At 63.5% G+C, this 54,708-nt stretch carries 61 protein-coding genes (1 of these 61 running past the window's edge); 26 read left to right on the forward strand and 35 right to left on the reverse strand.

The window, feature by feature from the left end:
• The first annotated feature begins 128 nt into the window (after window positions 1-128).
• Entirely contained in the window at window positions 129-986 is an 858-nt protein-coding gene (locus CQ12_RS20120) for an SDR family oxidoreductase (RefSeq protein ID WP_057837028.1), read from the forward strand.
• Window positions 987-999: 13 nt separating this feature from the next.
• Here the strand turns inward: CQ12_RS20120 and CQ12_RS20125 are convergent, their stop codons facing one another.
• The 4 genes from CQ12_RS20125 to CQ12_RS45140 form a co-directional block, all read right to left on the reverse strand.
• Window positions 1,000-1,590 (reverse strand): NUDIX domain-containing protein, encoded by a 591-nt coding sequence (locus CQ12_RS20125; RefSeq protein ID WP_057837029.1) that lies wholly within the window; start codon window positions 1,588-1,590, stop codon window positions 1,000-1,002.
• Window positions 1,591-1,646: 56 nt separating this feature from the next.
• Window positions 1,647-1,925, reverse strand: a complete 279-nt coding sequence (locus CQ12_RS20130; protein ID WP_057837030.1) for a hypothetical protein — start codon at window positions 1,923-1,925, stop codon at window positions 1,647-1,649.
• Window positions 1,926-2,001: 76 nt separating this feature from the next.
• A complete protein-coding gene (locus tag CQ12_RS20135; protein WP_057837031.1) occupies window positions 2,002-2,238 on the reverse strand; it encodes a hypothetical protein in 237 nt (78 codons plus the stop codon).
• Window positions 2,239-2,317: 79 nt separating this feature from the next.
• Window positions 2,318-2,488 (reverse strand): hypothetical protein, encoded by a 171-nt coding sequence (locus tag CQ12_RS45140; RefSeq protein ID WP_198164203.1) that lies wholly within the window; start codon window positions 2,486-2,488, stop codon window positions 2,318-2,320.
• Window positions 2,489-2,999: 511 nt separating this feature from the next.
• Here CQ12_RS45140 and CQ12_RS20145 point away from each other — a divergent pair.
• Window positions 3,000-3,227 (forward strand): hypothetical protein, encoded by a 228-nt coding sequence (locus tag CQ12_RS20145; RefSeq protein WP_057837033.1) that lies wholly within the window; start codon window positions 3,000-3,002, stop codon window positions 3,225-3,227.
• A gap of 55 nt (window positions 3,228-3,282) precedes the next feature.
• Here CQ12_RS20145 and CQ12_RS43960 read toward each other — a convergent pair whose 3' ends face one another.
• On the reverse strand, window positions 3,283-3,432 hold the full coding sequence (locus CQ12_RS43960; protein ID WP_198164204.1) for a hypothetical protein: 150 nt from the start codon (window positions 3,430-3,432) through the stop codon (window positions 3,283-3,285).
• Between the two features lie 209 nt (window positions 3,433-3,641).
• On the opposite strand from CQ12_RS43960, the gene CQ12_RS20150 reads away from it, so the two are divergent.
• Both CQ12_RS20150 and CQ12_RS20155 read left to right on the forward strand, forming a co-directional pair.
• Window positions 3,642-3,869, forward strand: coding sequence for a hypothetical protein (locus CQ12_RS20150; RefSeq protein ID WP_057837034.1), 228 nt, complete (start codon window positions 3,642-3,644; stop codon window positions 3,867-3,869).
• A 222-nt stretch (window positions 3,870-4,091) separates the two neighbouring features.
• On the forward strand, window positions 4,092-4,307 hold the full coding sequence (locus CQ12_RS20155; protein ID WP_057837035.1) for a hypothetical protein: 216 nt from the start codon (window positions 4,092-4,094) through the stop codon (window positions 4,305-4,307).
• 32 nt (window positions 4,308-4,339) lie between these two features.
• Here CQ12_RS20155 and CQ12_RS20160 read toward each other — a convergent pair whose 3' ends face one another.
• From CQ12_RS20160 to CQ12_RS20215, 13 genes are all read right to left on the reverse strand, one after another.
• Window positions 4,340-5,608, reverse strand: a complete 1,269-nt coding sequence (locus tag CQ12_RS20160; protein ID WP_057837036.1) for a c-type cytochrome — start codon at window positions 5,606-5,608, stop codon at window positions 4,340-4,342.
• A gap of 78 nt (window positions 5,609-5,686) precedes the next feature.
• A complete protein-coding gene (locus CQ12_RS20165; RefSeq protein WP_245310019.1) occupies window positions 5,687-6,073 on the reverse strand; it encodes a gamma-butyrobetaine hydroxylase family protein in 387 nt (128 codons plus the stop codon).
• Window positions 6,074-6,081: 8 nt separating this feature from the next.
• Window positions 6,082-6,237 (reverse strand): hypothetical protein, encoded by a 156-nt coding sequence (locus tag CQ12_RS45145; RefSeq protein WP_198164205.1) that lies wholly within the window; start codon window positions 6,235-6,237, stop codon window positions 6,082-6,084.
• Window positions 6,238-6,271: 34 nt separating this feature from the next.
• Window positions 6,272-7,294, reverse strand: a complete 1,023-nt coding sequence (locus CQ12_RS20170; protein ID WP_057837037.1) for a formate dehydrogenase subunit gamma — start codon at window positions 7,292-7,294, stop codon at window positions 6,272-6,274.
• Window positions 7,295-7,362: 68 nt separating this feature from the next.
• Window positions 7,363-7,959: a formate dehydrogenase FDH3 subunit beta gene (gene fdh3B / locus CQ12_RS20175; RefSeq protein WP_028348819.1), complete on the reverse strand. Its 597-nt coding sequence runs from the start codon at window positions 7,957-7,959 to the stop codon at window positions 7,363-7,365.
• A 14-nt stretch (window positions 7,960-7,973) separates the two neighbouring features.
• Window positions 7,974-10,940, reverse strand: coding sequence for a formate dehydrogenase subunit alpha (locus CQ12_RS20180; protein ID WP_057837038.1), 2,967 nt, complete (start codon window positions 10,938-10,940; stop codon window positions 7,974-7,976).
• A 13-nt stretch (window positions 10,941-10,953) separates the two neighbouring features.
• The gene (locus CQ12_RS20185) at window positions 10,954-11,163 is read right to left on the reverse strand and encodes a hypothetical protein (protein ID WP_057837039.1); all 210 of its coding nucleotides are present in this window, start codon (window positions 11,161-11,163) and stop codon (window positions 10,954-10,956) included.
• Between the two features lie 34 nt (window positions 11,164-11,197).
• Window positions 11,198-11,986, reverse strand: a complete 789-nt coding sequence (locus tag CQ12_RS20190) for a molecular chaperone TorD family protein (RefSeq protein ID WP_057837040.1) — start codon at window positions 11,984-11,986, stop codon at window positions 11,198-11,200.
• A gap of 131 nt (window positions 11,987-12,117) precedes the next feature.
• A complete protein-coding gene (locus CQ12_RS20195; RefSeq protein ID WP_057837041.1) occupies window positions 12,118-12,810 on the reverse strand; it encodes a DUF3306 domain-containing protein in 693 nt (230 codons plus the stop codon).
• Window positions 12,807-13,319, reverse strand: a complete 513-nt coding sequence (locus tag CQ12_RS20200) for a DUF3305 domain-containing protein (protein ID WP_057837042.1) — start codon at window positions 13,317-13,319, stop codon at window positions 12,807-12,809. The genes CQ12_RS20195 and CQ12_RS20200 overlap by 4 nt, the downstream gene beginning before the upstream one ends.
• Window positions 13,320-13,341: 22 nt before the next feature.
• A complete protein-coding gene (locus tag CQ12_RS20205) occupies window positions 13,342-14,364 on the reverse strand; it encodes a DUF6352 family protein (protein WP_057837043.1) in 1,023 nt (340 codons plus the stop codon).
• Window positions 14,361-14,936, reverse strand: a complete 576-nt coding sequence (locus tag CQ12_RS20210; protein WP_057837044.1) for a DUF6505 family protein — start codon at window positions 14,934-14,936, stop codon at window positions 14,361-14,363. Before CQ12_RS20210 ends, CQ12_RS20205 begins: the two co-directional genes overlap by 4 nt.
• A 7-nt stretch (window positions 14,937-14,943) precedes the next feature.
• The gene (locus CQ12_RS20215; RefSeq protein WP_057837045.1) at window positions 14,944-15,699 is read right to left on the reverse strand and encodes a biotin/lipoate--protein ligase family protein; all 756 of its coding nucleotides are present in this window, start codon (window positions 15,697-15,699) and stop codon (window positions 14,944-14,946) included.
• Window positions 15,700-15,868: 169 nt separating this feature from the next.
• On the opposite strand from CQ12_RS20215, the gene CQ12_RS20220 reads away from it, so the two are divergent.
• Together CQ12_RS20220 and CQ12_RS20225 are read left to right on the forward strand one after the other, a co-directional pair.
• Complete coding sequence (locus tag CQ12_RS20220; protein ID WP_057837046.1) at window positions 15,869-17,908, forward strand: 4Fe-4S binding protein; 2,040 nt, start codon at window positions 15,869-15,871, stop codon at window positions 17,906-17,908.
• Between the two features lie 7 nt (window positions 17,909-17,915).
• Window positions 17,916-18,767 carry an Mrp/NBP35 family ATP-binding protein gene (locus CQ12_RS20225; RefSeq protein ID WP_430642247.1) on the forward strand — a complete coding sequence of 284 codons (852 nt, stop codon included), beginning with the start codon at window positions 17,916-17,918 and terminating at the stop codon, window positions 18,765-18,767.
• Between the two features lie 13 nt (window positions 18,768-18,780).
• On the opposite strand, the gene CQ12_RS20230 is transcribed toward CQ12_RS20225, so the two are convergent.
• Window positions 18,781-19,002 (reverse strand): hypothetical protein, encoded by a 222-nt coding sequence (locus CQ12_RS20230; protein WP_057837047.1) that lies wholly within the window; start codon window positions 19,000-19,002, stop codon window positions 18,781-18,783.
• A gap of 150 nt (window positions 19,003-19,152) precedes the next feature.
• Window positions 19,153-19,389, reverse strand: coding sequence for a DUF1127 domain-containing protein (locus tag CQ12_RS20235; RefSeq protein WP_057837048.1), 237 nt, complete (start codon window positions 19,387-19,389; stop codon window positions 19,153-19,155).
• Window positions 19,390-19,539: 150 nt separating this feature from the next.
• Here CQ12_RS20235 and CQ12_RS20240 point away from each other — a divergent pair, with 150 nt between their 5' ends.
• Window positions 19,540-21,114: a winged helix-turn-helix domain-containing protein gene (locus tag CQ12_RS20240; protein ID WP_057837049.1), complete on the forward strand. Its 1,575-nt coding sequence runs from the start codon at window positions 19,540-19,542 to the stop codon at window positions 21,112-21,114.
• A gap of 15 nt (window positions 21,115-21,129) precedes the next feature.
• On the opposite strand, the gene CQ12_RS20245 is transcribed toward CQ12_RS20240, so the two are convergent.
• Window positions 21,130-22,155, reverse strand: coding sequence for a histone deacetylase family protein (locus tag CQ12_RS20245; RefSeq protein WP_057837050.1), 1,026 nt, complete (start codon window positions 22,153-22,155; stop codon window positions 21,130-21,132).
• On the reverse strand, window positions 22,152-22,892 hold the full coding sequence (locus tag CQ12_RS20250) for a GntR family transcriptional regulator (RefSeq protein WP_245310020.1): 741 nt from the start codon (window positions 22,890-22,892) through the stop codon (window positions 22,152-22,154). The genes CQ12_RS20245 and CQ12_RS20250 overlap by 4 nt, the downstream gene beginning before the upstream one ends.
• A gap of 128 nt (window positions 22,893-23,020) precedes the next feature.
• On the opposite strand from CQ12_RS20250, the gene CQ12_RS20255 reads away from it, so the two are divergent.
• The 8 genes from CQ12_RS20255 to CQ12_RS20290 all read left to right on the forward strand — a co-directional run bounded on the left by CQ12_RS20255 (window position 23,021) and on the right by CQ12_RS20290 (window position 32,246).
• Complete coding sequence (locus CQ12_RS20255; RefSeq protein WP_057837052.1) at window positions 23,021-23,809, forward strand: class II aldolase/adducin family protein; 789 nt, start codon at window positions 23,021-23,023, stop codon at window positions 23,807-23,809.
• 59 nt (window positions 23,810-23,868) lie between these two features.
• Entirely contained in the window at window positions 23,869-25,422 is a 1,554-nt protein-coding gene (locus tag CQ12_RS20260; protein ID WP_057837053.1) for an ABC transporter substrate-binding protein, read from the forward strand.
• 72 nt (window positions 25,423-25,494) lie between these two features.
• A complete protein-coding gene (locus CQ12_RS20265; protein ID WP_057837054.1) occupies window positions 25,495-26,466 on the forward strand; it encodes an ABC transporter permease in 972 nt (323 codons plus the stop codon).
• A complete protein-coding gene (locus CQ12_RS20270; RefSeq protein ID WP_057837055.1) occupies window positions 26,463-27,302 on the forward strand; it encodes an ABC transporter permease in 840 nt (279 codons plus the stop codon). Before CQ12_RS20265 ends, CQ12_RS20270 begins: the two co-directional genes overlap by 4 nt.
• A 2-nt stretch (window positions 27,303-27,304) precedes the next feature.
• On the forward strand, window positions 27,305-28,912 hold the full coding sequence (locus CQ12_RS20275) for an ABC transporter ATP-binding protein (protein WP_057837056.1): 1,608 nt from the start codon (window positions 27,305-27,307) through the stop codon (window positions 28,910-28,912).
• 17 nt (window positions 28,913-28,929) lie between these two features.
• Window positions 28,930-29,850, forward strand: a complete 921-nt coding sequence (locus CQ12_RS20280; RefSeq protein WP_057837057.1) for a 2-hydroxyacid dehydrogenase — start codon at window positions 28,930-28,932, stop codon at window positions 29,848-29,850.
• 10 nt (window positions 29,851-29,860) lie between these two features.
• A complete protein-coding gene (locus CQ12_RS20285) occupies window positions 29,861-30,937 on the forward strand; it encodes a phosphotransferase (RefSeq protein WP_083519385.1) in 1,077 nt (358 codons plus the stop codon).
• 4 nt (window positions 30,938-30,941) lie between these two features.
• Window positions 30,942-32,246, forward strand: coding sequence for an aspartate aminotransferase family protein (locus CQ12_RS20290; RefSeq protein ID WP_057837058.1), 1,305 nt, complete (start codon window positions 30,942-30,944; stop codon window positions 32,244-32,246).
• Window positions 32,247-32,528: 282 nt separating this feature from the next.
• On the opposite strand, the gene CQ12_RS20295 is transcribed toward CQ12_RS20290, so the two are convergent.
• Genes CQ12_RS20295 through CQ12_RS20305 form a run of 3 tightly spaced genes read right to left on the reverse strand, consistent with a single transcriptional unit; the run spans window position 32,529 to window position 35,318 of the window.
• Window positions 32,529-33,365 (reverse strand): SDR family NAD(P)-dependent oxidoreductase, encoded by an 837-nt coding sequence (locus tag CQ12_RS20295; RefSeq protein WP_057837059.1) that lies wholly within the window; start codon window positions 33,363-33,365, stop codon window positions 32,529-32,531.
• 6 nt (window positions 33,366-33,371) lie between these two features.
• Window positions 33,372-34,244, reverse strand: a complete 873-nt coding sequence (locus CQ12_RS20300) for an alpha/beta fold hydrolase (protein ID WP_057837060.1) — start codon at window positions 34,242-34,244, stop codon at window positions 33,372-33,374.
• A 24-nt stretch (window positions 34,245-34,268) separates the two neighbouring features.
• The gene (locus CQ12_RS20305; RefSeq protein ID WP_057837061.1) at window positions 34,269-35,318 is read right to left on the reverse strand and encodes a hydroxyacid dehydrogenase; all 1,050 of its coding nucleotides are present in this window, start codon (window positions 35,316-35,318) and stop codon (window positions 34,269-34,271) included.
• Window positions 35,319-35,647: 329 nt separating this feature from the next.
• Here CQ12_RS20305 and CQ12_RS20310 point away from each other — a divergent pair, with 329 nt between their 5' ends.
• The 3 genes from CQ12_RS20310 (at window position 35,648) to CQ12_RS20320 (ending at window position 37,278) form a co-directional block, all read left to right on the forward strand.
• The gene (locus CQ12_RS20310; RefSeq protein WP_057837115.1) at window positions 35,648-36,202 is read left to right on the forward strand and encodes a thiamine pyrophosphate-binding protein; all 555 of its coding nucleotides are present in this window, start codon (window positions 35,648-35,650) and stop codon (window positions 36,200-36,202) included.
• A gap of 44 nt (window positions 36,203-36,246) precedes the next feature.
• Window positions 36,247-36,855 (forward strand): thiamine pyrophosphate-dependent enzyme, encoded by a 609-nt coding sequence (locus CQ12_RS20315; protein ID WP_057837062.1) that lies wholly within the window; start codon window positions 36,247-36,249, stop codon window positions 36,853-36,855.
• Window positions 36,856-36,924: 69 nt separating this feature from the next.
• Window positions 36,925-37,278, forward strand: coding sequence for a VanZ family protein (locus CQ12_RS20320; RefSeq protein WP_057837063.1), 354 nt, complete (start codon window positions 36,925-36,927; stop codon window positions 37,276-37,278).
• A 60-nt stretch (window positions 37,279-37,338) separates the two neighbouring features.
• On the opposite strand, the gene CQ12_RS20325 is transcribed toward CQ12_RS20320, so the two are convergent.
• From CQ12_RS20325 to gcl, 4 genes are all read right to left on the reverse strand, one after another.
• Window positions 37,339-37,722: a DUF1236 domain-containing protein gene (locus CQ12_RS20325; RefSeq protein WP_057837064.1), complete on the reverse strand. Its 384-nt coding sequence runs from the start codon at window positions 37,720-37,722 to the stop codon at window positions 37,339-37,341.
• 129 nt (window positions 37,723-37,851) lie between these two features.
• On the reverse strand, window positions 37,852-38,769 hold the full coding sequence (locus CQ12_RS20330) for a 2-hydroxy-3-oxopropionate reductase (protein ID WP_347337439.1): 918 nt from the start codon (window positions 38,767-38,769) through the stop codon (window positions 37,852-37,854).
• Window positions 38,766-39,551, reverse strand: a complete 786-nt coding sequence (gene hyi, locus CQ12_RS20335; protein WP_057837066.1) for a hydroxypyruvate isomerase — start codon at window positions 39,549-39,551, stop codon at window positions 38,766-38,768. Before hyi ends, CQ12_RS20330 begins: the two co-directional genes overlap by 4 nt.
• 14 nt (window positions 39,552-39,565) lie before the next feature.
• Complete coding sequence (gene gcl, locus CQ12_RS20340; protein ID WP_057837067.1) at window positions 39,566-41,365, reverse strand: glyoxylate carboligase; 1,800 nt, start codon at window positions 41,363-41,365, stop codon at window positions 39,566-39,568.
• 144 nt (window positions 41,366-41,509) lie between these two features.
• On the opposite strand from gcl, the gene CQ12_RS20345 reads away from it, so the two are divergent.
• Complete coding sequence (locus tag CQ12_RS20345) at window positions 41,510-42,946, forward strand: hypothetical protein (RefSeq protein ID WP_245310022.1); 1,437 nt, start codon at window positions 41,510-41,512, stop codon at window positions 42,944-42,946.
• A gap of 94 nt (window positions 42,947-43,040) precedes the next feature.
• Here the strand turns inward: CQ12_RS20345 and CQ12_RS20350 are convergent, their stop codons facing one another.
• Window positions 43,041-43,292 (reverse strand): PepSY domain-containing protein, encoded by a 252-nt coding sequence (locus CQ12_RS20350; protein WP_057837069.1) that lies wholly within the window; start codon window positions 43,290-43,292, stop codon window positions 43,041-43,043.
• Window positions 43,293-43,562: 270 nt separating this feature from the next.
• On the opposite strand from CQ12_RS20350, the gene CQ12_RS20355 reads away from it, so the two are divergent.
• Together CQ12_RS20355 and tenA are read left to right on the forward strand one after the other, a co-directional pair.
• Window positions 43,563-44,981, forward strand: a complete 1,419-nt coding sequence (locus CQ12_RS20355) for an APC family permease (RefSeq protein WP_057837070.1) — start codon at window positions 43,563-43,565, stop codon at window positions 44,979-44,981.
• A 108-nt stretch (window positions 44,982-45,089) separates the two neighbouring features.
• Entirely contained in the window at window positions 45,090-45,758 is a 669-nt protein-coding gene (gene tenA, locus CQ12_RS20360) for a thiaminase II (RefSeq protein WP_057837071.1), read from the forward strand.
• A 44-nt stretch (window positions 45,759-45,802) separates the two neighbouring features.
• On the opposite strand, the gene CQ12_RS20365 is transcribed toward tenA, so the two are convergent.
• Both CQ12_RS20365 and CQ12_RS20370 read right to left on the reverse strand, forming a co-directional pair.
• Window positions 45,803-46,864: a ketopantoate reductase family protein gene (locus CQ12_RS20365; RefSeq protein ID WP_057837072.1), complete on the reverse strand. Its 1,062-nt coding sequence runs from the start codon at window positions 46,862-46,864 to the stop codon at window positions 45,803-45,805.
• A gap of 154 nt (window positions 46,865-47,018) precedes the next feature.
• Entirely contained in the window at window positions 47,019-47,954 is a 936-nt protein-coding gene (locus CQ12_RS20370) for a LysR family transcriptional regulator (protein ID WP_057837116.1), read from the reverse strand.
• A 112-nt stretch (window positions 47,955-48,066) separates the two neighbouring features.
• On the opposite strand from CQ12_RS20370, the gene CQ12_RS20375 reads away from it, so the two are divergent.
• From CQ12_RS20375 to CQ12_RS20395, 5 genes are read left to right on the forward strand one after another with little or no spacing between them, the layout of a single operon-like run.
• Complete coding sequence (locus CQ12_RS20375) at window positions 48,067-48,876, forward strand: SDR family NAD(P)-dependent oxidoreductase (RefSeq protein ID WP_057837117.1); 810 nt, start codon at window positions 48,067-48,069, stop codon at window positions 48,874-48,876.
• Between the two features lie 45 nt (window positions 48,877-48,921).
• On the forward strand, window positions 48,922-49,455 hold the full coding sequence (locus CQ12_RS20380; protein ID WP_083519386.1) for a YkgB family protein: 534 nt from the start codon (window positions 48,922-48,924) through the stop codon (window positions 49,453-49,455).
• 49 nt (window positions 49,456-49,504) lie between these two features.
• A complete protein-coding gene (locus CQ12_RS20385; protein ID WP_057837119.1) occupies window positions 49,505-49,948 on the forward strand; it encodes a cupin domain-containing protein in 444 nt (147 codons plus the stop codon).
• On the forward strand, window positions 49,945-50,400 hold the full coding sequence (locus CQ12_RS20390) for a carboxymuconolactone decarboxylase family protein (RefSeq protein ID WP_057837073.1): 456 nt from the start codon (window positions 49,945-49,947) through the stop codon (window positions 50,398-50,400). The genes CQ12_RS20385 and CQ12_RS20390 overlap by 4 nt, the downstream gene beginning before the upstream one ends.
• A gap of 57 nt (window positions 50,401-50,457) precedes the next feature.
• Window positions 50,458-51,774: an epoxide hydrolase family protein gene (locus CQ12_RS20395; protein WP_057837074.1), complete on the forward strand. Its 1,317-nt coding sequence runs from the start codon at window positions 50,458-50,460 to the stop codon at window positions 51,772-51,774.
• A gap of 136 nt (window positions 51,775-51,910) precedes the next feature.
• Here the strand turns inward: CQ12_RS20395 and CQ12_RS20400 are convergent, their stop codons facing one another.
• The 3 genes from CQ12_RS20400 to CQ12_RS20410 all read right to left on the reverse strand — a co-directional run.
• The gene (locus CQ12_RS20400; RefSeq protein ID WP_057837120.1) at window positions 51,911-52,270 is read right to left on the reverse strand and encodes a hypothetical protein; all 360 of its coding nucleotides are present in this window, start codon (window positions 52,268-52,270) and stop codon (window positions 51,911-51,913) included.
• A gap of 160 nt (window positions 52,271-52,430) precedes the next feature.
• Window positions 52,431-53,279, reverse strand: a complete 849-nt coding sequence (locus tag CQ12_RS20405) for an IclR family transcriptional regulator (RefSeq protein ID WP_057837121.1) — start codon at window positions 53,277-53,279, stop codon at window positions 52,431-52,433.
• Between the two features lie 221 nt (window positions 53,280-53,500).
• Window positions 53,501-54,708: the 3' portion of an acetate--CoA ligase family protein gene (locus CQ12_RS20410; protein WP_057837075.1), read on the reverse strand. Its footprint extends 958 nt past the window's final position; the window shows 1,208 of its 2,166 coding nt (coding positions 959-2,166); its start codon lies beyond the right edge, outside the window; the stop codon is at window positions 53,501-53,503.

Raw genomic sequence — 54,708 nt, forward strand, 5'->3', positions numbered from 1 at the left:
CTGCGCGCTACAGGAACGAAGGCCGCGGCCGAACATTGCTCCCGGACCAGGTCCATCTGGAAACCTCCACCGTCTCACTCGCGGCATGAGCGCTGCATCGCCAGCGCCTTTTTTTCAGGGAGAGATACATGCTGCACTATCCGCGCCCGCCCTTCCCCAGCCAGCACCAGCCGATGCCGGGCACGACCGGCGCCATGAACCCGCTGCCTGACCATGGCGAAACCTCCTACAAAGGCAGCGGCCGGCTCAACGGCAAGAAAGCCGTCATCACGGGCGGTGATAGCGGCATCGGTCGCGCGGTCGCTATTGCCTTCGCCAGGGAAGGAGCCGACGTGCTGATCTCCTATCTCGAAGAGCACGACGATGCGCGGGAGACCGAGCGGCTGGTGACCGATACTGGCAGGAAGGCCGTTCTTGTTTCAGGCGACATCCAGCATCCCGATCATTGCCGGGCAGTGATCGCCAAGGCCGTATCGGAGCTCGGTGGCATCGATATCCTCGTCAACAACGCCGCGCATCAGGCCAGCTTCAAATCCATCGAGGACATCAGCGACGAGGAATGGGAGTTGACCTTCAAGGTCAACATCCACGCGATGTTCTATCTGACCAAAGCGGCCGTCGCTCACATGAAGGCCGGAAGCTGCATCATCAATACCGCATCGATCAATTCGGATGTGCCCAACCCTACTTTGCTGGCCTATGCGACCACCAAGGGAGCGATCCACAATTTCACGGCGGGGCTGGCTCAGATGCTGGCCGAGAAGGGCATTCGCGCCAATGCCGTCGCCCCGGGGCCGATCTGGACCCCGCTGATTCCCTCGACCCTGCCTGAGGAATCCGTGAAGAATTTCGGCAAGCAGGTCCCGATGAAGCGTCCGGGACAGCCCGTCGAATTGGCAACCGCCTACGTCATGCTGGCCGATCCGCTTTCCAGTTACGTCTCCGGCGCAACGATTGCGGTCACCGGTGGAAAGCCCTTCCTGTAGCGGCTACGCCAGTCTAGCCGCGCGCAGCGGCCTGCAGGCGATCGCTCAGATACTGCACGAGAATGACGGTTTTGGCGTCGACGATTTCACCGGCTGCAATCATCGCGGCAGCTTCGTCCAACGTGGTCTCGACCACCTCGATGTCCTCTCCCTCCTCCTTCAGCCCGCCACCGCCCGACACCTTGTTTTGCGGTGTATAGCTGCAGATGAAAAAGACGATCTTCTCCATGATCGCGGCTGGACTGACATAGAGCTCGAACAATCGTTGCACGTTCGTGATCTCGTAGCCGAGCTCCTCCTGCATCTCCTTCACGATACGCCGTTCGGCGCTTTCGCCATCGAGCTTGCCGGCACACGCCTCCACGCTTCGCTCGATGCCATCCTGCAGAAATATCGGCAGCCGCAATTGCCGGGTCAGCAGCACGGTCTTGCGGGCGGAATCGTAGGGAAGAATGACGGCCGAGTTGCCGTTATCGTAGATCTCGCGCTGGCGCCGCTGTTGATCACCGTCGCGTCTGCACTGCTCGTAAGTCACGCGGGTCAGCTTGCCCTTGCCCTGGGCAACGGTCTCGACGTCGCGGATCTGTACGGTTTCACCTTCCATTTTCGTGCGACCAGCACGAATGCCGCTGCCTTGCAGGCAACGGCATTCGTGAGAATTTAGCGGCCGCCGGGCTGCGGGCCCGTGTTGTTGTTGGTCCCCGGTCCCACATTACCCGAACTGGACGGGGCGCTGCTGGTCGAGCTTCCAGCCTTCATCTTGCCAGTGCCGGTGGTCATGCCCTTTTCCATTTTCGTGCTTTTAGCCTTCGTGCCTTTGCCCGCGCCGGGGCCAACGTCACCGTGGGCCGCGCCGCCCGGCGCCGGCTGCATTTGGGCGAACACGTTGCCGGTCGACAACAACAGCGCACACGCGCAAGCGAGGATCGTTTTCTTCATGGGAAACTCCTTTGGTTGAAGCGACTCTTCAACCAGCGCTCACATGAAGGGTTCCGGGATCAACACAGAACTGTCATCAGGCCGACGCGAGCACCGGAGGTCTGGACTGGTGCCGCAAAAACTGCTGATAGGCGGTGATGGCCTTGTTGGCGAGCATCAACCGCCGCCGCTCGCCACGGCGCACCATCAACTCGATCGTGTCGCTGAGGAAGCGGCCAGCCACCATCGCATCGCCCAACTCTCCCGTACGCTCGAGATAATCCCAGGCGATCGCAATCGAACTCTCGATCAGCAATGGCAGTGGTTCCGTCATGTTGCCTCAATCCATTTGTGAGAAAACGTCCGGCGCCGCGCTCCGTTCCTGATGCAGCTTGCCGGCTCGCGGCAGGCCGTTACGGCCCTCCGGCAACGGCGCCCGCAATCACCATCACGAGATCGTCCAGATCGATCTTGCCCTTGACGGCGAGACCGTCGGAGCTTTCGACGCTGAGCGATTTCGGATCATTCGCGGCTTGCCTTTTCAGCTCCGCGACGATTGCGTCCTTTAGCTTCTCTTCGAGCATGCGCAATGCCTCCGTCCATCGAACAATGATCGGCTGGTGGGCGCTGGCCCACGCCGCTATTCCCGATCGGGTTTTGAAGATCTGGAGGTGGAAGCAGCGAGCTCGCGGTTGGTTCCTGGGGGAAATCTCCCGCTGCCCTGGTTCCAACGTCAGGAACCGAACAGACAGGCGAAGTTCCCGTCCCTACGCTTTTCGTATGGACAAACGGAAAGACGACGTTCGGCCCCAACATGAGCTGCAAACCGAGGCGCTGGCGGCCCTGGAGCAAGCACGTGCGATGCCCCATGGTGCAGCCCGCAGCGAGGCGCTGAAACGCGCAGGTCTTCTCCAGAAGGAAGCTGACATGCAAGGGCTTCTATTCGCGAAACGCGGGCGTCCACCCAAGACCTGATCCCCCCCCAAGACACGCCGCCGATGCGGCGAGACGCGCGCGTGAATGCCTTGGCATGACACGCTATCGGAACGGTGAACGGGCTTCCACGTTGCCCTTGCAAGCAGCAAGGAGGCTTCGATGGGATTGGCCGAATACATGATCATTTCCAAGCCGGATGGCTGGACCGTTCTCCACGACGGAAGCGCGCCGCACAGCTACGACACCAAGGAAGCAGCGTTCGAAGCAGCCGTTGCGGCTGCCTCACTCGCGATCCGGCAAGGTCACGAGGTTCATGTCAGCGTCCCCGGTCGCGACGCCGGCAACAAGACTGCACTCGGCGCCAAGGACTCCCAAAGCGTGCCGTGAATCAGGATCTGTCCGTAGCCCGGATGAGCGCAGCGATATCCGGGCGGGCCTGGCGTCAGCTTTCATTCCGTCGATAGCGCTCCCGCACGATTTGCTCGCCCACCGCCGTTGCCGCCCGGTTGCGATAACGGTAGCTCAACGTCCCGTAGATCAGCGCGGTAAGAAGCACGAACGCTCCGATGAAATACACGGCTTCGAGTCCCATCACATTCTCCCAAATTGCGGTTGATTATCCGATTAGCCTTGTTGCTCGTCTGCCGCTCCATCTCGCGGTTGCCTGGGATCAATTAAGCGCCGGGGCCACGGTTCCATTTGAGCTTCAATTTGGCGCGGCTTCTCGCGGATTCCGTGGAACACCGTTCACCAGATCGCGTTTGCGAGCATGCAGATCGATAATCGCTCAGGGAGGATTTCATGGGCGACTTCAGAGACATTCAGCACGGCGTCAACGATCCCGTTGACGGCGTCGACGTGAAGCGACGATTCAACGACAACCAGACCCCGCACGAAAGGGCCCAGTCCGCGGCGGACGTCCGCTCCAGCGCTGTGCCAGATTCAGACGAGGAGTTTCTGCCGGAAGCATTGCGGCGGCGGCCGACGGGTCCGCTCAATCCGCGCACCGGTCGTCGACCCACGCCGTAGACAAATTCGCTTCACGCGTGCAATTCGCCGGGGACAGCGCTGCGGCGACAAACGACGATCCATCAACTAGTGGTGGCGATTCAGCATCTGATTCCGCGCGATAGAACCGATTCAATTGTCAAAAACAAGATCGTGATAGTGACGCAGAACACATTCACGCGTGACCGTTGGCCGTATTGCGGTGGTGCAAGCCACAATGCATTTCGACCAACGGAGTTTTCCATGAAGCGTCTGTTGTTTTCCGGATTCGTGGCAGTCGCCCTGCTCGCTGTCGCAACCACCATGCGCTCGTACTCGATTTCCCATGAACGCTCGACCGTAACCACCGGCGTGGCGTTATCGAAGAAATCTCCGGCCTCCGCAGGAGTAACCACGCTTCCGATCGAGGAATACGAGGATATGTCGCTGGTCTTCTCGGCACCGCCCGCGAAACATTGACGAAGCTGAAATAGTCGCCGCGCCGCTCGATATTATTGCTTTGTCGCCCGCTCGAGGAATTGCACCAGCGCGGCGCGGTCCTGCTCCGAACCGATACGCTGCTCCGGCATCTTGGTGCCGGGCGTGTAGGCCTGGGGCCCGACCTCGAACAGTTTGGAAACCGTCGCCGGCGTCCAGACGATATCGAGCTGCTTGAGCGCCTCGGAAAAATTATAGCCCGGCGCGGTCGCGATGCGCCGGCCGAAAATTCCGGCGAGCGTCGGGCCTGCGCGGTTCGCCTGATCGGCGCCGAGCGTATGGCAGGCGACACAGGCGCGAAACACCTCCGCGCCGCGATCGCCGGCATAGGCCGCGAGCGGATCGCCCGCCGTCTCCATGAGAATCGGATCCACCGGTTCGCCGGTCGCCGCGTTCCAGCGCCGGATGATGTTGTCGGCGCCGCCGGTCAGCAGCGTGCGGCTGTCCGGCGAGAAGACCACCGACCAGACCGGCAGGCCCGGCCCGACCAGCGTGCGTGCGAGCGTACGTGTCTTGCGATCGATCACCGCGACCGTGCCACCGATACCCGCGGCGGCCACCAGCGCGCCGTCGGGCGAAATCGCAATCGAAATCACCGGCCTTGGCCCTGCGGCGACCTCGCCGGCGCGCGTGCCGCTTGCGGTCAGGAAATAGACCTTGCCGTCGGCGCCCCCTACCGCGATCTCACCGTCGGCGCCGGCAGCCACAGCGTTGAGCGGGGTCGGCATTGCAACGACGGTCGGCGGCTGCGCGCCCGACAGCGGCCAGATGCGAACACTGAGGTCGTAGCTGACACTGACCAGGGCGCGGCCATCGGGCGTAAACGCCACGCCGTTGACGTTCTGCGTATGCTCATCGAGCACGCGCGGCGCCCCGCCCGCGAGCGGCCAGAGCCGCACCGTGCGATCCCACGAGGCCGATGCCAGCGTTGCGCCATCGGGCGACACCGCCAGCGCGACGACTGGTGCCGTGTGACCTTCGAACACCGTGTCGGGCTCGGTCTTGCCAAACGTCCAGATCGCGATGCGGCCATCAGCGCCGGCGGTCGCTGCGCGCTTGTCCCCGAGCAGTGCGACCGTGTTGACGGCGTCGGAATGGAAACGAAGCACCTGCTCGGCCGCACTGCGCGTCAGCGACCAGCGGATCGCGGTCGAATCGAAGCTGCCAGAGATCGCGCTTTTCCCGTCGGCCGAGATCGCCAGCGCCCGCACCGGGCCGCCATGCCCGCGCATCTGCGCCAGGGTGGCCGTTGTAGAGATCGGCAGCGCGATCCACCCGGTCATAAGCACCAACAGCGCTGTCCGGCCTCTGTTGCGATGGGGAGCTTTCGCCGAATCCCTGGCTGCCATTCCCGCCGGCCCTTAACGTACGCCCGGCCTGTCGCGGTCGAGCCCCTTGGCGTTGAGGTCGGCGAGATAATCCTGAAAGCGCCGCTCGGCATTCTCGCCGAGATCGCGCAGGAACGCCCAGGAGTAGATGCCGGTCGAATGCATGTCGTCGAACCCTATCCTGACGGCATAATTACCGACCGGATCGACCGAAAGAATGGCGACGTTGCGTTTTCCGCCGACCGTCTTGCGCTCGGCCTCGGAATGCCCCTGCACCTCCGCGGACGGGCTGGTGACCCGGAGCAATTCGGCGGGAAGATCAAAAGTGCGGCCATCGTCAAAGGCGATGCGTAGGGAGCGGCGATCCTTCGGCAGCCGGATTTCGACCGGCCACGCCAGTGTGACGTCAGGCGCGCCCACTGCCGGCGTCAGCTCGGGCCGATCAGATTATGGCCGGGATCGCCGACCCTGGCGCCGCTGGTCGTAAAGGCGACCGAGCTCGGCTCCTGAATGGCGTTGAGCACCATCGCGACGCCGACCGCGGCGACGACCGCGAATGCTACAGCCGCAACAAAGGATTTCATGTCACTTCCTCACCTTTGACTTTAAGCCGCCCGATCACTCGGCCGGCACGGCCCGGACGCGATCGGCCGGCGCATTGGCCTTGCCCTGCTGTTCCTCGACCCAGAGCGCATGATGTTCCCGAGCCCAGTTGACGTCGACCTCGCCGCTCCCCATGGCGTCGAAGGCGCCTTCCATCCCGATCGAGCCGATGTAGATGTGTGCCAGCATCGCGGCGATGAAGAGCATCGCAATGATGGCATGGATCACCGTCCAGAACTGGAGCGCGGTGACGTTGCCAGGCAGATACGGGAATAGCAGGAACCAGCCGGACACCGACATCAGCGCGCCGCCGATGATCACGATCCAGAAGATGCCTTTCTGGCCGGCATTGAAACGCCTGGCCGGCGGATGCTTGCCGTTGGACAGCAGCCCCCCGCCCTGCTTGATCCACTCCAGATCGAGTTTGCCCGGGATGTTATTCTTGATCCAGATCAGGAACATGATCAGGACACCCAGCATGAACGGGAACGCCAGATAATTATGCGCAAGCTTGGCCCAGGCCGACATGGCGGCAAAGGCGTCCGGACCGAACAGGGGCAGGATCAGGGTGCGGCCGAAGCTGACGTTCAAGCCTGAGAGCGCGAGAACGATGAAGCAGCTTGCCGTAAGCCAGTGGACGAAGCGTTCGAAGCTGTTGAAGCGCAGGATCGTCCTCCCCGAGAACCCCTGCTGCACGCGAATTCGCCCACGCACCATCAGGAAAATCGCCAGCAAGACGAGCATTCCCAGAATGGCAATGCCGCCGATCCACGGCAGCTTGCTGCGCTGGAAGTCGCGCCAATCGCGCCCGGCGGGCTGGATCAGATTGGCCGCATTTCCGTCCGGAATCGATACTCGCCCGGAAATCTTGTCGCCCTCCTTGAGCGCATTCAGAAGCTTGTCTTCCTGAACGGCCTCGGCGGTCGGCTTGAACGATATCTGCGCCGCCGCGGGATGCGTGAGCACGAACAGCAGAGCGAACGCGGCGAACAGCGATTTGAAGGCTGCGAACCTGAGAATTGAAATTGAGCCTGGCATTTGCACAACGCCTTTCGATTATCGGAATTACGCTTGTGCCGCCGCGCCGGAGCGCGGCGGCCGTTGCATCAGCCGGTCGGCGAGTCGCTGTAGGCGGTCTTCCAGCCCCACATGCCCGAGCCGTAGCCGCGCTTCATCACCCGCTCCTTGTAGATTTCGGCGATGATCGCGCCGTCGCCGGCGAGCAGCGACTTGGTCGAGCACATCTCGGCGCAGATCGGCAGCTTGCCTTCGGCCAGGCGGTTGGCTCCGTATTTGGCGTATTCGGCCGGCGTCGAGTCGGCTTCCGGTCCGCCCGCGCAATAGGTGCACTTGTCCATCTTGCCGCGCGATCCGAAGTTGCCGACCTTCGGATATTGCGGCGCGCCGAACGGACAGGCGTAGAAGCAATAGCCGCAGCCGATGCACAGGTCCTTGGAGTGCAGCACCACGCCGTCGGCGGTGGTGTAGAAGCACGATACCGGGCAGACCGCGGCGCACGGCGCGTCCGTGCAGTGCATGCACGCCATCGAGACCGAACGTTCGCCGGGCTTGCCGTCATTGATGGTGACGACGCGGCGGCGATTGATGCCCCACGGCACTTCATGTTCGTTCTTGCAGGCCGTCACGCAGGCGTTGCACTCGATGCAACGGTCGGCATCACAGAGAAATTTGACGCGAGCCATGATCTATTCTCCTCTCACGCCGCTTGAATCTGGCACAGGGTCACCTTGCCCTCGTGCATGCCGGTGACCGGGTCGTAGCCGTAGGACGTGATCGTGTTGACGCTTTCGCCGAGCACGATCGGGTCCGCACCCTTCGGATATTTGCCGCGCTGGTCGACGCCCTGGAACCAGCCGGAGAAGTGGAACGGCATGAACGCCACGCCCTTCCCGACCCGGTCGGTGACCAACGCCTTGACGCGGGCCTTCGAGCTGTTCTCCGGGCCGTAGACCCAGACCCAGCCGCCATCCTTGATGCCGCGCTCGGCGGCGTCAGAGGTGTTGACCTCGACGAACATGTCCTGCTGCAACTCGGCGAGCCACTTGTTCGATCGGGTTTCTTCGCCGCCACCTTCGTATTCGACGAGGCGTCCCGAGGTCAGGATGATCGGGAACTGCTTGGCCAGTCCCTTCTCCACCGCGGCCTTCTGGATCGAGAAGCCGAGATTGGCCATGCGGAACTGACGCCCGTCCGGACGCGTCGGATATTTCGCGACGAGATCGGGCCGCGCCGTGTAGATCGGCTCGCGATGAACAGGCACGGGATCAGGCAGATTCCACGCCACCGCGCGGGCCTTGCCGTTGCCGTACGCCATCACGCCATGCTCCAGCGTGACGCGAATGATGCCGCCGGACAGATCGACCGCCCAGCCGACGCCATCGGGATTGTTGCCGCCGATCTTGTTGATGGTGGCGAGCTCGTCCGCGGTGAGGTCCTTGTCCCAGCCGAGCTTCTTGAGCACGCCGTAGGTGAACTCGGGGTAGCCGTCGGTCAGTTCGGAGCCCTTGCTGTAGGAGCCTTCCGACAGCATGTTGACGTTCTTCACCGAGCCGTCCGGCTGCTTCTCTTCATAGACCACGCCAAAGCGCGCGCGGAACGTGCCGCCGCCGTCCTTGGCGTGAAGGTTGGTGTTGTAGAGCGTATGCGTGCCCGGATGCTTGATCTGCGGCGTGCCCCAGCACGGCCACGGCAGGCCGTAATAGTCGCCGCCGATCTCCGGCTCGTCTGCCTTGGCGCGCAGCGTCACCAGGTCGAACTTGCCCTGGTTGTTCATGTGCGCCTTCAGCCGCTCCGGCGACTGGCCGGAATAGCCGGTCGAGAAGCCGCCGCGGTTGATTTCGCGGAGCAGGTCTTCGGGCGACGGACGGTTGTTCTCGACCTTGATGTTCTTGAACATCTTGTCGGCGAAGCCGAGCTTGGCCGAGAGACGGTAGATGATCTCGTAGTCGTCCTTCGATTCGAAGATCGGCTTGACGATCTGCTCGCCCCACTGCAGTGAACGGTTGGAGGCCGTGCGCGAGCCCGCAGTCTCGAACTGGGTGCAGGCCGGCAGCAGATAGGTGCCGTTCTTGCGATCGGAGATCGCGGCGAAGGTGGTGGGATGCGGATCGGCGACGACGAGCAGCTCGAGCTTCTCGAGGCCCTTCACCATCTCCGTCATGCGCGGCACGGTGTTGCCGCCGTGCCCCATGATGACCACGCCCTTCACGGCATCGCGCTGGTCGACGTCATCAGGGTTGGAAAGCGTCGCATCGAACCAGCGGGTCCACGGGATGCCCGGCAGCTCCATGTTCTGCTTGCGGGTACGCGCCGGACGGCCCGCCTTTGCCGGAACTTCGTCGAAGCGCGACTGCAGATAATCGTATTCGACTTCCCAGACCCGTCCCCAGTGCTTCCAGGCGCCCTCGACCAGGCCGTAATAGAGCGGCAGCGACGTGATATCGAGGCCGATATCGGTCGCGCCCTGCACGTTGCAGTGGCCGCGGAAGATGTTGGCGCCGCCGCCGAAGGAGCCGACATTGCCGGTCGCCAGCAGCAGGTTGCAATAGGCCCGCACGTTGGCGGTGCCGACGGTGTGCTGGGTGCCGCCCATGCACCAGACGAAGGCCGACGGACGCTGCTTGGCAAAGGTCTCGGCGACCTTCTTCAGCTGCTCGCCGGGAATGCCGGTGACACGCTCGACCTCCTCCGGCGTCCATTTGGCGACTTCGGCGCGGATCTGGTCCATGCCGTAGACGCGCTGCTTGATGAATTCCTTGTCTTCCCAGCCATTGTTGAAGATGTGGTGCAGCATGCCCCAGATCACCGCAATGTCGGTACCGCCGCGGAACCGGACATATTCGGTGGCGTGCGCCGCGGTGCGGGTAAAGCGCGGGTCGAGCACGAACACGTTGGCGCGGTTGAGCTCCTTGCCCGAAAGGATGTGCTGCAACGACACCGGATGCGCTTCGGCCGCGTTCGATCCCATGAAGACGATCGTCTTCGAGTTGCGCATGTCGTTGTAGGAATTCGTCATCGCGCCGTAGCCCCAGGTATTGGCGACGCCGGCGACGGTGGTCGAATGACAGATGCGGGCCTGGTGATCGATCGAATTGGTGCCCCAGAACGCCGCGAACTTGCGGAACAGGTAGCCGCCCTCGTTGGAGAATTTCGCGGAGCCGAGCAGATAAACGGAATCGGCGCCCGACTTGGCGCGGATTTCCATCATCTTGTCGCCGATCTCGTTGATGGCCTGGTCCCACGAGACCCGCTGCCACTCGCCGTTGACCAGCTTCATCGGATATTTCAGGCGGCGGTCACCGTGGACGAGTTCGCGCACGGCGGCGCCCTTGGCGCAATGCGAGCCGCGGTTGATCGGTGAGTCCCATGCCGGCTCCTGGCCGACCCAGACGCCGTTCTGCACTTCGGCAATCACGGTGCAGCCGACCGAGCAATGCGTGCAGATGTTCTTCCTGATTTCGGTCGGCGCGCCAACCTTCTCCGGCCCTGCCTGCGCCTTGCGCACCGAGCCGAGCGGCATCAGGCCGATCGCGGCGCCCGCACCGGCCGCCAAACCGGAGCGCCGCAGGAACGTACGGCGGTCGAGAACGCCAGACGCGAGGCCGGCAGCGATTCCCTGCAAACGCGCCCTGCCCGCGGATCCATCTTTTCGCTTCATCAACATGTGCGTGGTCCCATCAATAGCGGTTGACGCGATAGAAGTTCTTGACGTGATCGGTTTCCTTGTAGCGCGCCTTGACGCGCTCGGATTGCGACTCGTCCGCCGCCGCCTCGGTGCCGGCCAACGGCACAACGGCTGCTGCAGCGACCGCCGAACCGCCCATCAGAAACAGGCTGCGCCGATCCACCCCTTTGACCCCTGACTTACTGTCGGATGGCTTGCTCATTGCGCTCTCCCATTTTCACGTTGCCTCATCGCCGTCATGCGGACAGCGTGAAGGCTTCGGATTCCAGTTCCATGAAGACACGGCCGGCCCGGCCAACGGCGCGGTAGAAACGCGCCGATTGCGACATCTCCAGATCGGCGAACATCCGCGCCGCCCATGGCTTGAGATGTCGCTCGAAGAAACCTGCCTGTTCGGCGAATTCGGCCTCGAAGTCGCCGCGTGCGAGTCCGGCCATGACCTCGAGCAGGATTGCGATGTGGTCCTCCGGCTCCCGCGAGGTGCCCGCGCGCTCGACCCCGAGCGCGCGCAGATCCTCGCGCACCCGCGCCAGCGGGCGCTCGTGAAGGAAGCCGGTCAGGTAATAGGAGGCATAGGGCAGCAGTTCGCCGCGGCCGAGCCCGATGAAGAGATCGAAGAACTCGCGGCTCGCGGCGCGATCATCCGTTGCGGCCGCAGCGGATGCGAGTTCGACATGCGCCATGCCGAGATCGGAGCCGTCGCCCTTCAGCGTAGCGACCCGCTTCAGCGTGTCCGCGTCGGGCGCCTTGCCGAGCAGCAGCGACAGCAGGCCGTATTCCGCGGCGCGCAGTTGGTCGATCTCGTCGACCTCGGACTTCGATGACGCCTGATCTACAGGCGCGCCGTAGAGATCGGGACGCAGGACGAAACGCTCCACCTGCGTCAGCGCCTCGACGGCCAGAACCCGCTCGGCAGGAATGCGCGACCACGCTGACACCGAAGGCTGGGCAATGCCCAATCCCCGCGCCAGCGACCCGACGCCACCTGCTGCCTTGATTGCTAATTCCAGCCCGGCATCACGCATGGTGCTACCGATTTCTCCCCGCCCGCTCGCGCCCGCGCCCGTGTCCCTCGGGCATGCAAACTTAGAATTGGAATTATTCCAAGTGAGGAGTCTGTAACATAGGCTGAGCCTATGTCCGCAGAAACTTTTGTCTAAACAATCGGTTTCGCGGTGCCATGACGTCGCACTGGTTGCTGCGGCGCAACAGTCCGCGCCGGCTCTGACTCGTCCGCCCGCGCGGTTCCATCAGCCGCTTTCTCGACATTTGAAGCAACTTCTGCGTCCACGATCGCCTCTTCAGCCCGTCTCACAGGCTGCATCGGGAGTTCCGATTGCGATTCTGGTGACAGATCAGGTGGCGGGGAACCGGCCACGTCTTTCCCGGCATTTGCATCGGATTTTACGGTTTCCGCTGCAGGCTCGCCCATGATCTGCGCGACCAGCCGCGCCACATCGACGCCGGGTCCGAGTTCGCCGCCGCCGGGTACCCCGCCCGGCGCATTCCAGTCATAGGCATAATCGAGTGCGGGGTTGACGTAATTGCGGATCGCAGGATCGAGCGCCCAGGATTTTCGCAAGGCCTCATTTCGCAACTGTTCGGGGACGCCTTTGCGAAGGAAGGCGGTGATATCGGTGGTCTCCGTCAGCTCTTCGAGCTTTGGCAAGGTCGAAAGATCGAACTCCGGCTCGGTGTCTTCGGGTTGCGCCGCCGGCGGATCTGACGCCTCCACGCTTTCGGCGACCGGCGTGTCCGGCTTGGGCTCGGCCTGTTTTGCCTCCTGCTTGCGCTGCGACCATCGCGCCAGAAAGCCCTTGTCCCGATCGGCCTCGTCCGGACCACTCATTTGCGACCCATCCTCTCATCCGGCCCGACGCCGGGCACACGCGGCCGATCGCCACTGGCGCGATCCCGCTTGCGCTTGTGGAACACGCGCTCGACATGGAATTGATCGACGAAGGCGGCAATCCAGGCGGCGATTTCCGGCGGCATCGGCACAGTACCGATCACGTCGCAGCCGCTTTCGAACATCGCCTCCCCTTCGGTCGGGTCGGCGGTCACTTTCGTCAGCTCGAGTTCAGCGCCGCCGTCCTGGCGCCGCAACGCCACCCAGATCCGGGGCTCGCCATCGGCGAGGTTATCGCGATAATTCGCCGTCTCGGCACTGAACAGATCGATGCTGGCCGCGCCGGCGTAATAGGTCGTCGTATCGGCCTCGGTGGACAGCGCGGTCCACGGCGCGGTCGCCGGCACTTCGTCCAGGATCATCGCCGGCGACCACAACTGATCGACCCAGGGATTGTCGATCGAACGGCGTCGCACCACGACGCCGACCTCCCGGGATGCTTCGGTCATGCCAGATCCTCCCTTCGGCGGATCATGTGGCGTTCGCGGTCGCCGCAAGCGGCAGCCCCGCGACCAGATTTTGCGGCTTCAGCCGCACCACCTTGTCCGCGCCCATGGCGAGAATGAGATAGACCGGCTTGTCGCCGACCCGCTCATCCACCAGCCGCGCATCTTCGAATGTCAGCCGCATCAGGGCCACGATGCGCTCGGCAACGTCCCCTTCCAGCCGCTCGCCGCGCCACAGCGCGTTGCCGATCCGCGTCGCCTCGCTGTCGAGGCCGATGAACCAGCGCCAGTCGCGATCCTCGATCGAGGCAATCGTTTCGACGTTGACGGTAATCCCGAGGAGATGACCGAGCCAGCGCTCGATGACCCGGCACAGCCCGGCGCGCGCTTTCTTGTTGCCGCCGAGATTCATGACCATTGCATGCGCGTCCGATCGCGACCAATAGGTCCAGGCGTTTTCATCGTCCATCACGTCCATCTCGCCGAACGACTTCGGCCGCTGCAGCATCGCCGTCAGCGGCGACGAATGCAGGTCGTGCTGGGCATGCTGCTCCGCCTCGATGACCTCGGCATCGGCCAGCAGCAGCGTGCCTTCGTGAATGGCGGCGAGTTGGCTGCGATAGAACAATTCGGCCGCCCGCAAGATATAGGGATCGTCGCAGCCTTCGAGCGCGTTGCGCAGGATCAGGTGACACAGTTGCGACAGAAAGATCGGCGGCAGGTCGCCGGCCCCCTTGCGAGCCAGTGCGACATAGACCGCCTCCAGCGACGGCGCCGCCATCAGCCGGTCACGGAAATTCATCATGAAGGACCAGTTTTCGCGCGCATCCGCATCGGCGAGCGCGGCGATGTCGGCACCCGACACAGGACGCAACGGATCGGCCATCAGGCTCTCATGCAGGCGAAGCTCGGCCTCGCAGGCGTCGGCCGGCGGCAGCAATTCAGGCCGCGCCAAATAGGCCATGATGAGTTCGGGCGTCGCCACCAGCCCGCCGTGATCGGCGCGGCGCGTGAGGTGATGACCCGAGGCGACCCAGAATTCTCTCATGTACGATCCGTCGTCTTGCCGTCGGTTCTGATCAGCCCGCGAAGATCGACCTCATCGGCAGGTTCATCATCGCCTTCGACTTCATGGAAGGTAAAGGCGCTGGCATGGGCGTGCAACCGGTCGGCATCTGCGGCAGCCGGACGCGGCTTCAGGGTGCGAAAGCGCTCGCGGATCTCGCCATTCTCGACGCTGCGCTGCACGGCGAGCAGCGTCTGCGGCGGATGATCGCAGAGCGAGCCTGCGAACGCGATCTCTTCCTCGGCCGCAAGACGCGCGGCGTTCGCATCGGGCGCGCCGAATTTACCCATCAAATGCCCGGCGAGCCGCTCGATCATCGCCTGCCGTTCCGCTTCGCTCGCTTCGGTGACGACAGCAAGCGTCGACCATCCGAGACTGTCGATCCCGAGAAAGCCCGAACGCAGCGCCACGCGCTGCTTCTGGCCGAGCGTCGCCGGATCCTGGTTCCAGAATATGAACGCGCCGGAAACCGCCCATTCGCCGGGTTCCGCCGCCCGCTCGAAAACAAAGGTATCGGACGGATCCAGCCTGATGGTTCGCGGAAACTTCAACATGTCCGCCTCATTCGAATTTCGGACCCCGCGCCTGAGGATCATACCAACTGGCCCTCGCCAGCGCATCCACGAGGCTATTCCGCTCCGGCGCTGCGTTGCCGGCAGCCAGCCGCACCAGAAGATCGCCGTTGACGTCGATGCCCCGGCGCTCGCCGGCCTTGCGTTGAGGCAGTCGCTCCAGATAGTCGCGCGCGATCGCCTCGAAGCCGCGCTCCTTCCAGCGGTCGAACGCGGTCATCAAATGGCGGCTGAAGCTTTCGATGATCGCATCGGTCTCGACCATCTCGAAACCTTCGCTCAGCAGGGACACGCCCGAAGCCGCCTGCACCTCCGGGACATGCGCCATCGCGGCCGCGCGCAGGATCACGCCGAACACGAGCCAGGACGGCACCTCGTCCTCGGCGCAATCGTTCGGCCAGGCCAGTCGGCCGCCACCAAGCAATCCGGCGTCGAACCTGATGGCGTCGGGCCAGTCGAACGCAACCTCCCGCTCCGGCGGACAATGGGCGGCAATCGCGTCCGCCAACGCATTCATGCCGGCAAAGAACGCCCGGCGCGCCGAAGCAAGCGGCTCGTCCGGTTCGAGCACCACCGCGAACTCGACCAGGTCATAGCGGCGCACCCATACCAGTGTCCCGGCCCCCGCCTCCGCCGCGATCTCGCGAGCATGGGCAAACGCGTCGCCGAGTTCGCGCAACGCGACCAAAGTATAACCGGGCGGCAGATCGAGCGTCTGTTCCGTATCCCCGAGACGAGCGATCACGAAGAGCTATTTCCCTCATGGCTTCATAGGCCGCTTGTGTATGCTACCCCGCACTAGCTGGCAGCGCGAGCGGCCTTATATCTTGCAGATATCCGCCCGAGCGGTTACCGCAGAACCACGGGGTGAAGCAACCGCCCGGTATGGCGCATCGGGTTTAGGGTAGTTCAACATGAATGCGGCGAAGTCTCGCCTCCTGATTTGCAGTTGCGAGAAGACCATGCCGCTCGATGCGGAAGCGATCGGCCGTGGCTGCACGGGCAAGATCACGCAGGCGAACCAGCTTTGTGGCCTCGACCTCGACCGCTTCAAGGAGGCGCTCGCCGCAGGCACACCGATCACGGTTGCCTGCACCCAGGAAGCGCCATTGTTTCGGGAAGTTGCGGAAAATTCCCCGCAAGCGGAGCTTACCTTCGTCAACATCCGCGAGACCGGCGGCTGGTCGAAGGACGCCGCTTCCGCCGGTCCGAAAGCCGCCGCGCTGATTGCCGCGGCCGGCGAAGAGATGCCGCCGCTACAGCTGGTGACGCTGGAGAGCAGCGGCGTTGCGCTGATCTATGGCCGGGATGAAATCGCAATCGAGGCAGCGCAGCGTCTCGCCGACCGGCTCGACATCACCGTGCTCCTGACCAAACCCGGCGACGTGATCCCACGGCGTGCCAACGAATTTCCTGTGCTCAAGGGCACGATCCGCAACGCCCGCGGACATCTCGGGCAGTTCGAGCTTGCGATCGACGATTACGCGCTGCCATCCCCATCCTCGCGCGCAAAACTCGTGTTCGGGTCGTCGCGCGATGGCGCGTCGTCGACCTGCGATCTGATCCTCGATCTCTCCGGTGGCACGCCGCTGTTTCCCGCGCATGAATTGCGTCCCGGCTATCTGCGCGCCGATCCGCGCGACAAGGCCGCCGTCGAGCGCGCGATCGCGGATGCCGGCGCGCTCGTCGGCACTTTCGACAAGCCGCGCTTTGTCAATTTCGAACCGTCGCTCTGCGCGCATTCGCGCTCGTCCATCACCGGATGCACGCGCTGTCTCGATTTGTGTCCGACCGGCGCGATCGCGCCGAACGGCAACGCGGTCGCGATCGACGCCAATGTCTGCGCCGGCTGCGGCTCCTGCGCGTCCGTATGCCCGACGGGCGCGGCATCCTATGCGTTGCCAAGCGCGGACGCCCTGATGCGACGTCTGCGCACGCTGCTGCAGACCTACCGCAAGGCCGGCGGCAGCGAGGCCGTGGTGTTGTTTCACGACGGCGAACATGGCGAGGACATCATCGATGCCCTGGCGCGGTTCGGCGAGGGCCTGCCGGCCAATGTGCTGCCGCTGCGCGTCAACGAAGTGACGCAGATCGGGCCGGAGATCATTGCCTCCGTCTTCGCCTATGGCGGCAGCGCCGCCGCGCTGCTAACGCGCGGAAAACCGCGCCACGACATCACGGCGCTTCGTCGCGCGGTCGAAACATCAGACACCATCATCTCGGCGCTCGGCTTCGGCACTGGCCTGGTCCGCATCGTCGAGACCGACGACCCGGATCAATTGCGCGCCGCGCTGGATGCCGCGCCCCGCGGGGTCGCCACACAAAAGCCGGCCAGCTTCATGCCGCGCGGCGCAAAGCGCGGCGTGCTGGAGACGACGTTTCGCGAGCTTCATCTCGCCGCGCCTGCGCCGGTCGACGTCGTGCCGCTGGCGCCGGGCGCTCCCTTCGGCACCGTGAACCTGAATGTCGACGGATGCACGCTGTGCCACGCCTGCGTCACCGCCTGCCCGACCGGCGCGCTATCTGATAATCCCGACCGCGCGATGCTGCGCTTCACCGAAAGCCTCTGCGTGCAGTGTGGGCTCTGCCAATCGACTTGCCCCGAGAAGGTCATCACGACAGAGCCGCGTCTCGACTTCCAGGCCTGGAACACGCCGCAGCGCGTGCTGAAGGAGGAAGAGCCGTTCAGCTGCATCGCCTGCGGCAAGCCCTTCGGCACCAAGAGCTCGATCGATCGCGTGCTGGCCAAGCTCGGCAGCGAGCGACACTGGATGTTCCAGGGCGCCAATGCGAAGCGGCTCGACGTCATCAAGATGTGCGCGGATTGCCGCGTCGAGGCCGTCGTGAACGAAAGCTTCGACCCGCATGCGGTGCCGCAGCGCCCGCCGGTCATGTCAACCGAAGATTATTTGCGCGCGCGCGAAGCAAAGAAGGACGATCCGCTTGGATCGTGAGCAGCCCGTGTCCGCCACCCCGCCAGATCTCAAGGCCCGCGCGACGTCGAAGGCGGCGGGCATTCCCGGCGTCAAGCACGTCATCGCGGTTGCCTCCGGCAAGGGCGGCGTCGGCAAGTCCACCACCTCCTGCAACCTCGCGCTCGGCTTTGCCGCGCTCGGGCTGAAGACCGGCGTTCTCGACGCCGACATCTACGGTCCGTCGCAACAGAAACTGTTCGGCCTGCGCGGCAAGCCGCGGCAACTCGGGCCCCGCATGCTGGAGCCGTTGGAGCGATTCGGTGTCAAGGTGATGTCGATCGGCTTTCTGGTCGAGGAAGACAACGCCATGATCTGGCGCGGGCCGATGGTGATCTCGGCGATCACCCAGCTGCTGCGCGAGGTCGCATGGAACGATCTCGACATTCTCGTCGTCGACCTGCCGCCCGGCACCGGCGATGCGCAGCTCACCATGGCGCAACAGGCGCCTCTCGCCGGCGCGGTCATCGTCTCGACGCCGCAGGATATCGCCCTGATCGACGCGCGGCGTGGCATCGCGATGTTTCAGAAGGTGAGCATTCCGATCCTGGGCCTGATCGAAAACATGTCGAGCTTCTGCTGCCCGACCTGCAACCACGTCACGCCGATCTTCGGCCATGGCGGCGCGCGGACGGAAGCCGAAAGCCGCGGCATTCCCTATCTCGGCGAAATCCCGCTGGATATGCAGATTCGCCAGACCTCCGACGACGGCCGCCCCATCGTCGCGGTCGAGCCCGACGGCGTCCATGCGAAGCATTATATCGCCATCGCCCGCGACATCTGGACCACCATTGTCACCGGCGCAGCATACCGGCCGCCGCCGCGCATCGTCATCGAATAGACGCGGGCCCGGCTCATGGGCTCATGAAGACGGCGTTGATCTGCTCTGCACCACCGACAAGGCCGAGCGCATGCAATTCATCCCGATGCAGATCGACAAGGAGGATTGCCAGCACGGCAAAAAGGGCTGCGGCGGCGACCACAAGGAACCGCGAGACGGATGCATCGGTCGCGCCGCTTTGTACGGCCGTCCGATCCCGGAGCGATGATATGAGAGCCAGCAAGGCATAGAGCATTGCGATCTCTCCTCGTCGTGGTCACCGGAGCGTAGAGCGCGATTCGGCCCATGTCGAGAATGCCCGGGAAGGACATCGTGCCACACCTGCGAGCAGGTGTGGCGAGCGCACGCGTGCATAGCTGGCCTTCCAGGTCAGATGCTTACCGAGTTAGGAGGAACGAAAGCGGGTCGGATCGATAGATCGGTTTGAGGTGATGTGGTCGATCTCGCCGCGCGTGAGACCAATGTCCGCAAGCTCGCCGTCGGTAAGGCGACACAATTGCGTTCGCAGCCTCCCGCGTTTGCGCCACTCCTGAAATGTAATCCAATACGCTTCGAGAGGACTGTAGACCTGCCGTTTGGCGGTTGCTGATCCGAACTCGGTGGTCCCTTGGATCATGCTCATTGCGGTGTCTCCCGCCTGGATTGTTTTGCCAGGCGAAGTTGCCGCAAAATGCGCCGGCGCGCTTAACTGGCGGCTTACATTTCCCTTATCGGCAGCTTATTCTTCCTGCTGCTTAAGGGTACTGAGAGGTGAGCCAGAAGGAATGGCCACTTGCGCTATCTCTTCGAGGATTACACGTTCGACACCGAACGGCGTGAACTGCATCGGGCGGCGGATGCAGTTTCGGTCACACCGCAGGTTTTTGACCTGCTCGATTACCTGATCCGGAACAGGGAGCGCGTCGTCAGCAAGGACGACCTTATCAGCGCCGTATGGAAGGGACGTATCGTCTCTGATGCTGCTTTGACAACGCGACTGAACGCTGCACGGAATGCAATCGGCGATTCCGGCGAGGGGCAGCGTCTTATCAAGACTTTGCCTCGCAAAGGCTTTCGCTTTGTTGGTACGGTGCAGGAAGCCCCATTGTGCGCGACTGCGGCAGTCGTTGCCGGGCCAAGCCATCAAATGCCGGGCCGGAATTTGCCGCCTCACCTTTCCATCGTTGTGCTCCCCTTCGCCAACCTTAGCGGCGAGGCCGAACAAGACTGCTTCGTCGATGGTGTAACTGAGAGCCTCACCACCGACCTGTCGCGCATCGGCGGCTCGTTCGTGATCGCCCGCAACAGCGCGTTCTCTTACAAGGGCAAGTCAATAGACGTTCGACAAGTCGGGCGGGACTTGAACATCCGCTATGCTCTCGAAGGCTCCGTACACCGTAGCAGCAACCGGCTTCGGGTGAACGTGCAGCTTGTCGATGCCCAAACCGCTACTCACCTGTGGACCGAGCGTTTTGAGAAACCCGTCGCAGATCTTTTCGATATGCAGGATGAAATCGTATCGAGGCTCGCCAACGCATTAGATGTCCAACTCGTTGTTGCCGAGGCGCGACGCGCGGAACGTTCGCTGAATCCCGACGCATTGGACTTAGCCTTTCAAGGTTTTGCCTGCTTGTACAAGGGGCCGACTCCCGAGCATTTAACTCGGGCGCGCGACTTTTTCGAACGTGCCTTGGCAATCGACACTCGAAATGTCCGGGCGATCGTCGGCTTAGCAATCGTCGATTTTCGAATGGCGATCACCCTGCGCACCGACAACAAGACGGAGCTCCTTTCAGCAGCCGCAACAAAGGCGGTCAAAGCACTCTCGCTGGAGCCGGACGATACATTCGCCCACTTGGTCTTGGGTGGCGTCTACATCATGACAAACCGCGCCGCCGAAGGGATTGCTGAATGCGAGCGCGTATTGGCGATTGATCGCAACGCGGCCTGGGCTCACAGCAGCATTGGTGTGGCCAAAATTCATATGGGGCGCCCCGCCGAGACCGAAGGTCACGTACTTGAGGCCTTCCGTCTCTCCCCCCGCGATACGCTTGCACACCAGTGGATGGACATTGTAGGAACGGCCAAGATGCATCTCAGTGCAGACGCCGAAGCCGCCGACTGGTTGCGACGAAGTATCGAGACCAACCGCAACTATCCTGTTGCACATTTTGCGTTGGCCGCTGCCCTGGGTCAGCTAGGCGCATTGGATGACGCGCAAGCCGCTGCGAAGGCGGGACTTGCGCTTGATCCCGACTTTACTATCCGCCGTTTCCGCGTCGGTTCATCGAGCGACGATCCGACATACCTTGCTGGGCGGGCGCGGATCTGTGAGGGTTTGCGTCTGGCCGGCGTGCCGGAGGGCTGACGACGCGATGGGTCACTATCGAGCCTCTTCGAAACCGCCGAGCGCAGCGGTGAGATTGGCGCCGAGAATATCGGACAGATAGCCGCCCTCCTGAACGAAAACGGTCGGAAGGCCGAGCCGCGCGATCGCAGCGCCGATGCGCCGGAAACCGGCCGTCGTCACCGCAAGGCCAGCGAGCGGATCATGCTCGGAGGCATCGAGGCCGAGCGCCACCACCAACGCGCCGGGCGCAAAGGCGCGGATGGTTTTTTCCGCTTCCCCGATCGCCTTGATGTAATCGTCATCGCCGGTGCCCTTCGGCAACGGGATGTTCAGATTGGCGCCGAGGCCCGGACCCGCGCCGCGCTCATGCGCATATCCCCACACGAAGGGATAGAAGAAGACAGGGTCGGCATGGATCGACACGGTGAGAACGTCTGATCGTTCGTAGAAGATACCCTGCGTGCCGTTGCCGTGATGGACGTCGACATCGAGGATCGCGACGCGCTCATGCTTGAGCCGAAGCTGCGCCGCCGCCACCGCGCTGTTGTTGAAGAAACAGAAGCCGCCCGACATGTCGGCATAGGCATGATGGCCCGGCGGCCGGCATAGCGCATACACGGCGTCTTCGCCGTCCATGACGAGTTGCGCCGCGGTCGTGGCGACATCGGTCGCGGCGCAGGCGGCGGCGTAAGTGCCCTTGCTGATCGGAGCCGCCGTATCCGCCGCGTGCCAGCCGAGGCGGCCGACGATATGGGTTGGATAGGTCGCGCCGTAACGAACCGGGTGGATGTTGGCGATCATCTCCGCACCGGAATCGCCGAGCGCGACCCAGGCGTCCCAGGCTTCCTCCATGAAGCGCAGATATTCCGCGCTGTGCACCCGTGCACGTGGCCCCTGGCCGAACAACGTAGGCTCGACGACCGTGTGCTTGCCGGCCTTCAGCCCTGCCAACAACCGGTCGGCGCGTTCGGGCTGCTCGGTGGTGCGCTTGATCACGCCGCGCACCAGGAAGAATTGCGGATCGTGGCTGCGATGCAGTTCGGTGTAGACGGCCTTCACACGGTTGCTCCGTTGGTTGGAATGAGAATCCCGCTCGGCGGTTCGGCGGCATTGCCGGCCGGCAGCGCAAGCTCCCGCGCCAGCCTGCCGACTTCGCGCCAGGCGTGACCGATATGGTGGTCGACATGCGCGGTGATGCGCTCGGGATGACCGGCCTCGATCGCGGCCAGCAGCGGCTCGTGCGTCCGCGCGATCTCATGCGGGTCGTCGTAAAGACGCCCGATCAGGCCGATCACCATGCGCAGTTCTGCCGCGAGATCATCGAACAGCCGCAGCAGGCGGCGGTTATCAGCAACTTCAAAGATCAGCCGGTGAAAGCGATAGTCCTCTTCCACCTGCCGCGCCGGATCGTCGAGATCGGCGGTCTTGTGCAGAACGTCGATCTGCCGCCGCAACGCGTCGCGCGATGCCGTCGTCAGGTTGCGCGCCGCCAGCACGCTGGCGTGCCGTTCGATGCAGAGCCGCAAATCGTAGATCTCGTCGATGTTCCTGATTTCGAGCTTGCGCACAAAAAAGCCGCGGCGCGGCTTCGCCACCAGCAGACCCTGTTTTTCCAGAAGCCGGGCCGCCTCACGGACCGGCGCGCGGCTGACGCCCAATTCCCGGGCAATCCCCGCTTCCACCACCTTGGAACCGGGCGGCAGGCGGCCCTGAACGATCGCCTGGGTCAGGATGCGCGCGACCTGGCCGACCAGATCGCTGTCCGCAACGGCCGGCAATCCAACAGGAAGAGACATAGGTCGCATCGGCTAAACCCGCGTCATTTCGTGTATAATTTTTAATCGTCGATTGTCGACAGTTTAGTCTTGCCCTAATGTCATGCCCCACGCAAGCTGAAAACGTTGGAACGTGGACAAAGGCGGAAATGACAAGCGCAGCGCAAAACACCGCAACGGCATGGCCTGCGGCTGATGACCAGACCCTCCAGATGCGGATCGACCTCGCGGCGGCCTACCGGCTCATTCACCGGCTCGGTCTGGATGACAGCATCTACACCCACATCTCGGTGCGACTGCCGGGCCGGAACGACCGCTTCCTGATCAATCCCTATGGGCTGCGTTTCGAGGAAGTCACGGCGTCCAACCTGGTGACGGTCGATCTCGACGGCAACGTCATCGACGATCCCATGGGGCTCGGCATCAACCCGGCCGGTTTCACCATTCACAGCGCCGTCCATGCCGCGCGGCATGACGCGATCTGCGTCCTGCACACGCATACGGTGGCCGGCATTGCCGTTGCCTGCCAGAAGCAGGGGCTGTTGCCGCTCAATCAATGGTCGCTGCAGTTCACCGGCTGCCTCGCCTATCACGACTACGAAGGCATTGCGCTCGATCTTGATGAGCGCGAACGCCTCGTCGCCGATCTCGGCGACAAGTTCGTGATGGTCTTGCGCAATCACGGCATGCTGACCTGCGGACGTTCCGTCGCCGAAGCGTTCAAGCTGATGCACAATCTGGAACGCTCCTGCCGCGCACAGCTCGCCGTGCAATCGTCGGGCGCCGAGTTCATTCCGCTTTCCGACGCCGTCGCCCGCAAGACGGCCGGCCAGTACGCGACCTTCTACGACGCGATCGAGCTCAACGGCGTGCCTGACAGCGAGTGGGCCGCCTTCAAGCGGATGCTCGAGCGCACCGATCCCGACTTTGCGAAGTGACAAGCGCGCCCTCGACGATCTGAGAACGCGAAGCCCATTTTCTTTAAACGAGGTATGGAATGTCCAAGCGTAAGATTTTGATGAGCGTCGCCACGATGTGCATGCTGAGCACCGCGGCAATGGCCCAGGGGCCGAAAGCAGGCGGCGTCGTCAACGCCGTGATTCAGCCGGAGCCGCCGGGCCTGATGATGGGTCTGGTCCAGAACGGCCCGACGCAGATGATCGCCGGCAACATCTATGAAGGCCTGCTGCGCTACAGCCCCAAACTGGATCCCCTGCCCGGCCTTGCCGAGAGCTGGTCGGTCAGCGAGGACGGCAAGGTCTACACGTTCAAGCTGGTGAAGGGCGTGACCTGGCATGACGGCAAGCCGTTCACGTCCGCGGACGTCCTGTTCTCGATCGATTTTTTGAAACAGACGCATGCGCGCGCCCGCGGCAATCTGGTTCAGCTCGACAAGGTGGAAGCGCCGGACGAATCCACCGTCGTCTTCACGCTGAAGCAGCCGTTCGGCCCGTTCATCGGCATCTTCGAGGTCGGCTCGCTGCCGATGATCCCGAAGCACCTCTATGAAGGCACCGATTTCAAGACCAATCCGGCCAACAACACGCCCATCGGCACCGGCCCCTTCATGTTCAAGGAATGGCAGAAGGGCTCGTTCATCCGCCTCGTCAAGAATCCGAACTACCACGTCAAGGGCAAGCCGAACCTCGACGAGATCTACTGGCACGTCATTCCGGACGCTGCCGCGCGCTCGGTCGCCTACGAGACCGGCAAGGTCGACGTGCTGCCGGGCGGCTCGGTGGAAAATTTCGACGTGCCGCGCCTGAGCAAGCTGAAGAACACCTGTGTCACCGGCGCAGGCTGGGAATTCTTCAGTCCGCATTCCTGGCTCTGGCTCAACAACCGCTCGGGTCCCACCGCGAACAAGAAATTCCGCCAGGCGCTGATGTTTGCGATCGATCGCAACATGGCCAAGGACGTGGTCTGGAACGGCCTCGGCAAGGTCGCCACCGGCCCGTCCGGCTCGACGATCAGGTACTACACTGGCGCGATGCCGAAATATGATTACGACCCGGCCAAGGCCAAGGCGCTGCTGAAGGAGGCCGGCTACAAGGGCGAGAAAGTCCGCATGCTGCCTTTGCCCTATGGCGAGACGTGGCAGCGCTGGGCCGAGATGGTTCGCCAGAACCTGCAGGACGTCGGCATCAATGTCGACATGGTCGCGACCGACGTTCCCGGCTGGAACCAGAAGGTTTCGGAGTGGGACTACGACATCGCCTTCACCTATCTCTATCAGTACGGCGATCCCGCGCTCGGCGTCGGCCGCAATTATGTCTCCAGCCAGATCGCCAAGGGCTCTCCCTTCAACAACGTCGAAGGCTATTCGAATCCCGAGATCGACAAGCTGTTCGCCGACGGCGCGGTCGCCTTCCCTGATGCGGCGCGTGAGGAAATCTATGCCAAGGCGCAGAAGATCCTGGTCGAGGACGTGCCTGTCGCGTGGATGCTCGAACTGCAATTCCCGACCATCACCCGCTGCAACGTCAAGAACCTGATCACGACCGGCATCGGCGTGAATGACGGTTTCCGTGACGCCTGGATCGAGAAGTAATCCTTCGCTCACTGGGCGTCAGGCCGCACGTCTGACGCCCGAATATCGCGCCTCCAACGCCATCGACAGCTCATGATTTCCTTCATCGCCCAGCGCATCGCGAAGGCCGTCATCGTCCTTCTCGCCCTTGTCGTGCTCAACTTCTTCCTGATCCGGATGGCGCCCGGCGATCCCGCGGTGGTGATGGCGGGCGAAGCCGGCGCGGGCGACCAACTCTTCATCGCGCAATTGCGCGAGAAGTTCGGGCTCGACCGGCCGCTGCCGGTACAACTGTTCCTGTACGTCAAAGGCATTCTCAGCCTCGATCTCGGCTTCTCGTTTCGCCAGCAGATGCCGGTCTCGAAGCTGATTCTCGATCGCTTGCCGGCGACGCTGTTGCTGACAGGGACGGCCTTCGCGATCTCGCTCGCCTTCGGCATCCTGTTCGGTGCATTGGCGGCGCGCTTTGCCGGCACCTGGGCCGACACCGCAATCACGATCGCCGCCCTGATCTTCTATGCCACGCCGCTGTTCTGGGTTGCGCTGATGGCGATCCTGCTGTTTTCGGTCACGATGGATTGGCTCCCAAGTTTTGGTTACGAGACGGTCGGCGCGGGCTACACCGGGCTTGCGCATGTGCTCGACGTCGCCGCCCATCTGATCCTGCCGGCGACCACCATCGGCCTGTTCTTCATGGCCACCTATGCCCGCATGACCCGCGCCTCGATGCTGGAGGTCAACCGGCTCGACTTCGTCAAGACGGCGCGTGCCAAGGGCCTGTCGGATGCCGTGATCCAGCGCCGCCACGTGCTGCGCAACGCGCTATTGCCGGTCGTCACCCTCGCCGGCCTGCAGGCGGGCACGCTGGTCGGCGGCGCGGTGCTGACCGAGACTGTGTTCGCCTGGCCCGGCATCGGCCGGCTGATGTACGAGGCGCTGCTGCAGCGCGACTACAATCTTCTGCTCGGCGTCTTCGTCGTCTGCTCGGCGATGGTGCTGGCCTTCAACCTGATCACGGACCTGGTCTATCGCTCCGTCGATCCTCGCATCGAGTTCGCGTCATGAAACAGGCTTCGCGCGTGCTGTTGCGCAACCCCGGCGGCATGATCGGCATCACGATCCTCGTCATCGCGGTCGCCGTCGCCCTGTTCGGTCCCCTGCTGTTTCCGACCTCCCCCTGGCGCATGGTGCAGCGGCCGTTCCTACCACCGTTCACGCTGTCAGGCTTTCCACTCGGCACCGACGCGCTCGGCCGCGACGTGATGGCCGGCATCATCTACGGCGCGCGCGTCTCGCTGCTGGTCGGCCTGATCTCCACGCTGGCATCGCTGGCCGTCGGTATCCCGCTCGGCGCGGCAGCCGGCTATTTCGGCGGCAAGGTCGACGACGCCCTGATGCGCTTCACCGAGTTCTTCCAGACCGTCCCGAGCTTTGCGCTCGCCATCGTGCTCGTCGCCATCATGCAGCCCTCCATCGTCTCGATCGTGGCCGCAATCGCCATCGTGAGCTGGCCGCCGGTGGCGCGGCTGGTGCGCGGCGAGGTGCTGTCGCTGCGCACGCGCGAGTATGTCCAGGCGGCGGTCGTGACCGGCCAGACCAACTGGTGGATCATCTGGCGCGAGATCCTGCCGAACGCATTGTCGCCCGTCATCGTACTGGCCTCGCTGATGGTCGCGACTGCGATCCTGCTGGAATCCTCGCTCTCCTTTCTCGGCCTCGGCGATCCCAATTTGATGTCGTGGGGCTACATGGTCGGCGCCGGCCGCACCGTGATCCGACAGGCCTGGTGGATCACGGTATTCCCCGGCATCGCCATCCTGGTCTCGGTGCTGGCGCTGAACCTGATCGGCGAAGGCCTCAACGACGCGCTCAACCCTCGCCTCGCCAAGGGAGGACGCTGAGCATGACCGTCGCCGTCAAGAACCTGAAGCTCGCGCTGCCGCCGGGCGGCGACCGTACCCATGCCGTGGATGACGTCTCGTTCGAGCTATCTGCCGGAAAAATCCTCTGCGTGGTCGGCGAATCCGGGTCCGGCAAGTCGATGTGCGCCCACGCGTTGATGGGGCTGTTGCCGGATGCGGTGACGGCCGAATCCGGAGAGATTCTGTTCGAAGGAAAGAACCTCGTGTCGCTCAGCCCTGCGGAATGGCTGGCGCTCCGCGGCCGCGGCATCGCCATGGTGTTCCAGGAGCCGATGACGGCGCTCAATCCCTTGATGCGAATCGGCGAGCAGATCGCCGAGATGTTCGAGGCCCACGGCCTGCTGACTCCGAAGGAGCGGCAGCAGAAAGCCCTCGCGTTGATCCGCGAGGTCGGCCTGCCCGATCCCGAACGCGCGGTGCGCGCCTATCCGCATCAACTGTCCGGTGGCCAGCGCCAGCGCGCCATGATCGCGATGGCCCTGGCGCTCGAGCCCGCCGTGCTGGTGGCGGACGAACCGACCACGGCGCTCGACGTCACGACGCAGGCGCAGATCCTGAAACTGATCCGCGACCTGCAGCGCCGCCGCAACATGGCCGTCATGTTCATCACCCATGATTTCGGCGTCGTCGCCGAGATTGCCGATCGCGTGGTCGTGCTCCAGCACGGCAAGGTGGTCGAACAGGGCACCGCCGACGACGTGCTGCTGCGCGCGCAACATCCCTATAGCCGTGCCTTGCTGGCCGCCGTGCCCACCTTGCAGCCGCCGCAGCGCGCTTCCCTGCTCGACCGCAGCAAGGCGGTGGAAGTGGTCGGCCTCGGCAAGACCTATGTCAGCGGCGGCGGCTGGTTCCGCAGCGAGCGCCGCGTGCAGGCGGCAAAGGACGTCAGCTTCGACATTTTTCGCGGCGAGACGCTCGGTCTGGTCGGCGAATCCGGTTCGGGAAAATCCTCGGTGGCCAGACTTGTGATGCGCCTGATCGAACCCGACGCCGGCAGCGTCCGCATCGGCGATGTCGATCTCACCCGGATTGGCGGCAGGGCCTTGCGCGAACAGCGCCGCCGCATCCAGATGGTGTTTCAGGATCCTTTCGCCTCCCTCAACCCGCGCCGGAAAGTCGGCAACATCATCACCGACGGCCCGATCGCACATGGCGTCGATCCGGCGGCGGCGCGCAAGCGTGCGGGCGAATTGCTCAGCCTCGTCGGCCTCAATGCGAGCGCGATGGAACGGTTTCCGCACGAATTCTCCGGCGGGCAGCGGCAGCGCATCGGCATTGCGCGGGCGCTGGCGCTCGACCCGGAAATCCTGGTCGCCGACGAAGCGGTCTCCGCGCTCGACGTATCAGTTCAAGCGCAGGTGCTGGACCTGCTGGAGGATCTGAAGGCCCGCCTCGGCCTGTCGATGCTGTTCATCACCCACGATTTGCGCGTGGCCGCACAGATCTGCGACCGCATCGCGGTGATGCAGCACGGCGCAATCGTCGAACTCAAATCGGCCGCCCTGCTGTTCGCGGCCCCCGAGCACGCCTACACCCGCGAGCTGTTGTCTGCCGTGCCCGGCCAGACGTTATCGTCCAAGGCCGCATGAACAGGACCGCTTGAACGATGCGTTGTGTTCTCGTCAGCAAGAGCCTCGATCTCCGCGGATACCTCGGCGCGCAATTCCTTCGTGCCGCCGATCGCATCGAAATCGTCAGTCATCCGCACCATGGGCCCGCCACGGACATCCGCCTCGCAGTGGCCTGGCACCCGCCGGACGATGCATTCGATCACTATCCCCATCTGCAGGCGGTCTGCTCGATCGGCGCCGGCGTCGACAACATTCTGGCCTGCCCCAGCCTGCGCCCCGGAGTCGAGGTGATCCGCGTCGTCGATCCCGCCCAGGCGCAGATGATGTCGGGTTTCGTGGCCTGGCACGTCATCGGCCATCAACGGCGCTTTGCGACCTATCAGGCACAGCAGCGCGAGGAGCGCTGGCAGCGTCTCGCCCTGCGCCGGGCGCAAGACGTGCCGGTCGGCATTTTGGGATTTGGCGAGATTGGCCGCACGGTAGCCACGGATCTCCCCGTCATGGCGTGGAGCCGGACTGCAAAGGAGACGCCACCGGGCATAAGTGGTTTCGACGGCACCGCCGGCCTCGATGCCATGCTCGGCCAGACCGAGGTTCTCGTGAACCTCTTGCCCCTGACGCCGGAGACCCGGGGCATCCTCAACCGCACGACATTCGCCCGAATGTATCGCGGCAGCTACCTGATCCAGGTCGGCCGCGGCGAACATCTGGTCGAAGCCGACCTGCTCGCCGCGCTGGAGAGCGGCCAGCTGGCCGGCGCCGCGCTCGATGTGTTCTCGGCCGAACCCTTGGCGCCGCGCCATCCGTTCTGGCGGCATCCCCGCATTGTCGTCACTCCCCACGACGCCTGCGAAGTCAGTGTCGAAGCGATCGGCGCGACGTTTCGCGCGACCGCGGAAGCGATACGGGCGGGCCGCCGGCCGCCGCATTCCATTGACCGCGAACGCGGCTACTGAGCGACAGAAAATGAATATTCTCGTGCCGGGCTCGTCTCCCGCGACGCTTGCCACCCATCCGGTCGATACGCTGCGCGCCGCGTCCGCCATCCCGGAAGCGCAGGCGCAACGGCTGGCGGCCGAGCACTACGGCCTGATCACCGCCGTGCATCGGCTCGACAGCGAGCGCGACCAGAATTTTAGGCTGCGATCGCTGAGTGGCCGCGAATATGTCCTGAAGATTGCCAATCCCGCGGAAGATCGCGCGGTGATCAACCTGCAGACGGAGGCCCTGCTTCACCTCGCGGCTGCCGATCCCGACCTGCCGGTGCCGCGTATCTTTCCGGCGCGCAACGGCATGACCGAGCTGGATATCGCGTTCGACGACGGCTCGACGCGGGTCGTGCGCCTGTTGTCATTCCTTCCGGGAACGCCGATGCATGCGGTGACGGGATCGGCGGTGCTGCGCCGCGATCTCGGCCGCTGCGCCGCGCGGCTGGCGCGCGGCCTTTCCGATTTCAGCCATCGCGGCGCCCATCACAAACTGCTGTGGGACCTGCAGCACGCCACCGAAGTGCGCCCACTCGTCGACGCCGTTCCGGCCGAGCGGCGCGGCCTGATCGAGGACGTTCTCGGTGGTTTCGAGGCCCATGCCCTGCCAGTGCTTGCGCAATTGCCTAGCCAGCCCGTCCATAATGACCTCAACCCGCACAACGTTGTCGTCGATCCCGAAACCTGCGCCGGCGTCGCCGGTATCATCGATTTCGGCGACCTCACCTGCACGGCACGGGTCAACGACCTCGCGATCACGGCGGCGTATCAGGTTGCCGATAGCGACGATCCGCTTGCGCCGGCCTGCGAGATGATCGCGGCCTATCATGCCGCGCTTCCGCTCGGCGCAGCCGAACTCGACGTGCTGTTCGACCTGATCGCCACGCGCATGGCCATGACGGTCGTCATCAGCAGTTGGCGCGCCGCCCGTTATCCTGCTAACCGGAACTACATTCTGCGCAACAATGCCGCGGCATGGGCGCGGCTGCAGCGTATGGTGAAACTCTCGCGCGACCAGGCGAGAGTTCAGATCCAGCGCGCCTGCGATGTGGAGTAGAGAAATGTCCGCCGCCGACGAGGCCACACAAGACCTGATCGCGCGCCGCAACCGCCTGCTCGGGCCGGCATACCGGCTATTCTACGAACAACCCGCGCAATTCGTCCGCGGCGAAGGCGTCTGGCTATACGACACGGCCGGAGATCGCTATCTAGACGCCTACAACAACGTCGCCTCCGTCGGTCACTGCCACCCGCACGTCGTGCAGGCGATTGCGCGGCAGGCCGCCGTGCTCAACACCCATACGCGCTATTTGCACGAGACCGTGCTCGATTTCGCAGAACGGCTGCTGGCGACGTTTCCGCACCAGATCGGCCACGTCATGTTCACCTGCACCGGCAGCGAGGCCAACGACCTCGCGCTTCGCGTGGCGCGAACCTGCACCGGCGGCACCGGCTTCATCGTCACGGCAAACGCCTATCACGGCGTCACCAGCGCGCTGACCGAGCTGTCGCCTTCGCTCGGGCTGCCGCTTCCGCAAGGAAGCCACGCGCGGTTAGTGCCAGCGCCGGGCTCGGGCAAAAACGCCGCTGAAATCTTTGCCGGGCACGTCAACGTCGCGCTGGAAGATATGAAGCAGAGCGGCATCCGCCCGGCGGCGCTGCTGGTCGATACGATCTTTTCCAGCGACGGCGTGTTCGCCGATCCGCCCGGCTTTCTGCGCCCCGCGGTCGAGGCCGCACGCGCGGCCGGCGCGCTGTTCATCGCCGACGAAGTGCAGCCCGGCTTCGGCCGCTGCGGCGAAGGGATGTGGGGCTTTGCGCGCCACGACCTCATTCCCGATCTCGTCACCATGGGCAAGCCGATGGGCAATGGCCATCCCGTAGCTGGTATGGCGGCACGACCGGAGTTACTGGCGGAGTTCGGCCGGCGGTCGCGCTACTTCAATACTTTCGGCGGCAACCCGGTGTCGGCTGCCGCCGGCATTGCGGTTCTCGACGTGATCGAGCGGGAAGGATTGATGGGGAACGCGCGGGACACCGGTGCTTATCTGATCAAGCTGCTCACGGAGCTGCGGGCGCGGCACACATTGATCGCCGAGGTACGTGGCGCGGGTTTGTTCGTCGGCGTCGAGTTGCGGCGCGGTGGGCCGAGCGGCACACCTGCCACGGCGGAGGCCACGCGCATCGTGAACCTGTTACGTGAGCGGCACGTGCTGATCAGTTCGGCCGGACCGCACGGCAACGTGCTCAAGATCCGGCCGCCTCTCGTGTTCCGTACCGAACACGCAGACATGCTCGTCCAGCGCCTCGATCAGGCACTGGCCGAACTGGAGGTGATGTCAGATCAACAAGGAGGCGCGGCTTAAGCGCCGGCGGACGGCAGGCTGGCGGCCGCGATGGCCACGATCTGAGACAGCCGGCGGCCGATCCGGGAGGACGCGCTGCTGAGCAATGAACGAACCTGTCGCATCTCTTCGTCTTCCATATGCGCCGGGGGCAAGGCGCACAGGGAAAATGGTCCCGATCGGCTAAGTAGTCGAGATATCAGGGAAAATAGCAATGTGCGCTTCGTCGAAGCGCCATTTGGCAGTGGAATTATTGCCGCGATCGACCCGCAGGCGGAGCAAATTTTCTCCCCGGATTCGGACCTATAATCCGGTGATGCCGCTGTCGACCGCCAGCGTCTGGGCGTTAACGTAGACGCTCTCGTCGGACATGAAGAACAGCGCCGCATAGGCAATTTCCCAGCCCGTCGCCATCCGCCCGAACGGCACGCCCGCCGCACTTCGCGATGGCCGGCCGGCGCTGGTGTGGCGGCCGAGCGGCGTGTCAACCAGTCCGGGGCAGATGGTGTTGGCGCGGATGCCGCGGCGGGCGCCTTCCTTGGCGACATTGCGCATCAGGCCGCCGAGCGCTGCCTTCGACGCGTCATAGGCGATCAATTGCGAGCCGGAACGAAGCGCTGCGATCGACGAGATGAACACGATCGAGGAGCCGTCGGCGATATGCTTGAGCGCCTTGCGGCAACAGAGCATCGGTCCGGTGAGATTGACCGCAAACGTGTCGTTCCACTCCTTGAGATCGACCCCTTCCAGGCCGAGCGCGCCAACCCCGATGCCGACATTGAGCACCATGCCGTCGAACCCGCCGAGTCCCTCGCGCGCCTCGTCGATCATCCGGTTCACGGCGTCTTCGCGCGAAATGTCGGCCTCGATCGAAAATGCCTTGCCGCCTTCGGCAACGATGCGTTGCACAGTATCGTCAGCGCTGGCCCGGTTCACATCGGCGACCGCAACCTGCGCCCCTTCCCGCGCAAACAGCAGCGACATCGCCCGGCCGTTTCCGACCGGATCGGTGGCGGCATCGAACGTGCTTTGTCCGCCGCCAACGATAAGAATCTTGCGGCCCTGAAGACGCCCGCGGCCCGGAGCCTCGCCCGCGGATTCCGCGCTGAGCTGGCGCACATAGCGAATTTTGTCAGTCATCGTCTCTTATCCCACGTTTTGCGCGGCCTGCGGCGCGCCCAGGAGCCTGCGCAGCGAACCCAAAACTTCCTTGGGCCTGTCGTGGTGAAGCCAGTGGCCGGCGCCTGCGATCTTCACCAGTTCGGCCTGCTTGAAATGCGCGAGCAGGCCCTCGGGATCGGGAAGGAAGCTTTCGTCGCCCCACATCAACAGGGTCGGACAGGTGATGCGCGACCACAGGGCGACATATTCGTCCGACGACAGCCGATACGGCGCCCTCGCCCGCTGATAATGGTCGAACTTCCAGCGGTAGAGGCCGTCAGTGCCTTTCCGGACGCCATGGCTGGCAAGATGAAGCGCCAGTGCCGGCGTCAGCCGCTTGTTACGCGTAGACAGCCGCTGCGCGGCTTCCTCGACCATTCGGAACGTACTCTCCTGATGCTCCGCGATACGGTCGAGCTGGCCGATCCATCGCGCCATCTGTTCGTGGATTGGCGCCGGTTGCGAGCCCGCGAGGAACGCGCCGTCGAGCACGGCGAGACGCGACACCTCCTCCGGGAAGGTCCCGGCATAGGCCAGCGCGACCATGCCGCCCATCGAATGACCGACGATCGCTGCGTCCTGCAAGTCAGCAGAGCGCATCAGCTGGGTGAGGTCATAGACATTGTCGGTCAGGCTATAGCTGCTTCCCTTCGCCCATTCGGAATCGCCGTGCCCGCGCAGGTCCGGTGCCATGATGTGGAAATGGGGCTGCAAGTCTCGCGCGATCGCATCCCAGTTGCGGCAGTGGTCGAGGCCGCCATGGACCAGGATCAATGGCGGCGCTGATACATTGCCCCAGTCGACATAGTGCAACCGCAGCCCCTGCGACTCGTAAAAGCGATCTGCCGGTTCGGCCATCGTGTCTCTCGCGCAGCTCGCTTCCTATTTCGGCGCAAATCCGAACGTGCGTTCGAAGCGCTTGGCGTAATCGGGCCACACCTCGGGATTGACGATACGCGGCGGCCGCTTGCCGTCGAGCGCGTCGAGAATCTGCTCGGCGGCGATTTTGCCCATGTTGATGCGCGCTTCCTTGGTCACGCCCGCCGTGTGCGGGCTCGCCAGCACGTTGTCGAACTGCAGCAGCGGATGCTCCGGCGGCGGCGGCTCCTTGTCCCAGACATCGAGGCCGGCGCCTGCGATACGCTTGTCGCGCAACACTTCGTACAGCGCCTCCTCGTCATGAATGAAGCCGCGCGCCGTGGTGACGAAGAATGCGTGCGGCTGCATCAGCGCGAATTCACGCGCACCGATCATGCGGCGGTTGTCCTTGGTGAGCGGACAGGAAATCGAAACGAAATCCGAACGGCGCATCAGGTCGTGCAGCTCGACCTTCTCGCCGCCGCGGGCGGCGATTTCTTCCGCGGAGAGATAAGGATCGTAGGCGATCACCTTCATATGCAAGAGTCCCTTGCAGAGCTCGGCGATGCGGCGGCCGACATTGCCGATCCCGACGATGCCGACGGTCTTGCCCTGCACCTCGTTGCCGATCAGCGAATTGCGATTGACGTTGGCCTGGCGCCGCAGCGCGCGGTCGGATTCGAGGATGCGCTTGGACAGCGTCAGCATCATGCCAAGCGCGTGCTCGGCGACCGAATTGGCGTTGCCACCGGTTTGATTGACGACAAGCACGCCCGCCGCCGTGCAGGCATCGACATCCACGGGATCGAAGCCCGCGCCGTTCGAGGAAACGATCAGGAGGTTCGGCGCCCGCCGCAACAGATCCTGGTCGACGTGGAAATGCCGCGCGATCTCGTCGCGCGCGGCGCCAACCTGATAGGCATGCGCCGCCGACAGGATCGGCGCTGCGACCGCGTCCGGGCTGTCGTTTTCCAGCCGGTCGAGCCGCACGTCGGCGCGCGCCTTCAGGATATCGACATAGATCTCGTGGGCGAGATATTTGACATAGAACACGCGCTTGTTGTTGACGGTCATTTTCCTTGGCAACTTTCAGTTCGGAAGAACGTGGAGCTCGTGATTTGACGAGTGGCCACTCGCGAGCGGATCAGGGTGCAGGTCAAGTATGGGCGGAGTGGACAAGGCAGCCAGCGCCGCCATATTGGCAGCAGTCCAGACACATCCAGCATGGCACCCCTCCCGACATCTTTTCCTGTTTATCTCACATGGTCGCATGCTGACTGAAGCGGCGCGAGGCGCAGAGCAGGATACGATCGGAACATGTTGACAATCTCGCCGAGGGCGTCAAGTTCGCCGCTCCTGGGATGAACGCCAACCAAAAATCGGCGCGGGCAAAGGAGACCAAAATGGCGGTTGCGGAGGAAAAAACCTCGCCCGAAACCTCTGCGAAGAGCTGGCACGGTATCTTGCTGGAGACGCTCAAGCGCAACGATGTCCGCCTCGTCCCCTATGTGCCCGACCGCATCCTGACGCCGCTGATCAAGAACCTGCACGCCGACCCGTTTTTTACGACCTTCGCCACGGCGCGCGAGGAGGAAGCGGTCGGCATCGTCTCCGGCGCCTGGATGGGCGGCATGCGGAGCGCGGTGCTGATGCAGACATCAGGGTTCGCCACGCTCGCGAACGTACTTGCCTCGCTGGCCATCCCCTATCAGATCCCGCTGATCATGTTCGTGTCCGAACGCGGCACGCTCGGCGAATTCAATTACGGCCAGTCGCTGGTGTGCCGCACCATGCGGCCGGTGCTGGATTCGCTGGCGATGGAGCACCACACCATCACCCGACTGGATGAACTCGAATTCATCGCCGACCGCTCGATCAAGCAGGCCGTCACCACGCAGGCGCCGGTGGCGCTGATCCTCTCGCCGCTGTTGACCGGCGGCAAGGTCTTCGACAAGTGAGCGATGCCAGGAAAACTGCTGAGAAAACTGCTGAGAAAACTGCAATGAACAACGATAGTCCGGCCCGCAATACCAAGGTGATGAACCGCTTCGACCTCACCTCGCGGCTGATTGCGAAGCTGAAGAACGAGGAAGCCGTGATCGGCGGCATCGGCAACACCAATTTCGACCTGTGGGCCGCCGGCCACCGGCCGCAGAATTTCTACATGCTCGGCAGCATGGGCCTCGCCTTCCCGATCGCGCTCGGCGTCGCGCTGGCGCAACCGGATCGTCGCGTGTTCGCGCTCGAAGGCGACGGCTCACTGTTGATGCAACTGGGATCGCTGTCGACGATCGCGACGCTTGCGCCGAAAAACCTCACCATGGTGGTGATGGACAACGGCATCTACCAGATCACCGGCGCGCAGCCGACGCCGGGGGCCACCGTCGCCGATCTCGTCGCCATTGCGGTGGCAAGCGGGCTCACCAACAGCAGCTGGGCGGCGGACGAAGACGATTTCGAGCGCCTGATCGAAAAATCCATGTCGGCCGAAGGCCCGACGCTGATCGGCGTGCGCATCGACGACAAGCCGGGCACAGGCACCACCCGTCGCGATCCCGTGCAGATCCGGGAGCGTTTCATGCACGGTATGGGCGTCAGGGAGCCACTCTGACGGATTAACCACATTGCCTCACGCGCGGCGCATGGACTTACCGCACGGAATGTGCGTTATGCCGTCCCGATGACGATTATCCTTCGACTTTTCGCCTGGGGCCTGGCCGCAGCCATCGCTTTCGCGACCCTCGGGCCGGCGAGCCAACGGCCCCACTTGAAGCTCGGGCAGAACGGCGAGCACGCGCTGGCCTTTGTGCTGCTGGGGCTCGCTTTCGGGCTGGCTCACACGCGCAACCGTTCGTTTACGGCGACGCTCGTCATTGCCTTCACTGGCCTGATCGAAATCCTGCAGCTCTGGGCGCCAGGCCGGCACGCGCGCATGACGGACTTCGTGGTCGACGCGTTGGCCGCATCTCTCGGCCTTCTGGTTGCCGCGGTGCTCGACTGGAAGCTCAGGCGAACGCAGCGGTCGCTGCCGTAACCCACAAAGATTCCTCGCAGGCGCGGCCTGCGAGGAATCTCAGCCAATTGCTTTGGTTCGTCAGTCGAGGATCCGCACCACCCTGCGCGTCCGCGGCTCCACGATGACGCGGCGATCATTGACCACGGCATAGCGGTATTCGGTGTGCTGCGGCACCGTGCGCAGTTCGACAGTCGCCGGCAGCGGCTCGCCTACCACTACCTGCTCACGGACCACGACAGAACGATCGCGCGGAACCGAATTGATCACCGCGTTCGGAATTTCCACGGCCGCGCCGACCGCAGCACCGACGGTGCCGCCGACGATGGCGCCGACTGGACCCGCGGCTTCACCGCCGCGCGCGGCGCCTTCCGCCGCGCCTTGCGCGGTGGTCGACTGGGCAAACGCGGCGCCCGACATCATGAGCGAGGCGGCAAGCACGGAAACAGCCAAACGATTATTCATTGCATCCTCCAGTAAACTGATGATGCATTTCAACCACGGGCGGCGTCAGAAGTTCCGGTTCCAATGCGGCAGCAAAAAGGGCCGCGCCGAAATCTCGACGCGGTTCCAAGTCACAGGGAGAAACAAAAATCAGGCTTTGGCGACCTCGTGGCTTGCCATCATTTCGAGCGCGCGCACCATTCCCGAATGGTCCCAGGCCTTGCCGCCGTGCGCGGTGCAGGAAGAGAACAATTGCTGCGCGACTGCCGTGCTCGGCAAGGAAATGCCAAGCGCCCGCGCGCCTTCCAGCGCCAGGTTGAGATCCTTCTGGTGCAGCTCGATACGGAAGCCCGGCTCGAAGTTGCGCTTCACCATGCGCTCGCCATGCACTTCGAGAATGCGCGACGAGGCGAAGCCGCCCATCAGTGCCTGCCGCACCAGCGCCGGATCAGCGCCTGCTTTCGACGCAAACAGCAGCGCCTCGCCGACCGCCTCGATCGTCAGCGCGACGATGATCTGGTTGGCGACCTTTGTCGTCTGCCCGTCGCCATTGGCGCCGACGAGCGTGACGTTCTTGCCCATCTTGTCGAAGATCGGCTTCAGGGTGTTGAACGCACGCTCCGGTCCACCGACCATGATGGTAAGGCTCGCCGCCTTGGCGCCGACCTCGCCGCCGGAAACCGGCGCATCGAGGTAGTCGGCGCCGAGCGCCTCCACCTTCTTGGCAAACTCCTTGGTCGCGAGCGGCGAGATCGAACTCATGTCGACGACGATCTTGCCCTTCGAGAGGCCCTTCGCAACGCCATCAGGCCCGAACAGCACCGCTTCCACATGCGGCGTATCCGGCACCATGATGATGACGATGTCGCCCTGCTCGGCGACGTCCTTGGCCGACTTGCAGACCACGCCGCCGGCCGCAACCAGCTCCGGTGCGACAGGTACGACATCATGCAGGAACAGGCGGTGGCCGGCAGCCTGGAGATGGCCCGCCATCGGGCGCCCCATGGTGCCAAGGCCGATAAAGCCGATATTGGTCATTTCAACTCCCCTTTGTCGTTTCTTGTTCAGGTGTCGGCCGTCAACGCGGCGTGCCAACCGAGACCTTCGACCGTCGTCGTCCTCGGTTTGTATTCGCAGCCGATCCAGCCACGATAACCAATAGCGTCGAGATGGCGGAACAGGAAGGGATAGTTGATCTCGCCCGTCCCCGGCTCATTGCGGCCGGGATTGTCGGCGAGCTGGACGTGGGCGATGCGCGGCAGATGTCTTTGCAGGGTGCGCGCAAGGTCGCCCTCCATCACCTGCATGTGGTAGATGTCGTACTGCACGAACAGATTGCTCGAGCGCACGTCGGCGATGAGCTGAAGTGCCTGCGCCGTCCTGTTCAGGAAGAAGCCGGGAATATCGATCGTGTTGATCGGCTCGATCAGGAGCTTGATCTCCTCCCTGGCCAGCGCATCCGCCGCAAAGCGCAAATTGCCGACCAATGTCTCGTTGAGATCGACAGCGTCCGCGCCGTCGGGCGCGATGCCGACGAGGCAGTTGAGCTGCCGGCAATCGAGCGCCTTGGCATAGTCGATGGCGCGGGCGACGCCGTCGCGAAACTCGTCGACCCGGTCAGGCAGGATGGCGATGCCGCGTTCGCCGGCGCCCCAATTGCCGGCGGGGAGATTGTGCAGCACCTGCGTCAGCCCGTGCTGGTGCAACTGCTCGCGCAGATCGGCCTTGTCGAAATCATACGGGAATAGATATTCGACCCCGTTGAAGCCCGCGGCCTTGGCGGCGGCGAAGCGCTCGAGAAACGGCTGTTCGCCGAACAGCATGGTGAGGTTGGCGGCAAATTTCGGCACGATCTACTCTCCCCTTACGCCGGCAGCAGCTTGCCGGATTGCGGCGCGCTCGATTTGGCCGGCGTATCGTCCAGCGGCAGGTCGAGCACCTCCTCGAATTCGACGATATTGTCGATCTCGGTGCCCATCGAGATGTTGGTGACGCGTTCGAGAATGAACTCGACGACAACAGGCACCTGGAATTCGGCCATCCATTCGCGCGCAGTCGCAAACGCCGCCTGCGCGTGGTTCGGGTCGGTGACACGGATCGCCTTGCAGCCGAGCCCTTCGGCCACCGCGACGTGGTCGACGCCATAGACCCCGATCTCAGGCGCGTTGATGTTCTCGAAGGAGAGCTGGACATGGTAGTCCATCTCGAAACCGCGCTGCGCCTGGCGGATCAGCCCGAGATAGGAGTTGTTCACGACGACGTGGATGTAGGGCAGCTTGAACTGCGCGCCTACCGCGAGCTCCTCGATCAGGAACTGGAAATCATAGTCGCCCGACAGCGCCACGATCTGGCGCGAAGGATCGGCGGCGCGAACGCCGAGGGCTGCGGGAAGCGTCCAGCCGAGCGGACCGGCCTGCCCGGCATTGATCCAGTTGCGCGGGCCGTAGACGCCGAGGAACTGCGCGCCGGCGATCTGCGACAGCCCGATCACGCTGACATAGCAGGTGTCGCGGCCGAATGCCTTGCTCATCTCCTCATAGACGCGCTGCGGCTTGATCGGCATGTCGTCGAAATGGCTCTTGCGCAGCATCGTTCGCTTGCGGTCCTGGCACGCCGCCGGCCACGCCTGACGCTCCCGGAGCTTGCCGGCCTTGCGCCACTCCTTGGCAACCGTAACAAATAACTCGAGCGCCGCTTTTGCGTCCGACACAATGCCGAAATCGGGATTGAAGACGCGCCCGATCTGCGTCGGCTCAATATCGACATGCACGAATTTGCGACCCCTGGTGTAGGTCTCGATCGAACCGGTGTGGCGGTTGGCCCAGCGGTTGCCGATCCCGAGCACGAAGTCGGATTGCAGCATGGTGGCGTTGCCGTAGCGGTGGCTGGTCTGCAGACCCACCATGCCCGCCATCAGCACGTGATCGTCAGGGATCGCGCCCCACCCCATCAGCGTCGGCACGACAGGCACATTGACGGCCTCGGCGAACTGCACCAGCAGGTCGGAAGCATCGGCATTGATGACGCCGCCGCCGGCCACGATCAGCGGCCGCTCGGCGGCATTGAGCATCTCCAGCGCTTTTTCGATCTGCTTGCGCGTCGCCGCCGGCTTGTAGACCGGGAGCGGCTCATAGGTCTCGTCGTCGAACTCGATTTCCGCAAGCTGCACGTCGAGCGGCAGGTCGATCAGCACCGGGCCCGGTCGGCCCGAACGCATGATGTGAAACGCCTGGCTGAACACGCGCGGCACCAGCGCCGGCTCGCGCACCGTGACCGCCCATTTCGTCACCGGCTTTGCGATCGACTCGATATCGATGGCCTGAAAATCTTCCTTGTAGAGCCGCGCGCGCGGCGCCTGCCCGGTGATGCACAGGATCGGAATCGAATCCGCAATCGCCGAGTAGAGCCCGGTGATCATGTCGGTGCCGGCCGGCCCCGAGGTGCCGATGCAGACGCCGATGTTGCCGGCCTTGGCGCGGGTATAGCCCTCGGCCATGTGGGAGGCGCCCTCGACATGGCGCGCCAGAATGTGCCCGATCGAGCCGCGCTTCTTCAGCGCCGAGTAAAGCGGATTGATCGCAGCCCCCGGCACGCCGAAGGCGATCGTCACCCCCTCCTTTTCCAGGATCCGCACAGCCGCATCGATCGCCCGCATCTTCGCCATGTCGCGCCTCGCTCAACTCTGTTGGCTCTGGCGGCGATCTTCGTGTTGGCGAGAGATGATCTCAACGCGCGCGATTTTATTTCCCGCGGAGTGGAAGGAAGTAAAGGAAAGTGCGCAATCTCAATCGCTTAGACCGAAACCACCGTGGAAGGCCGCCAGGCCGCGGCCTCATCCGAACGGCTGTGCGAGCTTCCCTCTGCCGGTACCCGCGCATGCGCATCTCAATGCGCGACCTCGCCAGGGCAAACAGGTGATCCGTCCCGTCGTCTGCGCACTTATTGCCTCGTCACCTTGACGGTGTGTTCTCCCGCCCGTACGCCTGCTGCGCTAGCCTATGCCCGCCGCCAGAAAGCCCCCATGCTCGGACTGCTGACACTGCCAATCGAATTGTTGCGTCTCGCCTTCTATGCGTTTCAGGGTCTGGTCGATGCACTGCGAGCGCGCAATCGGCTGCGCTGCGAATTCACGGTCTTGATCAACGCATCGCGCGATGCCGTGTGGCGGCTTGGTACCGCGGACCGCTGCGTGCTGGATGGGCCGCCGACCATAGAGATGTCATCCGAACGTGTACCTGACAGCCCTGACCTTTGGCTGACACGTATCACCGTCGGCGGCCAACCGCAGTCGCAGATCGTCTCGTACGAGCTCGAGCGCGATGAGAGCAAAGGGATCTTGCGCATGCGGCTGGTGGCGCATCCATTATCCAAGCCGCCCGAGGGCGGGCGGGATGTCGAATCGGGAATTATCGTCGAAGCGACGCCGGAGGGGACGGCGCTCACGATGTTCAACGAATTGACCGTGCGCTCCTTTCGCGACCGCATCATCTATCCGGTGGCGCCGCGCCGGATGGGAAACCTGATCAAGCAGCAATGCGAAAAGGATGCCGGTACCCACAGCCGCCTTGCCGCCCTGGGCAACCATGGCTTGCTGCTGTCGGCCGTGGCACTCCTGAGCTTTTGCTACCTGTTCGGCTGGAAATTGGGGCTGCTTCTTTCGATCGTCATCGTCATCCACGAGGCCGGACACGTCGCGGCGATGCTCATGGCGGGCGTCGGCGTACGCGGCATCTACCTCATCCCCTTCTTCGGCGGGGCGGCCGTCCCCAGGACGGCCTACCGGACCGAGGGCCGGCTCGGCTTCATTGCGCTGATGGGACCGGGTCTCAGCCTCATTCCGACGCTCGGCCTTTTCGCGCTCTATCGGTCAACCGGCGACATTCAGCTCAGGCAAGCGATGGAAATGTTCGCCGTCGTCAATGCAGCCAACCTGCTGCCGATCTATCCGCTCGATGGCGGAATGATTCTCAACGCGCTCATTGGCTCGGTGAGCCGGAAGTCCGCACTGATCGTCGGTTGGATCGGGGTACTGGTTGGCCTCGGCCTTGCGATATATTTCCAATCCTTTCTAATCGGGATTCCGTTTCTGCTGTTTGCACTGCAGCGCTATCTCAGCGGTGGCCAAACGCTCGAACTCGAACGGCTGTCGATCGGCAGCGGATTGGCCCTTGCCCTCGCTTCGATCGCCACCTTCATCCTGTATGTCGTTGTCATCACGTCGATGATTCCGGCCGCTCGCATCTAATACGTCCCGGCGCATCCAAACGGATTGAATCGCCCGTCATCGGGCGACATTTCAAGCAACCCGCTGGCTCGCAATCGCGCGTGCGCGCAGTAACCTAGTCGAGATTCTTCCGCTTCAACTTCATCTGCATATCGAACTTGAGATCGTACTTCTTGCCGTCCGCGCAGACGGCGTCATCGACCTCGAACTGCTGATCGTCTTCATCCATTTCGAGCTTTCCGCCCGAGCATCCTTCTGCCTGAACCGCCGCGACAAGCTTTGCGCGCTCGTCTTCGGTAACGGCGCGATCCGCGAGCGCGGGAAGCACCGACAGGACGAGGATTGCAGCTGATATCGTCAATCGCATGATCGAATTCCTCCTGTGGAAGCCGCCTTGAGCCAACCCGTTCGCCTCGCAGGGCGGAGCAGAAGAAGGGCCCCGGGTATCGACCGAGGCCTTCACATGCCGTCTGTCGGCGACCGATCCGTGCGCGAGTTGAATGCCTGCGCCTGGAAATTGTTCCGCATTGCAACCAATTCGCCGGCTCACCGCCCCAGTCGCCGGGAGGATCATTGCATAGCGCCTTCAACTACCGATAGACTGCCGTGGCGTCACCGAATCGAAAGAGGACGTGCGATGACCGATATCCCCGCTAACGCCGCGCCCCAATCTAGCAGCGCTGAGCCGAGCCTTCATCGGGTCATGGGCCCCTGGCTGCTCCTGCTGTTCATCGTCGGCGACATCCTCGGCACCGGGATCTACGCGCTCACGGGACAGGTGGCGAAACAGGTCGGCGGTGTCGTATGGCTGCCTTTCCTGGTTGCCTTTGTGGTCGCCCTGATGACCGCCTTCAGCTATCTCGAGCTGGTCACGAAGTATCCGAAAGCTGCCGGCGCGGCTCTCTACACGCATAAAGCCTTTGGCATCCATTTTATTACATTCATTGTCGCATTTGCGGTGATGTGCTCAGGCATCACCTCGGCCTCGACCGCTTCCCGGGCTTTCGCCGCGAACATGTCACACGCCATGGGGCTGAACCTGACGGGCTTTGGCATTTCGATCACCGGCCTCGCTTTCATGGCGATCGTCGCCGCCGTCAATTTCCGCGGCGTCGGCGAGAGCGTGAAGGCCAACGTCGTTCTCACCTGCGTGGAGCTGACGGGACTGCTGATCATCATCGCGATCGGCCTTTGGGCGATCGGGCTGGGTCAGGGCGACGTCTCGCGCGTCGTTCAGTTTCGCTCGATCCCGGACGGCGGCATCTTCTGGCCGGTGATTGCCGCGACCACGCTCGCATTCTTCGCCATGGTCGGCTTCGAGGATTCGGTCAACATGGCCGAGGAATGCAAGGATCCGACCCGTCACTTTCCGAAGGTGTTGCTTGCGGGCCTCGTGATTACCGGCGTCATCTATGTCCTGGTCTCGATCTCGGCCATCACGCTGGTCGCGCCGGAGCAACTGGGTGAAGGCGAAACACCCCTTTTGAAAGTGGTGCAACAGGGTGCGCCGAATTTTCCAATCTGGATTTTTGGATTCATCACCATGTTTGCGGTGGCCAATAGCGCGCTCATCAACATGCTGATGGCCAGCCGCCTCGTGTATGGCATGAGCCGCGAGCATGTGCTGCCGCCATCGCTCGGAAAAGTCCACAGGACGAGGCGGACGCCCTATGTCGCCATCGGCTTCACGACCCTGCTGGCATTTGCCCTGATCACGTTTGTCGGCGAGGTGCCGGCACTCGGAGGCACCACCGCGCTTCTCCTGCTGTGCGTCTTTACCGTGGTGAATGTGGCGGTGCTGGTGCTCCGGCGCGATCCTGTCGATCACCAGCATTTCCGCACGCCCACCCTTCTGCCGATCCTGGGCGCTGTGTTCTGCGCCTTCCTCGCGGGTCCCTGGACCGGTCGTGACCCTGTTCAGTACCGGGTCGCTGGGGTCCTGATCGGGATCGGCATCGTTCTCTGGATCGTAACCATCATGGTCAACCGGCGGACCGGGGTGAAGAGAATGGAGCCGGATATGGAAGGTTTGGGTCACGGCGGGCCCGTGAATTAGAGGTCGTTTCAGGCTCATCTCCGAGGGCTCGTCCGGGCTCGCTTCAGCCTTTCATGACTGGTAGCGTGCAAGAACGCCCATTGAGAATACAACTTCCTGCGAGAGATCATGAGCTTCTTCGACCGACTGAAAAGTGCGGCGTCCGCCGAATGGCGGGCCTATACCGAACATCCCTTCACGGAAGGGTTGGCGGACGCTTCGCTCGCCGAGGCGGCATTTCGGCATTACCTCGTTCAGGACTACCTGTTTCTCATCGAGTTTGCGCGCGCCTACGCACTCGCCGTCTACAAGTCGCCCACCCTTGCCGACATGCGCGAAGCGGCCGGCGGCCTCTCGGCCATTCTCGATGTCGAGATGAACCTGCATGTAAAACTCTGCGCCGGGTGGGGCCTGTCGGCCACCGATCTTGAAGAGGCACCTCCGGCCGTCGAGATGCTGGCCTATACGCGCTACGTGCTCGACGCCGGAATGCGCGGCGACCTGCTCGCGCTCAAGGTGGCGCTTGCCCCTTGCGTGATCGGCTACGCCGAGATTGCGACGCGGCTCGCGGCGCGACCCGGTGCGCTCGCGGCGACGAACCCCTATCGCGTCTGGATCGCCGAGTATGCCGGGGCTCCCTATCAGGAGGTGGCGGCGAATGCGCGGGAGCACCTCGAAGCGCTCGCCGAGCGCTACGCGACACCAGCCCGCGAGGCAGAGCTGATCGCGATCTTCAAGGAAGCCACCCGGCTCGAAGCCGACTTCTGGGAAATGGGATGGCGGGCCGGCAAGCGGTGAGCAGCGACTGACCGCTTACCGGATCATGTCAGCAGCGCGACGGCTCAGTTCAGCCGCAGCTCCGTGATGTGCCGCGCGTCCGGGCTCAGTTCTCCCCGCTCCACCCGCTTGACGATATCCGTCAGCGCGGCGTTTGCGGCGCAGGATAGCCCGAGCTTCTCGCCCTCGCGCACCACAAAACCGTTGAGGAATTCGATCTCGGTGCGCCGGCCCTTCTGCATGTCCTGGCCCATGGATGGACGCTGCGCTGCGGAGGTGCGCTTGCTGTCCTTGAAACGCTGCTCGTCACAGGCGCGCATCGCGGCTTCGTCGCCCTCCCCAGCGCGCGCGATCGTGTCCGGCGGCAGGTGCAAGATCTCTTCCAACTGATAGCCGTGCGCCTGCCCGACGCGGATCGCCTCGCTGCCGAGCCGGGTGGAAAACCGGCGCAGCGGTTCGCTCTGCAAAATTTCGCCGCCCGGCAGGCCGGTGCAGGCGGACAGCCCGTTGCCCATGACATTGGCGACCAGTTTCGACCAGCGCTCGCCCCAGAGATTCTCCGTCACCTTGGCGCTGTCGGAATAGCCGACCAGGCGGCAGACCTCTTCCGCCCGCGGCGTGATGCGGCCATGCACCTCGCCGGCCCGAAACACCGTGTGCGCCGCCCCGCCCTTCCCCGCGCCGCGGTGGATGTGCCCGGGCTCCGGCAGATTCACCGTGATGCTGCTGGCAATGCAGCCCAGCGTCTTGCCCCAGCCAACCACGCCGGCAACCGTCTCCTCGTTCATGCAGTTCTGCAGCGACACCACATAGCCATCCGCCGCCAGATATTGCTGGATCAGCATGGTGGCCCAGGCGGTGTCATAGGATTTCATGCAGACAAAGGCGATGTCGACCGGCTGCTCCTTGGAAAGCTGCTGCGCGTCCGTGACGTGAAGCGCGCGCACCGGCACCGAGAATTCAGCGACGTCCATGGCGTGGGTGACGCGCAGCCCGTGCTTGCGCATATGCTCGACATGCTCGGGCCATGGATCGATGAAAGTGACGTCCTCCCCCGCCTGCACCATATGCGCTCCGGCATATCCGCCGACGGCCCCCGCTCCGACGATTGCGATCTTCCGGCCCATGTTCTCTCCCCGAATTTTCTTGCAGCAGACGCCAACCGTCACTGCTCATTCGTTGGAGACAGTCTAGCGGATCGTGCGGTTTCGCCAACGGCCGCTTTGCAAGAGCTGCCCTGCCTCGAGCCGTACCATGAACCCGCGCGGTCGTCGCGCAACCCTATTCACGCGCACCACGGTTACGGACCACACCTTTTGGCAGTTCGGCGAGTTGCGCCCTGAGACGCGGTACCGCGAAATCGAGAAACGTGCGCAACTTGGCCGGCATGAAGCGGTTCGGCGAATACACAAAGCTGACGGGTTGCGGCGGCGGTTGAAAATCCTGCAGCAGCGGAACCAGCTCCCTGGATTTGATCGGCTCGGCAACGAGATAAGAGAACGCCACGGTAATCCCGAGGCCTGCGCGCGCAGCGTCGCAGGCCGACTCGAGATTGCTCGCAATGAAGCGCGACCGAACCGGCACCACATACTCCGTCTGACCTCGCCTGAATCTCCATGTGCTGGGTGACTGCATCGGAGGATAGCTGATGCAGTCATGCGCCGAGATCTCATCGGGTGATTTGGGCGTTCCGCGAGATTTCAGATAGGCCGGGCTGGCGCTAGCCACGCGGTGGATTTCCCCGACGCGCACGGCGATCAGGCTGCTATCGGCGAGATCGCCGACCCGAAGCGCGACGTCGATATGCTCTTCCAGGAGATCGACGGTCCGATCCTGCAGATTGAGGTGAACGTCCACCTCCGGATACGTCGCCAGAAACTCCGCCAGAATCGGCTGCAGACATAAGCGGCCGAGCGCGACAAGGGTCGAAACACTCAAATCTCCGCGTGGCGTTGTGTACTCGCCGGAAGCGGCCCGCTCGGCTTCGGCAATATCGGCAAGGATTCGCTTTGCGGCGGCGATGTAGGAGAGCCCTGCATCCGTCGGGACGAGTGCGCGGCTCGACCGGTTGAACAGCTTGGTGCGCAGGTGCGCTTCGAGCTCGGACACCTTTCGGCTGACGGTCGCCAGCGGCAGTTTCTGCCGACGAGCCGCGGCCGACAGGCTTCCGGCCTCCGCGACCGCCAACACAATCGACATGCCTTCGAGACGGTCCATTGGATGCTTCCATTTTTTGGAAGGATGCATCTCGATTTTGCCAGATACCCATCGATTTCGGAAGGGCCTATCCATCACCGCAAGGCAACAAACCCAACCAACGGAGATGGAAATGACCCAGACCAAAGGCACTGCCCTTATTACCGGCGCATCCACCGGCATCGGCGCGATCTATGCCGATCGCCTGGCAAAGCGCGGCCACGACCTCATTCTTGTTGCGCGCAACAAGCAGCGGCTTGCGTCGCTGGCGCGGCGGCTCAGCAACGAGACCGGCCGGAAAGTGGAGACGGTCGAGGCCGACCTCACGTCACCAGCAGACCTGCAACGCGTCGAAGACATCCTGCGCTCCAATGCCGGCATCTCGGTGCTGGTCAACAACGCCGGCGTCGGCGCTTCAGCCCCGCTGGTCGCCTCCGACGTCGACAAGATGGAGGACATGATCCGCCTGAACGTCACCGCGCTGACGCGGCTGACCTATGCGGCGGTCCCGGGATTTGTCGCCCGCGGCAACGGCACGATCATCAACATCTCGTCGATCGTCGCGGTCGCGCCGGAGGTGCTGAACGGCGTCTACGGCGGCAGCAAAGCATTCGTGCTCGCATTCAGCCACTCGCTCGTCCACGAACTCGCCGGCAAGGGCATCCGCGTGCAGGCGGTGCTGCCTGGCGCCACCGCCACCGAATTCTGGGACGTTGCCGGCACGCCGGTTCATCAGCTCCCGGCGCAGATCGTGATGTCGGCTGACGACATGGTCGATGCGGCGCTTGCCGGCCTCGACCTTGGCGAGACCGTGACCATCCCGGCGCTGGCGGACAAGGCCGAGTGGGATCGTCATGAGGCGGCGCGCCTTGCCATGACGGACAAGCTCTCCAGCGTCATCCCCGCCCCTCGCTACAACTTGCGCCAGCGCGTGAATGCGTGAGCACCGAGTCAATCAAACAGAGATCTCATCAAAACGGAGGTTACCATGTCACACATCATCACCCAGCACGCGGCGCCGGTTCTCGCACCGGACTCCATCGTCAGGTGGCGCGATCATGCCGAACGCGTGCTCGCTTACGCCGAGCCGGTCAGCCGAGCCAGCCTCTACGTGTCGCTCGCGATCATCTACGCCTGGTTCGGCGGCATGAAGTTTACCGAATACGAGGCCAACGGGCTGGTGCCGCTGGTGGAGAACAGCCCGCTGCTGAGCTGGTTCTACGCGCTGTTTTCGGTTCGCGGCTTCTCCACGTTCCTCGGCTTCCTCGAACTCAGTATCGGACTGCTGATCGCCCTCAGATTGGCGAGCCCGATCTTTTCCGCGGCCGGCGGTCTTCTCTCGGCCGGACTCTTCGTCACGACCGTCAGCTTCATGGTGTCAACGCCAGGCGTCGTCGTTCCGGAGCTCGGGCCGCCCGCGATTACGGTCGCGCCGGGTCAGTTCCTCCTGAAGGACATCGGCCTGTTCGCCGCTTCGTTCTGGGTGTTCGTCGACTCGCTGAAGACCGTCGTTCGCCGCTGAGCACCAATAAGCCCATCAACATCCCATGCAAGCAAAGGAGAACACCACCATGAAAATGCGATCCATCCTCAGTGCGGCCTATGCCGCCATTGCCATCGCCATGGCGGCGCCTGCCGCCGCCCACGGCATCGGCGAAACGGTCACGCCGCACTTCTCGCAGTCGATACCTAACATCCCCGGCAAGTCGCTGGTCGCGCTAGTCGTCGACTATACGCCGGGCGGAGCATCGCCTTCGCACATCCACGCCAAGTCGGCTTTCATCTTCGGCTACGTCCTCTCGGGCGAAATCGAGTCCCAGGTGAACGACGGGCCAAGACAGGTCTACCGCGCGGGTGAAAGTTTCTACGAGACGCCGGGCTCGCGTCATCCCGTCAGTCGCAATGCGAGCAAGACCCGTCCGGCAAGACTGCTCGCCGTGTTCGTCGTCGATACCGACGAAAAAGACCTGACTACTTCCGTTGAACAGAACTCATCATCAAGGAGCAAAAAATGAGCAAGCGTCTCGACTACAACCAGATCGCACCGGCAGGCGTGAAAGCGCTGGGCGGCGTCTACGGCTACGTCATCCAGAGCGGCCTTTCCCCTACCCTGGTTGAGCTGGTCTATCTGCGAATTTCGCAAATCAACAACTGCGCCTACTGCCTCGACATGCACACGCGCGACCTGCTCAGGAAGGGAGTAAAGATCGAAAAGCTGGCGCTGGTGCAGGCGTGGAAGGAAGCCGGCAACCTTTTCGACGAACGTGAGCGCGCCGCCCTTGCATGGGCCGAAACGGTGACGCGGGTCGCAGAAACCAACGTGCCGGATGAGGCGTACCAGGCAGCCCGCTCCGTGTTCGACGAGCGCGAGCTCGTAGATCTCACGATCGCGATCGGCTTGATGAACGCCTACAACCGCCTCGCGATCAGCTTTCGAAATACGCCGCAAGCCGCGCTCGAGAAATAGGCGTAAGGCCGATCAAAGGACATCGCGCTTCCGCGGTGACGCAAACCGGAGAGAGCCATGAAACGATTAAGTACCCACACGAGCCCCGAGGTCATCGACCGCGACCGCCGCTGGCTCTTGAGCGCGGCAGTCTGGAGCACCGTCGGCATAGGCGCCGCGGCGAGCCTGCTGCCGTCGCAATTGATGGCTGCCCCCTCGGCTGACGTCATTCGCCCCTTCCGCATCAACATTCCAGAGGAGCAGCTTATCGACCTCCGCAAGCGCATCCTTGCCGCGCGCTGGCCGGATCAGGAGACCGTGAATGACCGGTCGCAAGGCGTCCAGCTAGCGAAGTTCCAGGAAACAATGCGCTACTGGGCAACCGATTACGATTGGCGAAAGCTGGAAGCGCGGCTCAACGCGTTGCCGCAGTTCATCACCGAGATCGACGGGGTCGACATCCATTTCATCCACGCCCGCTCCAGGCACGAAGATGCGCTGCCGCTCATCGTCACACATGGCTGGCCGGGTTCGATTGTCGAACAGCTCAAGATCATCGATCCGCTCACCAATCCTACGGCGCATGGCGGAAAAGCATCGGATGCCTTCCATCTCGTGATCCCGTCGATGCCGGGCTACGGCTTCTCCGGCAAGCCGAAGGGCACCGGCTGGAATCCGGACCGCATCGCCCGTGCCTGGGCGGAGTTGATGAAGCGTCTCGGATATAGCAGCTACGTCGCCCAGGGCGGCGATTGGGGCTCGCCCGTCTCCAGCGCCATGGCGCGTCAAGCGTCGGCCGGATTGCTCGGCATCCACATCAATCTGCCGGCGACGGTTCCGCCCGAGGTGGCCATGGCGCTTGCCGGCGGCGGGCCGGCGCCGGCGGCGCTTTCTGAAAAGGAACGCGCGGCATTCGATGCGCTCGACACGTTCTTCAGGAAGTACCGGGCCTACGGTGCCATCATGGGCACGCGCCCGCAGACGATCGGCTACGCTCTGGCCGACTCTCCGGTGGGTCTTGCGGCCTGGATCTACGACTACAACAACGGCGAGCCCGAGCGCCTGCTCGGCAGGGACGACGTGCTCGACGACATCACGCTGTACTGGCTGACCAATACGGCGACATCGGCCGCACGCTTGTACTGGGAAACGGCCGGCCAGAGCGTGGTTCTCTCGGCTGCGCAGAAGACCGCCGACATCTCGCTTCCGGTCGCCATCACCGTATTCCCCGGCGAAGTTTATCGAGCCCCCGAAACATGGGCCCGGCGCGCCTATCGCAACCTCATCTACTTCAATGAGGTCGACAAGGGCGGCCACTTCGCGGCCTGGGAGCAGCCGGAACTCTTCGCCGCCGAACTCCGTGCCGCCTTCAAATCGCTTCGCCCGGCACGCTGACCGGAGAACAGGACGAAAAGACGCGTATCATGTGACAGCAGACGAACCATGACGCGATCGGCGTCTTCGAGATCGACAAAGACATCACGCTCGGAAGGATGGTACAGATCGGCCTTTACGTCATGACACAGCCTGATCAGCCGCAATTCCAGATCGGACCGATCGGCGTCCGCGTCCAGCAAGGGCCGAAGCTGCCGCCATTGTAGCGACCGCCGTAAAAGCCGGGCCTGCCGAAATAATGCCAGTCGCCATCGTACCCGTAATAGCTCGGGACTGGATCGATATACCAGGGACGCCGGTTGTTCCGCGCCATGCGCGAAACCGCAGCTCTCTGCTTGTAGGCTGGAAGACTGTTGTTCGGTGGCTGTTGATAGCCCGGCAGGAAGCCGTAGCCGTGCCAGCGTGGGGCTGGCCGTTTGTTCGCTGGCGCAGCCGGCGCGACGGCCGGCAGCAGCGACAGGACGATAGCAATCGATAGCAATACAAGGCGTGACATCGGCACACCGTAGACGGTCGGCTGTTGGAAGACGATTCAAATCTGAGTGCACAGTCTGCACAACGGCTTCCGACTCGCTCGCGAAACGGCTGCCTTACGCAAAAAGCCGCCCTTTGCCGTGCGGCAGTCATGGATTGGTCGCGCTCCTCGCGGTGAAAGCTCAACCCGCCTTCGCCGCCGGCATCACGCCGCCGAGCGCTACCGTCAGTTCCGCCGCCACTTCGCGCACGGTCTGGCCGAGTTGCGGCAGGCGCTCATCTGTCAGTCGGCTGGTCATGCCGGAGACGGAAATCGCAGCCAGCGGCTCGGCGCAGTCGTTGTAGACCACGGCGGCGATGCAGCGCAGGCCCATGCAGGCCTCCTCATCGTCGATCGCAAACCCCTGGCGACGGATTTTTTCCAGCTCCTTGAACAGATCGCTCGGCCGCACGATCGACTTTTCGGTCAACCGCGGCATGCCGTGATGATGGATGATCGCACTGACGTCCTCATTGGAATAGGTCGCGAGCACCGCCTTGCCGACGCCGGAGGCGACCATCGCGACCCGGCCGCCGACCTTGGTCAACGAGCGCATGATCTCGCGGCTTTCCATGCGCGTCAGCACGATGATGAATTCGTCGTCGACGACGGCGAGATTGGCGGTCTCCCGCGTCAGGTCGCGCAGCTTGCGCAAATAAGGCACTGCCTGCGCCGAGAAATTGCGGCGGCGGGCAAACGTCGCCCCCACCGTGAAGGCGCGCGCGCCGACATGCCATTTCGATTCGGTGCGGTCGAACTGCACGAAGCGACGGTTTTCCAGGGTTGCCAGCAGCCGGTGCACGGTCGAGGTCGACAACCCCGTGCGGATCGCAAGATCGCTTAGGCGGTAGCCTTCGTCATCCTCGGCCAGCGTCTCGATGATCGAGAGCGCACGATCGACGGACTGGACGCCGCCGTCGCGGGCATTCTCGTCCTGGTCTGCACTGGATTTCGGCTCAATGGCCTTGCGCCGGATCACGTCTCTCTTCATCGCGACCTGCATTCGTCAGTACGTCAGACCGTCAGCGCGTCGCGGCGCATCGCGCTGCAACGTAGGATGGGTAGAGCGAAGCGAAACCCATCATCAGCTCGATCGGCATTGATGGGTATCGCTTCGCTCCACCCATCCTACGGGGGACCAATTCCGGCCCTTGTCGATCGTCAAATGCCGCTTCGGATGGTTGTCCGAAGCGGCATTTGTTGTTGATAAACCTAGAGCAGGCCCGCGCCGCGCGCCCACTTGTACTTGGCGCCGAGCACCTCGACCGGCAGTTCGGTCGAATAGGCATAGGCCGGGATGCCGTTCTCATAGAGATATTCGGCGGCCTGCTCGACCTCGACGTCGCCGGCGAGCGAGGCGACGATCGGCTTGACGAAGCCCTTGGCCTCCATCTCCTTCTTCACCTCGACCATGTTGCGGGCGAACACCATCGGCGGGGTGACGATCGTGTGCCAGTAGCCGAGGATCAGCGAATGGATGCGCTCATCCGACAGGCCGAGCTTCACGGTGTTGATGTAGGTGATCGGCGGCTCGCCACCGGTGATATCAACAGGATTTCCAGCCGCGCCGAACGGCGGGATGAATTTTCTGAACGCGGCGTCGAGATCCGGCGGCATCGACATCAGCGACAGGCCGTTGTCGACGCAGGAGTCCGACAGCAGCACGCCCGAACCACCGGCGCCGGTGATGATCAGCACGTTCTCGCCCTTCGGCGTCGGCAGCACCGGCATGCCGCGCGCGAATTCGAGCAATTGCCGCAAGCTGCGGGCGCGGATCACGCCCGACTGCTTGAACACGTCCTCATAGATCTTGTCGTTGCCGGCGAGCGCGCCGGTATGCGACGAGGCCGCCCTGGCGCCGGCCGAGGTACGGCCCGCCTTCAGCACCACCACCGGCTTCTTCTTGGAGACGCGCTTGGCGGCGTCCGCAAAGGCGCGGCCGTCTTTCAAGTCTTCGCAGTGCTGGGCGATCAGATTGGTGTTCGGATCCTGTTCGAAGAAGGCCAGCAGATCGTCCTCGTCGATATCGGACTTGTTGCCGAGGCCGACGATCGCCGACACGCCCATTTTCGCCGAGCGCGAGAAGCCGATGATCGCCATGCCGATGCCGCCGGACTGCGATGACAGCGCCGCATGGCCCTTGACGTCGTAGGCGGTGCAGAACGTGGCACAGAGGTTCGACCAGGTATAGTAGAAGCCGTAGATGTTCGGCCCCATCAGGCGAACGTTATACTTCTTGCCGACCTCGACGATCTCGGCCTGCAATTCAGGCGCGCCAGCTTCCGCAAAGCCCGAGGGAATCAGCACCGCGCCGGGAATTTTCTTCTCGCCGCATTCGGCCAGCGCGCCGGCCACGAACTTGGCAGGGATCGCGAACACCGCGGTGTCGATCACGCCGGGCACGTCCTTGACGCTCTTGT

This window comes from Bradyrhizobium jicamae (genome assembly GCF_001440395.1).
Lineage (GTDB): Bacteria > Pseudomonadota > Alphaproteobacteria > Rhizobiales > Xanthobacteraceae > Bradyrhizobium > Bradyrhizobium jicamae.

What these genes read in the sequence shown, in the direction of transcription:
- CQ12_RS20120 (WP_057837028.1), top strand. Translation starts at nt 129, where the DNA reads ATGCTGCACTATCCGCGCCCGCCCTTCCCCAGCCAGCACCAGCCGATG.
- CQ12_RS20125 (WP_057837029.1), bottom strand. Translation starts at nt 1,590, where the DNA reads ATGGAAGGTGAAACCGTACAGATCCGCGACGTCGAGACCGTTGCCCAG.
- CQ12_RS20130 (WP_057837030.1), bottom strand. Translation starts at nt 1,925, where the DNA reads ATGAAGAAAACGATCCTCGCTTGCGCGTGTGCGCTGTTGTTGTCGACC.
- CQ12_RS20135 (WP_057837031.1), bottom strand. Translation starts at nt 2,238, where the DNA reads ATGACGGAACCACTGCCATTGCTGATCGAGAGTTCGATTGCGATCGCC.
- CQ12_RS45140 (WP_198164203.1), bottom strand. Translation starts at nt 2,488, where the DNA reads ATGCTCGAAGAGAAGCTAAAGGACGCAATCGTCGCGGAGCTGAAAAGG.
- CQ12_RS20145 (WP_057837033.1), top strand. Translation starts at nt 3,000, where the DNA reads ATGGGATTGGCCGAATACATGATCATTTCCAAGCCGGATGGCTGGACC.
- CQ12_RS43960 (WP_198164204.1), bottom strand. Translation starts at nt 3,432, where the DNA reads ATGGGACTCGAAGCCGTGTATTTCATCGGAGCGTTCGTGCTTCTTACC.
- CQ12_RS20150 (WP_057837034.1), top strand. Translation starts at nt 3,642, where the DNA reads ATGGGCGACTTCAGAGACATTCAGCACGGCGTCAACGATCCCGTTGAC.
- CQ12_RS20155 (WP_057837035.1), top strand. Translation starts at nt 4,092, where the DNA reads ATGAAGCGTCTGTTGTTTTCCGGATTCGTGGCAGTCGCCCTGCTCGCT.
- CQ12_RS20160 (WP_057837036.1), bottom strand. Translation starts at nt 5,608, where the DNA reads ATGACCGGGTGGATCGCGCTGCCGATCTCTACAACGGCCACCCTGGCG.
- CQ12_RS45145 (WP_198164205.1), bottom strand. Translation starts at nt 6,237, where the DNA reads ATGAAATCCTTTGTTGCGGCTGTAGCATTCGCGGTCGTCGCCGCGGTC.
- CQ12_RS20170 (WP_057837037.1), bottom strand. Translation starts at nt 7,294, where the DNA reads ATGCCAGGCTCAATTTCAATTCTCAGGTTCGCAGCCTTCAAATCGCTG.
- fdh3B (WP_028348819.1), bottom strand. Translation starts at nt 7,959, where the DNA reads ATGGCTCGCGTCAAATTTCTCTGTGATGCCGACCGTTGCATCGAGTGC.
- CQ12_RS20180 (WP_057837038.1), bottom strand. Translation starts at nt 10,940, where the DNA reads ATGTTGATGAAGCGAAAAGATGGATCCGCGGGCAGGGCGCGTTTGCAG.
- CQ12_RS20185 (WP_057837039.1), bottom strand. Translation starts at nt 11,163, where the DNA reads ATGAGCAAGCCATCCGACAGTAAGTCAGGGGTCAAAGGGGTGGATCGG.
- CQ12_RS20190 (WP_057837040.1), bottom strand. Translation starts at nt 11,986, where the DNA reads ATGCGTGATGCCGGGCTGGAATTAGCAATCAAGGCAGCAGGTGGCGTC.
- CQ12_RS20195 (WP_057837041.1), bottom strand. Translation starts at nt 12,810, where the DNA reads ATGAGTGGTCCGGACGAGGCCGATCGGGACAAGGGCTTTCTGGCGCGA.
- CQ12_RS20200 (WP_057837042.1), bottom strand. Translation starts at nt 13,319, where the DNA reads ATGACCGAAGCATCCCGGGAGGTCGGCGTCGTGGTGCGACGCCGTTCG.
- CQ12_RS20205 (WP_057837043.1), bottom strand. Translation starts at nt 14,364, where the DNA reads ATGAGAGAATTCTGGGTCGCCTCGGGTCATCACCTCACGCGCCGCGCC.
- CQ12_RS20210 (WP_057837044.1), bottom strand. Translation starts at nt 14,936, where the DNA reads ATGTTGAAGTTTCCGCGAACCATCAGGCTGGATCCGTCCGATACCTTT.
- CQ12_RS20220 (WP_057837046.1), top strand. Translation starts at nt 15,869, where the DNA reads ATGAATGCGGCGAAGTCTCGCCTCCTGATTTGCAGTTGCGAGAAGACC.
- CQ12_RS20230 (WP_057837047.1), bottom strand. Translation starts at nt 19,002, where the DNA reads ATGCTCTATGCCTTGCTGGCTCTCATATCATCGCTCCGGGATCGGACG.
- CQ12_RS20235 (WP_057837048.1), bottom strand. Translation starts at nt 19,389, where the DNA reads ATGAGCATGATCCAAGGGACCACCGAGTTCGGATCAGCAACCGCCAAA.
- CQ12_RS20250 (WP_245310020.1), bottom strand. Translation starts at nt 22,892, where the DNA reads ATGTCTCTTCCTGTTGGATTGCCGGCCGTTGCGGACAGCGATCTGGTC.
- CQ12_RS20255 (WP_057837052.1), top strand. Translation starts at nt 23,021, where the DNA reads ATGACAAGCGCAGCGCAAAACACCGCAACGGCATGGCCTGCGGCTGAT.
- CQ12_RS20260 (WP_057837053.1), top strand. Translation starts at nt 23,869, where the DNA reads ATGTCCAAGCGTAAGATTTTGATGAGCGTCGCCACGATGTGCATGCTG.
- CQ12_RS20265 (WP_057837054.1), top strand. Translation starts at nt 25,495, where the DNA reads ATGATTTCCTTCATCGCCCAGCGCATCGCGAAGGCCGTCATCGTCCTT.
- CQ12_RS20270 (WP_057837055.1), top strand. Translation starts at nt 26,463, where the DNA reads ATGAAACAGGCTTCGCGCGTGCTGTTGCGCAACCCCGGCGGCATGATC.
- CQ12_RS20275 (WP_057837056.1), top strand. Translation starts at nt 27,305, where the DNA reads ATGACCGTCGCCGTCAAGAACCTGAAGCTCGCGCTGCCGCCGGGCGGC.
- CQ12_RS20280 (WP_057837057.1), top strand. Translation starts at nt 28,930, where the DNA reads ATGCGTTGTGTTCTCGTCAGCAAGAGCCTCGATCTCCGCGGATACCTC.
- CQ12_RS20285 (WP_083519385.1), top strand. Translation starts at nt 29,861, where the DNA reads ATGAATATTCTCGTGCCGGGCTCGTCTCCCGCGACGCTTGCCACCCAT.
- CQ12_RS20290 (WP_057837058.1), top strand. Translation starts at nt 30,942, where the DNA reads ATGTCCGCCGCCGACGAGGCCACACAAGACCTGATCGCGCGCCGCAAC.
- CQ12_RS20295 (WP_057837059.1), bottom strand. Translation starts at nt 33,365, where the DNA reads ATGACTGACAAAATTCGCTATGTGCGCCAGCTCAGCGCGGAATCCGCG.
- CQ12_RS20300 (WP_057837060.1), bottom strand. Translation starts at nt 34,244, where the DNA reads ATGGCCGAACCGGCAGATCGCTTTTACGAGTCGCAGGGGCTGCGGTTG.
- CQ12_RS20305 (WP_057837061.1), bottom strand. Translation starts at nt 35,318, where the DNA reads ATGACCGTCAACAACAAGCGCGTGTTCTATGTCAAATATCTCGCCCAC.
- CQ12_RS20310 (WP_057837115.1), top strand. Translation starts at nt 35,648, where the DNA reads ATGGCGGTTGCGGAGGAAAAAACCTCGCCCGAAACCTCTGCGAAGAGC.
- CQ12_RS20315 (WP_057837062.1), top strand. Translation starts at nt 36,247, where the DNA reads ATGAACAACGATAGTCCGGCCCGCAATACCAAGGTGATGAACCGCTTC.
- CQ12_RS20320 (WP_057837063.1), top strand. Translation starts at nt 36,925, where the DNA reads ATGACGATTATCCTTCGACTTTTCGCCTGGGGCCTGGCCGCAGCCATC.
- CQ12_RS20325 (WP_057837064.1), bottom strand. Translation starts at nt 37,722, where the DNA reads ATGAATAATCGTTTGGCTGTTTCCGTGCTTGCCGCCTCGCTCATGATG.
- gcl (WP_057837067.1), bottom strand. Translation starts at nt 41,365, where the DNA reads ATGGCGAAGATGCGGGCGATCGATGCGGCTGTGCGGATCCTGGAAAAG.
- CQ12_RS20350 (WP_057837069.1), bottom strand. Translation starts at nt 43,292, where the DNA reads ATGCGATTGACGATATCAGCTGCAATCCTCGTCCTGTCGGTGCTTCCC.
- CQ12_RS20355 (WP_057837070.1), top strand. Translation starts at nt 43,563, where the DNA reads ATGACCGATATCCCCGCTAACGCCGCGCCCCAATCTAGCAGCGCTGAG.
- tenA (WP_057837071.1), top strand. Translation starts at nt 45,090, where the DNA reads ATGAGCTTCTTCGACCGACTGAAAAGTGCGGCGTCCGCCGAATGGCGG.
- CQ12_RS20365 (WP_057837072.1), bottom strand. Translation starts at nt 46,864, where the DNA reads ATGGGCCGGAAGATCGCAATCGTCGGAGCGGGGGCCGTCGGCGGATAT.
- CQ12_RS20370 (WP_057837116.1), bottom strand. Translation starts at nt 47,954, where the DNA reads ATGGACCGTCTCGAAGGCATGTCGATTGTGTTGGCGGTCGCGGAGGCC.
- CQ12_RS20375 (WP_057837117.1), top strand. Translation starts at nt 48,067, where the DNA reads ATGACCCAGACCAAAGGCACTGCCCTTATTACCGGCGCATCCACCGGC.
- CQ12_RS20380 (WP_083519386.1), top strand. Translation starts at nt 48,922, where the DNA reads ATGTCACACATCATCACCCAGCACGCGGCGCCGGTTCTCGCACCGGAC.
- CQ12_RS20385 (WP_057837119.1), top strand. Translation starts at nt 49,505, where the DNA reads ATGAAAATGCGATCCATCCTCAGTGCGGCCTATGCCGCCATTGCCATC.
- CQ12_RS20390 (WP_057837073.1), top strand. Translation starts at nt 49,945, where the DNA reads ATGAGCAAGCGTCTCGACTACAACCAGATCGCACCGGCAGGCGTGAAA.
- CQ12_RS20395 (WP_057837074.1), top strand. Translation starts at nt 50,458, where the DNA reads ATGAAACGATTAAGTACCCACACGAGCCCCGAGGTCATCGACCGCGAC.
- CQ12_RS20400 (WP_057837120.1), bottom strand. Translation starts at nt 52,270, where the DNA reads ATGTCACGCCTTGTATTGCTATCGATTGCTATCGTCCTGTCGCTGCTG.
- CQ12_RS20405 (WP_057837121.1), bottom strand. Translation starts at nt 53,279, where the DNA reads ATGAAGAGAGACGTGATCCGGCGCAAGGCCATTGAGCCGAAATCCAGT.